Source organism: Clostridioides sp. ZZV15-6598, from assembly GCF_020657705.1.
In the GTDB taxonomy this organism is placed as follows: domain Bacteria; phylum Bacillota; class Clostridia; order Peptostreptococcales; family Peptostreptococcaceae; genus Clostridioides; species Clostridioides difficile_F.
The window spans coordinates 1-57,671 of record NZ_JAGWCS010000009.1 but is presented as its reverse complement, the minus strand read 5'-3'; the positions used below and the strand labels follow the sequence as shown (position 1 = coordinate 57,671).

Annotated in this window: 58 protein-coding genes (1 of these 58 running past the window's edge); 35 read left to right on the top strand and 23 right to left on the bottom strand. The window is 30.0% G+C overall.

Annotated elements, in window-relative coordinates; translation table 11 throughout:
- A protein-coding gene (gene dcm / locus KGF50_RS03230; protein WP_227846800.1) for a DNA (cytosine-5-)-methyltransferase crosses the window boundary here: on the top strand, positions 1-699 show its 3' portion. The gene continues 483 nt to the left of window position 1, outside the view; only the last 699 of its 1,182 coding nucleotides appear in the window; the start codon falls outside the window, past its left edge; it ends in the stop codon at positions 697-699.
- A gap of 475 nt (positions 700-1,174) precedes the next feature.
- Here the strand turns inward: dcm and KGF50_RS03225 are convergent, their stop codons facing one another.
- The 6 genes from KGF50_RS03225 to KGF50_RS03200 all read right to left on the bottom strand — a co-directional run bounded on the left by KGF50_RS03225 (position 1,175) and on the right by KGF50_RS03200 (position 6,191).
- Positions 1,175-2,713 (bottom strand): hypothetical protein, encoded by a 1,539-nt coding sequence (locus KGF50_RS03225; RefSeq protein ID WP_227846799.1) that lies wholly within the window; start codon positions 2,711-2,713, stop codon positions 1,175-1,177.
- A 27-nt stretch (positions 2,714-2,740) separates the two neighbouring features.
- The gene (locus KGF50_RS03220; RefSeq protein WP_227846798.1) at positions 2,741-4,651 is read right to left on the bottom strand and encodes an LlaMI family restriction endonuclease; all 1,911 of its coding nucleotides are present in this window, start codon (positions 4,649-4,651) and stop codon (positions 2,741-2,743) included.
- A 2-nt stretch (positions 4,652-4,653) separates the two neighbouring features.
- The gene (locus tag KGF50_RS03215; RefSeq protein WP_227846797.1) at positions 4,654-5,121 is read right to left on the bottom strand and encodes a hypothetical protein; all 468 of its coding nucleotides are present in this window, start codon (positions 5,119-5,121) and stop codon (positions 4,654-4,656) included.
- Complete coding sequence (locus tag KGF50_RS03210) at positions 5,081-5,272, bottom strand: hypothetical protein (RefSeq protein ID WP_227846796.1); 192 nt, start codon at positions 5,270-5,272, stop codon at positions 5,081-5,083. The genes KGF50_RS03215 and KGF50_RS03210 overlap by 41 nt, the downstream gene beginning before the upstream one ends.
- Before the next feature lie 430 nt (positions 5,273-5,702).
- Positions 5,703-5,921, bottom strand: coding sequence for a hypothetical protein (locus KGF50_RS03205; protein ID WP_227846795.1), 219 nt, complete (start codon positions 5,919-5,921; stop codon positions 5,703-5,705).
- A gap of 27 nt (positions 5,922-5,948) precedes the next feature.
- Positions 5,949-6,191 carry a hypothetical protein gene (locus KGF50_RS03200; RefSeq protein ID WP_227846794.1) on the bottom strand — a complete coding sequence of 81 codons (243 nt, stop codon included), beginning with the start codon at positions 6,189-6,191 and terminating at the stop codon, positions 5,949-5,951.
- 990 nt (positions 6,192-7,181) lie between these two features.
- Between KGF50_RS03200 and KGF50_RS03195 the strand changes: the two genes are divergently transcribed.
- The 6 genes from KGF50_RS03195 (at position 7,182) to KGF50_RS03175 (ending at position 9,867) form a co-directional block, all read left to right on the top strand.
- Complete coding sequence (locus KGF50_RS03195; RefSeq protein WP_227846793.1) at positions 7,182-7,529, top strand: hypothetical protein; 348 nt, start codon at positions 7,182-7,184, stop codon at positions 7,527-7,529.
- 41 nt (positions 7,530-7,570) lie between these two features.
- Positions 7,571-7,711 (top strand): hypothetical protein, encoded by a 141-nt coding sequence (locus tag KGF50_RS03190; protein ID WP_413926781.1) that lies wholly within the window; start codon positions 7,571-7,573, stop codon positions 7,709-7,711.
- A gap of 51 nt (positions 7,712-7,762) precedes the next feature.
- Positions 7,763-7,891 (top strand): hypothetical protein, encoded by a 129-nt coding sequence (locus tag KGF50_RS22285; protein ID WP_255654731.1) that lies wholly within the window; start codon positions 7,763-7,765, stop codon positions 7,889-7,891.
- A gap of 169 nt (positions 7,892-8,060) precedes the next feature.
- The gene (locus KGF50_RS03185; protein WP_413926783.1) at positions 8,061-8,435 is read left to right on the top strand and encodes a DUF2089 domain-containing protein; all 375 of its coding nucleotides are present in this window, start codon (positions 8,061-8,063) and stop codon (positions 8,433-8,435) included.
- 100 nt (positions 8,436-8,535) lie between these two features.
- On the top strand, positions 8,536-8,958 hold the full coding sequence (locus tag KGF50_RS03180) for an SHOCT-like domain-containing protein (RefSeq protein WP_413926780.1): 423 nt from the start codon (positions 8,536-8,538) through the stop codon (positions 8,956-8,958).
- A 444-nt stretch (positions 8,959-9,402) separates the two neighbouring features.
- On the top strand, positions 9,403-9,867 hold the full coding sequence (locus tag KGF50_RS03175; protein ID WP_227846791.1) for a VOC family protein: 465 nt from the start codon (positions 9,403-9,405) through the stop codon (positions 9,865-9,867).
- Positions 9,868-10,282: 415 nt separating this feature from the next.
- On the opposite strand, the gene KGF50_RS03170 is transcribed toward KGF50_RS03175, so the two are convergent.
- Both KGF50_RS03170 and KGF50_RS03165 read right to left on the bottom strand, forming a co-directional pair.
- Complete coding sequence (locus tag KGF50_RS03170; RefSeq protein ID WP_227846790.1) at positions 10,283-10,975, bottom strand: FCD domain-containing protein; 693 nt, start codon at positions 10,973-10,975, stop codon at positions 10,283-10,285.
- Between the two features lie 25 nt (positions 10,976-11,000).
- Positions 11,001-12,188, bottom strand: coding sequence for an MFS transporter (locus KGF50_RS03165; protein ID WP_227846789.1), 1,188 nt, complete (start codon positions 12,186-12,188; stop codon positions 11,001-11,003).
- Between the two features lie 341 nt (positions 12,189-12,529).
- Between KGF50_RS03165 and KGF50_RS03160 the strand changes: the two genes are divergently transcribed.
- From KGF50_RS03160 to KGF50_RS22520, 4 genes are all read left to right on the top strand, one after another.
- Positions 12,530-14,401 (top strand): beta-glucoside-specific PTS transporter subunit IIABC, encoded by a 1,872-nt coding sequence (locus KGF50_RS03160; RefSeq protein ID WP_227846788.1) that lies wholly within the window; start codon positions 12,530-12,532, stop codon positions 14,399-14,401.
- An 84-nt stretch (positions 14,402-14,485) separates the two neighbouring features.
- Complete coding sequence (locus KGF50_RS03155; protein ID WP_227846787.1) at positions 14,486-15,892, top strand: glycoside hydrolase family 1 protein; 1,407 nt, start codon at positions 14,486-14,488, stop codon at positions 15,890-15,892.
- Positions 15,893-15,914: 22 nt separating this feature from the next.
- Positions 15,915-16,763, top strand: coding sequence for a PRD domain-containing protein (locus tag KGF50_RS03150; RefSeq protein ID WP_227846786.1), 849 nt, complete (start codon positions 15,915-15,917; stop codon positions 16,761-16,763).
- Positions 16,764-17,410: 647 nt separating this feature from the next.
- Complete coding sequence (locus KGF50_RS22520; RefSeq protein ID WP_413926779.1) at positions 17,411-17,641, top strand: VOC family protein; 231 nt, start codon at positions 17,411-17,413, stop codon at positions 17,639-17,641.
- Between the two features lie 177 nt (positions 17,642-17,818).
- On the opposite strand, the gene KGF50_RS03140 is transcribed toward KGF50_RS22520, so the two are convergent.
- Positions 17,819-19,150 (bottom strand): MATE family efflux transporter, encoded by a 1,332-nt coding sequence (locus KGF50_RS03140; protein ID WP_227846784.1) that lies wholly within the window; start codon positions 19,148-19,150, stop codon positions 17,819-17,821.
- 102 nt (positions 19,151-19,252) lie between these two features.
- On the opposite strand from KGF50_RS03140, the gene KGF50_RS03135 reads away from it, so the two are divergent.
- The 3 genes from KGF50_RS03135 to KGF50_RS03125 all read left to right on the top strand — a co-directional run bounded on the left by KGF50_RS03135 (position 19,253) and on the right by KGF50_RS03125 (position 23,511).
- Positions 19,253-20,164 (top strand): LysR family transcriptional regulator, encoded by a 912-nt coding sequence (locus KGF50_RS03135; RefSeq protein ID WP_227846783.1) that lies wholly within the window; start codon positions 19,253-19,255, stop codon positions 20,162-20,164.
- A 125-nt stretch (positions 20,165-20,289) separates the two neighbouring features.
- Positions 20,290-21,144 carry a helix-turn-helix domain-containing protein gene (locus KGF50_RS03130; protein ID WP_227846782.1) on the top strand — a complete coding sequence of 285 codons (855 nt, stop codon included), beginning with the start codon at positions 20,290-20,292 and terminating at the stop codon, positions 21,142-21,144.
- 252 nt (positions 21,145-21,396) lie between these two features.
- Complete coding sequence (locus tag KGF50_RS03125) at positions 21,397-23,511, top strand: 3'-5' exonuclease (RefSeq protein WP_227846781.1); 2,115 nt, start codon at positions 21,397-21,399, stop codon at positions 23,509-23,511.
- A 585-nt stretch (positions 23,512-24,096) separates the two neighbouring features.
- On the opposite strand, the gene KGF50_RS22280 is transcribed toward KGF50_RS03125, so the two are convergent.
- The 3 genes from KGF50_RS22280 to KGF50_RS03115 all read right to left on the bottom strand — a co-directional run bounded on the left by KGF50_RS22280 (position 24,097) and on the right by KGF50_RS03115 (position 25,838).
- The gene (locus KGF50_RS22280) at positions 24,097-24,225 is read right to left on the bottom strand and encodes a hypothetical protein (protein ID WP_255654729.1); all 129 of its coding nucleotides are present in this window, start codon (positions 24,223-24,225) and stop codon (positions 24,097-24,099) included.
- 59 nt (positions 24,226-24,284) lie between these two features.
- A complete protein-coding gene (locus KGF50_RS03120) occupies positions 24,285-25,070 on the bottom strand; it encodes a type II CAAX endopeptidase family protein (RefSeq protein WP_227846780.1) in 786 nt (261 codons plus the stop codon).
- An 87-nt stretch (positions 25,071-25,157) separates the two neighbouring features.
- Positions 25,158-25,838 (bottom strand): TetR/AcrR family transcriptional regulator, encoded by a 681-nt coding sequence (locus tag KGF50_RS03115; protein WP_227846779.1) that lies wholly within the window; start codon positions 25,836-25,838, stop codon positions 25,158-25,160.
- 555 nt (positions 25,839-26,393) lie between these two features.
- Between KGF50_RS03115 and KGF50_RS03110 the strand changes: the two genes are divergently transcribed.
- The 7 genes from KGF50_RS03110 to KGF50_RS03080 all read left to right on the top strand — a co-directional run bounded on the left by KGF50_RS03110 (position 26,394) and on the right by KGF50_RS03080 (position 31,810).
- A complete protein-coding gene (locus KGF50_RS03110; protein WP_227846778.1) occupies positions 26,394-26,582 on the top strand; it encodes a helix-turn-helix domain-containing protein in 189 nt (62 codons plus the stop codon).
- Positions 26,583-26,584: 2 nt separating this feature from the next.
- A complete protein-coding gene (locus KGF50_RS03105) occupies positions 26,585-27,208 on the top strand; it encodes a Crp/Fnr family transcriptional regulator (RefSeq protein WP_227846777.1) in 624 nt (207 codons plus the stop codon).
- Between the two features lie 117 nt (positions 27,209-27,325).
- Complete coding sequence (locus KGF50_RS03100) at positions 27,326-28,252, top strand: hypothetical protein (RefSeq protein ID WP_227846776.1); 927 nt, start codon at positions 27,326-27,328, stop codon at positions 28,250-28,252.
- Position 28,253: 1 nt separating this feature from the next.
- Positions 28,254-28,751: a GNAT family N-acetyltransferase gene (locus KGF50_RS03095; protein WP_077745555.1), complete on the top strand. Its 498-nt coding sequence runs from the start codon at positions 28,254-28,256 to the stop codon at positions 28,749-28,751.
- Positions 28,752-29,206: 455 nt separating this feature from the next.
- Entirely contained in the window at positions 29,207-29,629 is a 423-nt protein-coding gene (locus KGF50_RS03090; protein ID WP_227846775.1) for a sigma-70 family RNA polymerase sigma factor, read from the top strand.
- A 553-nt stretch (positions 29,630-30,182) separates the two neighbouring features.
- Positions 30,183-30,413, top strand: a complete 231-nt coding sequence (locus KGF50_RS03085) for a helix-turn-helix domain-containing protein (RefSeq protein ID WP_227846774.1) — start codon at positions 30,183-30,185, stop codon at positions 30,411-30,413.
- 101 nt (positions 30,414-30,514) lie between these two features.
- On the top strand, positions 30,515-31,810 hold the full coding sequence (locus tag KGF50_RS03080; RefSeq protein WP_227846773.1) for a tyrosine-type recombinase/integrase: 1,296 nt from the start codon (positions 30,515-30,517) through the stop codon (positions 31,808-31,810).
- Positions 31,811-32,015: 205 nt separating this feature from the next.
- On the opposite strand, the gene KGF50_RS03075 is transcribed toward KGF50_RS03080, so the two are convergent.
- Positions 32,016-34,265, bottom strand: coding sequence for an excinuclease ABC subunit UvrA (locus KGF50_RS03075; RefSeq protein WP_227846772.1), 2,250 nt, complete (start codon positions 34,263-34,265; stop codon positions 32,016-32,018).
- A gap of 338 nt (positions 34,266-34,603) precedes the next feature.
- Here KGF50_RS03075 and KGF50_RS03070 point away from each other — a divergent pair, with 338 nt between their 5' ends.
- The 4 genes from KGF50_RS03070 (at position 34,604) to KGF50_RS03055 (ending at position 39,804) form a co-directional block, all read left to right on the top strand.
- A complete protein-coding gene (locus KGF50_RS03070; RefSeq protein WP_227846771.1) occupies positions 34,604-35,320 on the top strand; it encodes a hypothetical protein in 717 nt (238 codons plus the stop codon).
- Positions 35,321-35,346: 26 nt separating this feature from the next.
- Entirely contained in the window at positions 35,347-36,282 is a 936-nt protein-coding gene (locus tag KGF50_RS03065) for a penicillin-binding transpeptidase domain-containing protein (protein WP_227846770.1), read from the top strand.
- Between the two features lie 181 nt (positions 36,283-36,463).
- Positions 36,464-37,147 carry an ABC transporter ATP-binding protein gene (locus tag KGF50_RS03060; RefSeq protein ID WP_227846769.1) on the top strand — a complete coding sequence of 228 codons (684 nt, stop codon included), beginning with the start codon at positions 36,464-36,466 and terminating at the stop codon, positions 37,145-37,147.
- The gene (locus KGF50_RS03055) at positions 37,144-39,804 is read left to right on the top strand and encodes an ABC transporter permease (protein WP_227846768.1); all 2,661 of its coding nucleotides are present in this window, start codon (positions 37,144-37,146) and stop codon (positions 39,802-39,804) included. Before KGF50_RS03060 ends, KGF50_RS03055 begins: the two co-directional genes overlap by 4 nt.
- 133 nt (positions 39,805-39,937) lie before the next feature.
- Here the strand turns inward: KGF50_RS03055 and KGF50_RS03050 are convergent, their stop codons facing one another.
- From KGF50_RS03050 to KGF50_RS03035, 4 genes are all read right to left on the bottom strand, one after another.
- The gene (locus KGF50_RS03050; RefSeq protein ID WP_227846767.1) at positions 39,938-41,119 is read right to left on the bottom strand and encodes a sensor histidine kinase; all 1,182 of its coding nucleotides are present in this window, start codon (positions 41,117-41,119) and stop codon (positions 39,938-39,940) included.
- Entirely contained in the window at positions 41,116-41,781 is a 666-nt protein-coding gene (locus KGF50_RS03045; protein ID WP_227846766.1) for a response regulator transcription factor, read from the bottom strand. The genes KGF50_RS03050 and KGF50_RS03045 overlap by 4 nt, the downstream gene beginning before the upstream one ends.
- A gap of 53 nt (positions 41,782-41,834) precedes the next feature.
- Positions 41,835-42,038 (bottom strand): hypothetical protein, encoded by a 204-nt coding sequence (locus KGF50_RS03040; protein ID WP_227846765.1) that lies wholly within the window; start codon positions 42,036-42,038, stop codon positions 41,835-41,837.
- A 160-nt stretch (positions 42,039-42,198) separates the two neighbouring features.
- Positions 42,199-42,837 (bottom strand): TetR/AcrR family transcriptional regulator, encoded by a 639-nt coding sequence (locus tag KGF50_RS03035; RefSeq protein ID WP_227846764.1) that lies wholly within the window; start codon positions 42,835-42,837, stop codon positions 42,199-42,201.
- Positions 42,838-42,996: 159 nt separating this feature from the next.
- On the opposite strand from KGF50_RS03035, the gene KGF50_RS03030 reads away from it, so the two are divergent.
- The 5 genes from KGF50_RS03030 to KGF50_RS03010 all read left to right on the top strand — a co-directional run bounded on the left by KGF50_RS03030 (position 42,997) and on the right by KGF50_RS03010 (position 47,090).
- On the top strand, positions 42,997-43,605 hold the full coding sequence (locus KGF50_RS03030) for an MBL fold metallo-hydrolase (protein WP_227846763.1): 609 nt from the start codon (positions 42,997-42,999) through the stop codon (positions 43,603-43,605).
- Between the two features lie 97 nt (positions 43,606-43,702).
- Positions 43,703-44,434: a PadR family transcriptional regulator gene (locus KGF50_RS03025; RefSeq protein WP_413926782.1), complete on the top strand. Its 732-nt coding sequence runs from the start codon at positions 43,703-43,705 to the stop codon at positions 44,432-44,434.
- 101 nt (positions 44,435-44,535) lie between these two features.
- Entirely contained in the window at positions 44,536-45,294 is a 759-nt protein-coding gene (locus tag KGF50_RS03020) for an ABC transporter ATP-binding protein (RefSeq protein WP_227846762.1), read from the top strand.
- A 3-nt stretch (positions 45,295-45,297) separates the two neighbouring features.
- On the top strand, positions 45,298-46,038 hold the full coding sequence (locus KGF50_RS03015; protein WP_227846761.1) for an ABC transporter permease: 741 nt from the start codon (positions 45,298-45,300) through the stop codon (positions 46,036-46,038).
- The gene (locus tag KGF50_RS03010) at positions 46,038-47,090 is read left to right on the top strand and encodes an ABC transporter permease (RefSeq protein WP_227846760.1); all 1,053 of its coding nucleotides are present in this window, start codon (positions 46,038-46,040) and stop codon (positions 47,088-47,090) included. Before KGF50_RS03015 ends, KGF50_RS03010 begins: the two co-directional genes overlap by 1 nt.
- Positions 47,091-47,236: 146 nt before the next feature.
- On the opposite strand, the gene KGF50_RS03005 is transcribed toward KGF50_RS03010, so the two are convergent.
- Together KGF50_RS03005 and KGF50_RS03000 are read right to left on the bottom strand one after the other, a co-directional pair.
- Positions 47,237-47,896, bottom strand: coding sequence for a CatA-like O-acetyltransferase (locus KGF50_RS03005; RefSeq protein WP_227846759.1), 660 nt, complete (start codon positions 47,894-47,896; stop codon positions 47,237-47,239).
- Complete coding sequence (locus KGF50_RS03000; protein WP_227846758.1) at positions 47,889-48,467, bottom strand: TetR/AcrR family transcriptional regulator; 579 nt, start codon at positions 48,465-48,467, stop codon at positions 47,889-47,891. The genes KGF50_RS03005 and KGF50_RS03000 overlap by 8 nt, the downstream gene beginning before the upstream one ends.
- A 341-nt stretch (positions 48,468-48,808) precedes the next feature.
- On the opposite strand from KGF50_RS03000, the gene KGF50_RS02995 reads away from it, so the two are divergent.
- Positions 48,809-50,887, top strand: coding sequence for a penicillin-binding transpeptidase domain-containing protein (locus KGF50_RS02995; protein ID WP_227846757.1), 2,079 nt, complete (start codon positions 48,809-48,811; stop codon positions 50,885-50,887).
- Positions 50,888-51,190: 303 nt separating this feature from the next.
- Here the strand turns inward: KGF50_RS02995 and KGF50_RS02990 are convergent, their stop codons facing one another.
- Positions 51,191-52,993 carry a BlaR1 family beta-lactam sensor/signal transducer gene (locus KGF50_RS02990; protein WP_227846756.1) on the bottom strand — a complete coding sequence of 601 codons (1,803 nt, stop codon included), beginning with the start codon at positions 52,991-52,993 and terminating at the stop codon, positions 51,191-51,193.
- Between the two features lie 2 nt (positions 52,994-52,995).
- Positions 52,996-53,382 carry a BlaI/MecI/CopY family transcriptional regulator gene (locus KGF50_RS02985; RefSeq protein ID WP_227846755.1) on the bottom strand — a complete coding sequence of 129 codons (387 nt, stop codon included), beginning with the start codon at positions 53,380-53,382 and terminating at the stop codon, positions 52,996-52,998.
- A 263-nt stretch (positions 53,383-53,645) separates the two neighbouring features.
- Here KGF50_RS02985 and KGF50_RS02980 point away from each other — a divergent pair, with 263 nt between their 5' ends.
- From KGF50_RS02980 to KGF50_RS02970, 3 genes are all read left to right on the top strand, one after another.
- The gene (locus tag KGF50_RS02980; protein WP_227846754.1) at positions 53,646-54,323 is read left to right on the top strand and encodes a flavodoxin family protein; all 678 of its coding nucleotides are present in this window, start codon (positions 53,646-53,648) and stop codon (positions 54,321-54,323) included.
- An 11-nt stretch (positions 54,324-54,334) separates the two neighbouring features.
- Positions 54,335-54,760 carry a MarR family transcriptional regulator gene (locus KGF50_RS02975; RefSeq protein WP_227846753.1) on the top strand — a complete coding sequence of 142 codons (426 nt, stop codon included), beginning with the start codon at positions 54,335-54,337 and terminating at the stop codon, positions 54,758-54,760.
- 69 nt (positions 54,761-54,829) lie between these two features.
- Positions 54,830-55,609, top strand: coding sequence for an EFR1 family ferrodoxin (locus KGF50_RS02970; protein WP_227846752.1), 780 nt, complete (start codon positions 54,830-54,832; stop codon positions 55,607-55,609).
- A 155-nt stretch (positions 55,610-55,764) separates the two neighbouring features.
- On the opposite strand, the gene KGF50_RS02965 is transcribed toward KGF50_RS02970, so the two are convergent.
- Entirely contained in the window at positions 55,765-56,388 is a 624-nt protein-coding gene (locus KGF50_RS02965; protein ID WP_227846751.1) for a uracil-DNA glycosylase family protein, read from the bottom strand.
- Positions 56,389-56,512: 124 nt separating this feature from the next.
- Positions 56,513-56,770 (bottom strand): hypothetical protein, encoded by a 258-nt coding sequence (locus KGF50_RS02960; protein WP_227846750.1) that lies wholly within the window; start codon positions 56,768-56,770, stop codon positions 56,513-56,515.
- Between the two features lie 200 nt (positions 56,771-56,970).
- On the opposite strand from KGF50_RS02960, the gene KGF50_RS02955 reads away from it, so the two are divergent.
- Positions 56,971-57,483: a hypothetical protein gene (locus KGF50_RS02955; protein ID WP_227846749.1), complete on the top strand. Its 513-nt coding sequence runs from the start codon at positions 56,971-56,973 to the stop codon at positions 57,481-57,483.
- The last annotated feature ends 188 nt before the right edge of the window (positions 57,484-57,671 follow it).

The following is a 57,671-nucleotide window of genomic DNA, read 5'->3' as shown; positions in this document are numbered from 1 at the left end:
GAAGATGCAAGAGGTACACTTTTTTTTAACATTGCCAATATTTTAAAAGAAAAGCGTCCAAAAGCTTTTATGCTTGAAAATGTAAAGCAATTGAGAGGACATGATAAAGGAAATACTATAAAGGTTATTTTGAATATCCTAGATGAGCTTAATTATTATGTTCCAGAACCAGAAGTATTAAATGCATATCATTTTGGACGACCACAAAATAGAGAGAGAATTATTATTGTTGGATTTAATAAGGATTATTTGCCTATAGATTTTACTCCTTTTGAATATCCAAAAGGACAGATAGATGAAAGCATAAATGTTGGCTCTATCCTCGAACAAAGTGTTTTGGAAAAATATACAATTTCTGATAAACTGTATCAAGGGCATCTTGAAAGAAAGAAAGAGCATGAAAAAAAAGGGAATGGTTTTGGATTCTGCTTATTTAATAATGAGAGTAAATATACAAGTACAATTAGTGCCAGATATTACAAAGATGGTAGCGAGGCATTGATTGATCAGGGAGAGAAAAATCCACGAATGCTTACCCCGCGAGAATGTGCAAGGCTACAAGGGTTTCCAGAAGACTTTATAATACCAGTTTCCAATACACAAGCGTACAAACAGTTTGGAAATTCAGTTTGTATAAATGTAATAGAAGCTGTTGCAAAATCCATGTTAGAATATATGAGCAAATATAATATTTTATAAAAGAAAGAGACTTCGTTATTTTGAAGTCTCTTTATTAACTTGTTAAATTATATTCATCAAAAAAGGAACATTATTTAAACTGGCAGAGTATAAAGAACTGTTAGCATGTTCGTATGAAGTAAATCTATTTATATTCTGTAAAATTGTACTTTTGATTATAGAATTATTAAATTGGTACGATTATAACATTTTAATTTATATCCTGACTAATCAATAATATGTCTCCTATTTGAGGAGAAAAATCACTAATTTGGTTAGTGTAATAAAATCTATATTCTGAACAATTATTATTGGCAAATTCTCTAGTATCATACCAAGTTAATGAAGTAATAAATGATTGTAGATTTTATCCATTAGTAATATAATTTATAGTTCCATTTAAATGCTTTTGCACAATGTAGTTCATGCTGATTACTGCCATAATTATCTATTTCTACACTAGATAAAAATTTAAATGCGACCACATATCATTTTATTATCTATAAATAAAATCAGAAACAGTTATAACTCGATTTTCACTATTTATAGATGAAATTTTATTTTTCTCAGTCATAATGTATCCGCTGAACTCATCAACTAAAACCCAGCCCTTAGACATTTTTTTGTATGTTTTTTTAGGAATATCATCTTCTAATAAGCAAATAAAATCTACTTGAGATTCAATATCATAAGATATATCTACAAATTTTTCAGGAGTTAAAGTATTGGAGATTAACACATTTTTGTTTAGTATTTTCTTTAGTCCTATGCAGGTCGAATTTAGCTTGCAACAGCAACACGCAAGGGGATTAACACCACGTAGCTCAGAATTACCTATAACTCCATATCTTTGACACCATAATATGTCGAAAAAATTTTTCATATTTGTTTTATTAGATTGGCTAGCAAGCCATATTACGCGCTCAATTTTACCTAGTCCGTCAAAATTTTCGTAAAACTCACTTCTAGTTTCTATACCTAATGGAAAATGATAAAATGTTTCTATCCATGTATCTATAGGGATAATTTCTTCCTTGCCAAATCCTTGTTGTAAATAGCAAGCAATAACTTTTTCAGAATAGCCTTTTAATTTAGAGCCGTTTTCGTAAAATGTTTTGAAGAATCCTTTACTCCACATTTTGTAGTCAGTGGTCTCTATATTTAGAAAAGAGCTTATAAAGTAAGCAGCTCTCCAAGCGTGTCGATTAAACGCATCTACCAATTTTTCTGCATAAAATTTATCTTCTGCATCAAATTTTCCTGAAGATAGTAGAGGTGAGCTTACATTTTTGATAAAATCGTCTTTGTTTTGTTTCCATGCTTTTGGCATTACTTTAAATGAGGTGCTTTCAACAGAGTAAGTATTTGTAAATTCAAGTTCATATAATTTTTTTATGCTTTTATATAATTTATAAAATAATGGAAAGTCTGTATAATTAGAATTTTTAACATCATTATAGGTTGGAATAACATAGTATTCTAAATGATTCCATTGGTTGGGGAAAAGCACTTCTTCCCCAAAGGTACTCATAAAATTATAAAGCATTCGCATTTCACTTTGACGTCCTGTTTTTGGCTGCCATGCTGCTACAAATCTAGGTATAGAATAGATTTCTTCATAAAATTTTCCAAAAGGAATACTTGCACCATACGACATTTCAATGTATTTCCATAATTCAGACATAATGCCTTCATAATCTTTATTTCCTTTACAACAATTAATTATTGTTTGAAGAGTTATTTTTTTACTGATTCCTATTCTTTCTTGTATTTCTTGCTGTATAACATTTTCTACCTTGTTAGAGTTGCTTGGGTTTAAGTTACAAAGAACAGTAAAACAAGCATCACAAAACTTATCTTTTATTTCATAACTGACAGATACAGGACAAGCTATAAGACGTTTATCTTCCAATTTTGAATGAATATACATAATAGGAAATTGAGGTAAATCAGGGTAATATATTTCAATCTTTGGTATCCATTGAATTGGTACATTCTCTACCATTATTTTAATTTGATACTGTAAATTAAACATTATGTAACCTCTCCTTTGTACAAATTATTATTGATATCGTTCAACTATAAGACTATCCCAATATGTATTATTAGCGCGCCATTGAGAATATGGTCTTTTGTTACCTTGATACATACCACTATCAAAAAAAACGATTCCTCTTCTTACCAGTTCAATCCAATCATCATAGTTGAATGGATTACCAAAACATATCTCGCAGTATTTTCCATTTACATCAGTTTTGCAAGTAAACCAACCTTTATCATTGAATTTATTTTCTAGTTTTATTTTCAAGCATTTGTCCTTCTGCTTTACGCTTGGAGAAGTTTTTCCAAACCATCTAGCTAGTTCCAAATCTTCTTCTTGGAGTTGGTCTGGTACAATAATATGTTTATCTGGGCGATTGTCTTTACTGTATGAATATCTAGCAGTAATGTCATAATTTGATTCTATGATAAGTATTTGACCATAATCATTGTAGCTTCCGATTTTGGGAACAGGACTACCAGACCAAGAAAAGCGATTGTTTTTTTCAGCGTTAGGTTTGCCGAATATTTCACAAAAAGAATCTTGTTTTTCATAATTGTTCTTTCCTTTGAAAAGCCCCACATAAGAGCCATCCTTAAAGATATAACGGTTAGCTGACCAATCCCCAAATGTTGTTTTACTTGTTGTTTCGTTCTTTAGTTCGTATCCAAAAAAATCGGCATGATTATCTGCATCTGGTGTTTTCCCAAATTGTTCTTCAAGCCAATTGCCTTTGCGGCCATCATGTCGGATATTACGTCCTGATACATCCGGTTGCTTACCTTTTACATTCTCTCTAAATAAATGAATTAAGTTTGCTTTATTAGGTGTCATAAAAATTTCCTCCTCTTGATATGAAATAAAAAGTTCTTTAAAAATTGCTTCTAATACTGGTACAACAATGCTATTGCCAGATTGTTTATATAAACTGGTGTTACTGACTACTTGATTGGCTTTATCAAAATCTGTATCCTTAACCCCCATGAACCGCCAACTCTCACGTGGAGTTAATCTTCTGGCAGGGTATTTCCCATTTTCATTAATAGGACCAGAAACAACTTGTCTACGCTTTTTTTTAATAAAATCTTTTAAAAATGTTCCTTTCCAATAATTAGAATCTAAGCAGTAAATGTATTGCTGTTTTATTGGTGAATCAGTAAACTGATTATTTTTTAAGTAGAAATTATTTGGTACATCTTCTTCTAGTAAATCATTCATATAAAGTGTTAGTGGCTGTGGCTTTGGAAATATAAATTCTTTTTTACAATTTAGGATACTTATACAGAATATTCGTTCTCTATTCTGAGGTATTCCGTAATCTCGTGCATTTAAAATTTTCCAAAAATTTGTATATCCCAATGATTCTAGATATAATAAAAAATTCTCGAAATTTTGTCTATGATTTTTACCAATTAAATTTTTAACATTTTCCATCATTAGGTACTGAGGTCGTTTAATCTCAATAATTTTGCAACATTCCCAAAGTAGAGATGAGCGTGTACCTGAATTTTCATGTAATCCATTTTGATATCCTGCAATGGAAATATCTTGACACGGAAAAGAATATGTAAAAAAATCAAAATCTGGTAACATAGATGGATTTATAAAACGAATGTCTCCGAAGTTTTTACTTAATGTGTTTGCCAAAAACATATCTTTAATTTTATTATTGTTCAACGAATTAACTCTATTTTTGAATGTTTTATAATCTAAAGGAACATTTATACTGATTAGGTATTTACGCATATCTTCGGTAGATATATCTAATGGTTCACTTCTTTTTTTTAAGAAGTCTTCATGTATAGATGCGTATGAAAGAATTACATCTCCTTCAATTTCAGATATCCCCACAACTTTGTGCGGAATGTTACAATTTTTCAAAGCTATTCTTTGACTTCCATAGCCAGCAAAAGCTTCAAATACTTTTATCATTTTTAGTACCTCCTACAAATATGGTCAGGAAAAATATTATTCAGGTTATTGTTTATTCGTTCCCCAATAAAAAAAGTGTTGTTTTTTATATATTCTGATAATTCCACATTGTTTTCTAATAGCAAATATGATTGAGGTGCCACAAAATTATTCACGTTCGTTCTTAGCATATCCAGCGTTATTGGTATTATTAGTTGAATTCCCTCAATTTCCATGCCATATCTGTATTGCTTTGAATAATCATGAATTCTGGATAATATTTCTGGATTGGAAGAATATTCTTCCTTCCAATCAGATAGACTATGTTTATTGCTGAAATAAATAATCCCACATATAGCTTTTACTGGTTTACTTATGTACATATATGCATAGGTACATTTTTTAGGAAAACATCTACGGTATTCAACTAATTTTGTTTGTGAGATGATTTTATAGTAAATATTTGGCCAAAAACTCATAACTGGAATCAAGTCTCATTTCCTCCTTTTTTATTATAGTGATATTTCTATCATCATCTGATAGTGTTGTTCCTGCTCCATAACTACTTGAATATTGGTATTTTTTCGTGCAAAGATCTATCGTAGATACATTATTGGATTTCTTTATCAAATAGAAATTCACGCAGTGAAAATATCGTAATTTATCATAGGATACTTCCTTGTGGAAAAAAGCATTGTGTGTCATTATAGATATCTGCTTGATAAACCATGAGACATCTACATTTGGGGTAGAGCTGTTATTAAAGCATATCGAAATCAGTTCACGAACTATAGAACTCATGATGAAAAGTGAACTGTTGTTCATGGTGGAATCTATGTCTGCTATCTGACCTGAAAGTTTTGTGATTTCTTATTTGAGAACATTTCCATCATCTATAAGTTTTTTCATTGCATCAAGACAGGATGAAATATGTTGCTCATAGTCATCAAGAAGTGCCTACTATAAGGACATTTATCTCTGGCAGTGTGGCTGAATTTTTTATACCCCTGTCTAATTCAGTCGCTTGCGCCAATGGCACAAGTAAAATCTGCGAAAGGAGTATCGGCACTGCTTATGGCTGCTTTTGCAAGTAATCAAATTCAGCCATTCCTTCAATTGCAATAGGTTTTATGGGAGTTAATTTCTGATATATTGCAGTATCTGAGCCGAATGCTGTGGAGTAAAGAGTTTGTAGTTCAGAAATAACACATTCTTTGGGATTTGTTATGGACATAAGTTCATCAACAAATGCTGACTTACTGCCACGCTTGTTTTTCATTGCAAGAAGCATGTTGGTTCGGAAAGTTGTAGTGGTTTTTCAACAGGCATCATCAAGGGTACTGAAAAGGAAAGTAGGACGTTTGGATTTATCATAATGCTTATATTTCTTTTCCATATATTTTGTGCCAAGGTCATTGAGTTGAGTTTCCTTAGCATCACTGTCTTTTTGCTTTTTAATATTACCCTCACTTACACTGAATACACTGAACATTCTGGTATTTTCCTGAATGTTGTGGTTAATAAAAGCTCTGTCATATATAAGAACATCATAATGAGACATAGCAGGAACAACTCCTGAGCTTACCTATAATCTGTTGGGCAATAGTAGATTTACCTAGACCATTCTTACCAAAAAAGAAATTGATGAGTGTAGGTGTTACTGTAATGTTATGATAAGTACAACCATCAAGTGCAATGGACTTGATGGCTGATTGAATTTTATCTTCCATTAGTATCCTTCTTGTTTATTCTGTGATTTTTTCACTCCTAACATAATCGTCTATCTCAGATAATTTGAATTTATACCGTTTTCCCGTCTTATAGAAAGGTATTTTCAAATTGTTGTGTTTCCTTCTTCAATGTTCATCGCTTTAACCTCTCTTTAAATCTAGAATCCTAATTATTGTAGTTCAGCTATCAAATCTATTTTTTTAATACTCAAGTGCATACGATTAAATTTGTTGAATGAGGAACTGCGTCGAATATCTAATTCGAAAAGGGCTTCATTTAATCTTTGATGCGGTAGTAGATATACAATCTATGGATATATCTTTATTCCATACCTCGAATTGGTACAATTATTATACTGGTTGGTATAGATTCTTAGACTTGTACCAAAAAAAATCTGAAAGTTGATATATTAAAATGAGCCTCATGAATATTTCTTGTTCAGAGAGGCTTTCTTTTTGTCCGTTTGTATGCTCTGTGGGAGTTGTTAGTTCTAGTCTTACCATTAATATCTGGGTAAGAAAAGTGTCACCACAAAGATATAGAATTATATCTTTTGCAATAGGTTGCCTCTGCTTTTTAAATATTAACTGAATTAACAATACTCTTTTAATTAGTAAGAGAGATGAGGCTTATCAGTCAGTACAGCCCCTATCAGATCTTACTAAATCATTATATCACTGACATACACACTTTACCAGTAGTAGAGTGTAAATTTTGTTTGAATATACAGAACCAATACATATTTTGTAGGTTGTGGTTAGTGAAGACCACAGTGATATAAACCGTTTCAATGTTCATCCCTCGAACAAGGATGTCCAGAGTGGCTAAACGTACACAAGGAAATATAAGTCAAGCAACTAGGACGGTTGGCCAGTTAAGAAATGTGGGGTTTATTCTTATTGCAATTAGTGTGGTGTCAAGAAAGTTTGCTGATAAATTAGCAATTTTCAGTGAGCAAGAAAAAATATCGAAGGAGGAAATTCTAATGGGAAAAGTCAAAGAATTGTCAGTGTTCGTGGATGATATTCGCAAGTGTGGTGAAACCCCTGTAGGTATTGCAGATAAGTTAGGCACTATGTTTAGTGCTGAAGCAGTTACAAAGCTTGTTGCGAAAGCTAAGTCAAAAAAAGAACTTACTTGTGAAGAAGTAAGAGCAGTGTTAGCTTAATTATTTCAAAATCATATAGAGTAGCAGTATCTAAGATTGAAGTGGCAACTAAGATAGCCTATGACGAGGACGAATCAAAGCTTAAAGGAAATAATAAGAGTGTACCTGCACTCTCTATTTTGAAAACACCTCTTAGAGATGATGGCGAAGAAAGACTAGATTATGAGGCTTATGCTAATTGATATTTCATTAATGCCAATAGTGCAGTAGCTATAGGTATTAATGAAAGCAGTATGGATGTTTCTGTTGATGTGATTTGTGAGCAGATAGAGCGAATGCATCTTGGATTTCAGGTTTACTTCTTTGTGCCAATGAGTATGAATGCAGCTTTTACAAAAAAGATTAAAAATAAGGAGTTTTAAAGAAAAATACAAAAACTAGTGTTTATATTATCAATTTATAAGTATAAATTGATAATATTTTTAGTATTGAATTAATTATTTTAATGTATATATTAATTATTTTAATGTATATATTGACTTTATTAATTTTTTGATTTATATTATAGATATTAGATTGAAAGAAGGTGATATGATGTATCAAGTTATCAGCCGATGTCCAGTATGCGGAAGAAAACTTAAAGTTGTCAAGCTACAATGTGAAAACTGTGATACAGTGATTGAAAATGATTTCTGCCTCAGTGCATTTGACTATCTATCTGCAGATGATTTATTTTTTGCAGAAACGTTTTTAAAATGTCGTGGTAACATAAAAGAAGTGGAAAAAGAACTAAAGATATCTTATCCAACTGTTCGTTCTAGATTAGATGATATTATCCAAAAATTAGATGGGAAACCTAATGTAACATCATCTTCTGATTCACGTAAAAAGGAGATTTTAGATGCACTGGAAAAAGGAGAAATCACTTCAGCAGAAGCATTAGAACAAATGAAAGAAAATAAATGAAGCTCTATCTCCATTCCTAACAATAGTCAGAAATAGTCACCAAAATACGAGGCTATTTCTGCTGAAATGGATGTAGGAGAGCAGAAAAGAGGAAAATAATATGGATGAAAAAATGAGAATTTTAACAATGGTGGAGGAGGGCAAGCTCTCTGCCAAAGAGGCAATTGATTTGATTGATGCATTAGAGAAAACTACACCTGAAGAAGAATTTATGAATTGTTCAGAAGACTTTGATAGTCAAGCTTTTACCAAACAAAGCACTACTTCATACGAAAATAAGATGTTGAAGATTATTGTGGACACTCCAGATGGGGATAAAGTAAATGTGCAACTTCCTGTAAAGATTATACGTCAAGTGTTGAAAATGACGGGTAAGTTGCCAATTAAGAATGAAGATTTGCAAGGTATAGACCTAGATGCTCTTACTACCTCTATTCTTGAATGTCTGGATAATGAAACACTTGGTAATATCGTAGAGGTTGACTCCGCTGATGGCACTACAGTTAAAGTTTTTATAAAATAATACTAGGAGAATAGATTTATGCGCATTATTGTCCGCTCAAAAGAAACAAATTTGTGGCTACCCATACCATTGTTTCTAGCAAATACTGCAGTCCTTTTGTTGCCAGAATCGGTTATTGCAGAGATTAAAAAATCACTCCCAGAGCCATATCAGGAAGTCATTACCAAAAGGTTTCTACAGGGACTCGTTCGGGAGTGTCAGTCTGTTCTTAAACAGTACAAGGGACTTGAGATTGTTCATGTGGAAACTCAGGATGGTACCTTTGTATCCATTCGCTTATAAAGTAGTGTTTATTTTGTATATTGCTATTGCTTAGAGAACTCACATTTACTTAGAACACTTATATTTATTGACTTAAAAATTACAAAAGCATGTCCGTTTTTTACAATATTTTTTTCTGGTACAATGTTATAATTTATGTATTAATTTTAATGGAGGTAACTTATGAAATATGCAGGTTGTTTATTTGCAGTAAAAGATATTCAAATTGCTCGTAAATTCTATGAAGAATTATTTGATTTAAAAGTTATTGTTGACTATGGAAAAAACATTGTATTTGAGGGTGGATTGTCATTGCAACAAGATTTTGATTGGTTGACAGGAATCTCGAAAGAAGACATGAAAGACAAAGAGAATAATTGTGAAATATTCTTTGAAGCAGAGTCTTTTGAAGAGTTTATATCAAAATTAAATGAAAGAAATGATGTTACTTTACTTCGTGATGTGGAAGAAGCACCATGGGGGCAAAAGGTAGTTCGAATTTATGACTTGGATAATCATTTAATTGAAATAGGTGAGTCTATGAAATCAGTAGTTAATAGATTCCAAGCACAAGGTATGAATCTTACAGAAGTGGCGACGAGAATGGATGTAACTATTGATGATGTCAATCAAATTTTGCAAGGCTAAATTATGGCTGATTAAGTAAATCTGAATATAAAATTAAGTAAGTCTGAATATCAAAATATAAAACAGTAAATTCTCATGATTTGCTGTTTTTTATATGCATAATTAAAGAAATGATATGATAATCATTAAAAATACACTAAACTAGGAAAAAAGAAATCTACCAAATAATGTTTTATAATTGTTTATATTACAGGCAATTTTATTTTTAAGTAACGATTATATAATCTAATATTAATTATGATACTCAATAAAATAATTTGTGAATAGGAAAACAGAGCTTATTTGTACACTATGTCTAGTAGTATATTAAAACAAGCTCTTTGTAGTACATATTATAAATATTTAGTTCTCATAAGTATGAACTATAAGACATATAATTCTCACGCGTTTAACTATAAGACCTATAAATAGAAGTTTAATCACGCTGAAATAACTGAATAACTCCCTCTAAATGGTTATACATTGATGTATAACCCAAATTAGCATCTTTCCTATCAAAAGCCATCATTATTTCATGATGATGACTAATCATATCCTGCAGTGAGTTTCTATATTTAAAACCAAAGTATTGGTTAGAAGACACAGTTTTAGGGATTAGTTCATAATATTTTATAAAAATTGGATTATGAGAAGCTAAAATTATTTCTTTGTGAAACTGCAGGTCAGCATCATAACATTCTTCTATTAAGCCTTGAGAAACTTTGTCTAGTTCTTCTACAGATTTCAAGTAAGCATATCTTATGCTTTGAAGTTCTTCAGAAGTAGCATTCAAAATTGCTAATTTAGTAGCTTCACTTTCTATAAGTTGTCTTGCTCTTAAAGATTCGACATAAAATTCTTGTATATTATGATTTTTATAAACTTCATTATCAGAAAAAAGGTCAACTTTTTTAAATCCTTCAACTATGGGGCTTGAATAGGGAATAGACCTAAGTATTCCTTCTTTACAAAGTTTGTCTATAGCATTCCTTACAGGAATTCTACTTATATTAAATAGTTCAGCAATCCTTCTCTCACTCGGCAATTTACTATTAATTTCAAAATTTCCATTTAGAATATTTACTTTAATATAATCAATAATTTGTTCAGTGGCACTTAAATTTGTCATAAAAACTCCTAAACATGTGACTTTTTTATGAATGTATTATATCACAGTTAAGAGCTAAATTTAATTTTTTATAGTATGTATAAGACAACATGGAAGCAATTATAGCAATAAAAGCTAAGGTAAAATAACCATATTGTATTGAAATATAATCTGATATTTTACCTACTAGCATTGGAAATATAGACATTCCTATAGCATAAACTGCTTGAAAAAATCCCATTGCAGTAGATTTTTGATACTTTGGTACATTTTTCATAGACTCGCTAGTAAGGTAAGAAAGAAGTATGCCTGTAGATATTCCTGGTAACGATTGTAGCATGAATATTATATTAATACTTTTTACTGTTGGAACTAGAAAGCAATAAACTGAAATCAAAAAAAACACAGAGGGAATCCAAAATTTTGGTCCGTGTTTGGTACAAAATTTAGTAGAAGCAAATCCAGAAGATACAACAGCGCATACCATGTAAAATATAGAAGATAAGCCTATAATGGTAGAGCTAGAGCCTAGTTCTTTAAGAATTTGAGTAGTAAATGACATTGTCGTAGACATTTGAATGCCTTGTTGAATCAATGCCATAAAAGAAAAAAATATAAGTCTTTTATCTTTGCATATAGATAAATAATTTTTAAATGGTATTTTTTCGGTTATTTTTCTTGAGTGATGATTTTTTACATTTAAGGCTAGAAGTGTACCAATGATTGAAGATATTACACTCATAATACATAAGTTTACCATTCCGAATCTTTCATAAAATAAGGTACTCATGACAAATCCAATTAACATTCCTAGATTATTTACCAATATTATCGTACTTGTAGCTTTTTGTTGATGTTCTATGGAAAAAAAATCAGTGTAGTGAACCATGTAAGAAATCCAAGCTGATGATGCTATTCCAGATAAGATATTAGCTATAAGAAATCCTTCTCCTCTAGGAGAAATAACTCTTATAAGAGATGCTAAACCAGCAAATAAAATTCCAGATAGTATAAATATTTTATGTTTGTTTATAGAATCTGCAAAAACTCCAACAGGAAGTCTTAGTAAGCATTGTGAGATTCCATATGAGCCTATTATTATACCAATCATGTTTGTAGATACGTTACATATACTTAAATATGGATTTTGAAAAGGTATGTATACATATTGTGAAAACCAGAAAAATACAACAATAGAAAGTAACAGCAGTTTTTGATTAAATATTTTTTTCATATAATCCTCCAAATGGTATATTTATAATGGAAATAATATACCATTTTGCTTATTAAATCAAGTATTTTAAAATTTAAAATATAAATTTCGATATAACAATAAGAATTATTTGTTGAAAAATTATATTTTATAGTTGAATTAAGAAAACGCTTATGTTACTATAAAGTTAACAAATTTGAATATTACAGTAGACGTGTTACTGGTGATGCAGGCAAGATCGAATCAATTTTTATAGGTTACCTATATAGTACTATGGGTATAATCTATTTATTTGGTTCGATTTTTTTGTTTAATTGGCCATAAAAACAAAAAGCCTATAATTGAAGATGGAGGATTTATATATGGATTATAAAAATGTAGCTCAAGAAATCCTACAAAATGTAGGTGGAAAAGAGAATATAAATGAAGTTACTCATTGTATGACAAGACTTAGATTCAAAGTAAAAAGTACTTCTAAGGTCAATAAGGATAAGTTATCTAAAACTGAGGGAGTAATAACTGTTGTAGAGAGTATGGGTCAGATACAAGTTGTAATTGGTAATAAAGTAAAAAAAGTGTATGATGAGGTTGTAAAAATGATACCTCAATCAAGTGAAATAGACAAGAAAAATGGAAATGAAGAAAAACAAGGTATAATGAACTCTATATTGTCTGCTGTAGCTGGAATATTTACACCTACAATACCTGCTATAGCAGGAGTTGGTATGATTAAAGGTATTTTGTCAGTTCTTGCTATGTACTATATGAACAAAAATGGCGTGGATATAAAAGAGACCCAAAGTTATATTATTCTAAATGCTATGGCTGATTCTATATTCTATTTTATGCCTATTATACTAGGATATACTGCTGCTAAAGTATTTAATGCAAATAAAATAATATCTATGGTATTAGGGGCGACACTTTGCTATCCAACTTTTACAGCTTTGATGGCAGGAGAAGAAACAGTTAGATTTTTAGGACTAGCAGTAACAAAAGCCACATATACATCATCTGTTATTCCGATAATTATTGCTATATGGGCTCTTTCATATGTTGAAAAAATACTAGAAAAGTATATACCTGAAGTAATTAAAATAATAATGGTTCCAACCTTATCATTAGTTATAATGTTACCTGCAACATTATTTTTATTTGGACCAATTGGGATATATGTAGGAAATGTTATAAATTTTGTTTACAAGTATATTTATGAACTAAGCCCTGCATTGTGTGGAGCATTCATAGGTGGATTATGGTGTGTATTAGTTATATTTGGTGCACATAGAGCACTACTACCAATAGGTATAAGTGATGTTGCTCAAACAGGAAGACAAAATTTATTGGCTTTTGCAGGAGCTGCAAACTTCTCACAAGCAGGAGCTGCTCTAGGTGTATTCTTTAAAACGAAAAATCAAGGGTTAAAGACAATTTCCATGTCTGCAACTATAACTGCACTATTTGGTATAACTGAGCCAGCAATATATGGTGCAAATCTTAGGTTAAAAAAACCAATGGTGTGTGCCGTAATATGTGGTGCAATCGGAGGAGGCATAATGGGAATGGGTGGTTCTTATGGTAACGCATTTGCAAACCAAGGTATTTTAACTATACCTGTATATGCTGAAGCAGGAGCATTAGGTTTTTTAAGTTACTTAGGGGGTTGTGCTATAGCATTTTTTGGTTCAGCTATTTTAACTTATATAGTTGGGTTTGAAGACTTAGAAGAATCTTCTAAAGGAAATAGTTCTAATATAAAAGTAGAAACAAGAGAAGGTGTCATTGATATAACTTCACCTGTAGAAGGGGATAGCATAGAATTATCAGAAGTAAAAGATGATGTATTTGCATCAAAAGCTATGGGAGAAGGGATAGCTGTATTACCTACAAAAGGAGTAATAATAGCTCCTACTGATTGTGAAGTAGCTTCTCTATTTCCAACACTACATGCAATAGGATTAAAGCTAGACAATGGAGCAGAAATGTTAATACATGTTGGAATTAATACAGTAGAGTTAAATGGCAAACACTTCATAAAACATGTCAATCAAGGAGATTTAGTAAAGAAAGGTGATAAACTGATAACCTTTGATATAGATGAAATAAAAAAAGCTGGATATGATGTAACTACACCAGTTATAGTAAATAATACATTTGATTTTGTACAAGTAGTTTCTTGTAAACCTAGTCACGTATCGACAGATGATAAAATAATTTCATTAGTTAATAATTAAATTGACTAGAACTATAAAATTAAGCTATTGTAATAAATCAACAAATAAAATGATTAAAACATTAATATAAAAGGAGTGACATTTATGAATACAGGATTTCCAAAAAATTTTTTATGGGGAGCATCATCTTCAGCATTTCAAGTGGAGGGAGCTTGGGATAAAGACAATAAAGGCAAAACAGTGGCTGATTACAATTCCTTTAAAAAATCTCACTTACAAGCAGACACTAAAGTAGCATCAGATTTTTATCATAATTATAAAGAAGATATTGAATTGATGAAAGAATTAGGAATGAAAACATATCGTTTCTCACTTTCATGGGCAAGGTTAATTCCAGATGGTGAAGGAGAAATAAATCAAAAAGGAATAGATTTTTACAATAAAATAATAGATAAATTAATAGAGTGCGATATTGAGCCATTCGTAACTTTATATCACTTTGACCTACCTTTTACATTAGTGGAGAAGTATAATGGTTGGGAAGGTAGAGAGACTGTTTATGCTTTTGAAAGATATGCAAAAATATGCTTTGAGCATTTTGGAGATAGAGTGAAGTATTGGCAACCTCATAATGAACAGAATCTAATTGTTAGAGTAGAAGAGAGAATTAATATATATAATGAAACAAACCCATGGAAGATAGATAGAATGCGTGCCCAAATGGACTATAATCTTTGCTTAGCTCATGCATTAGCTGTTAATGCATGCCATGAAATGATAGAAGGAAGTAAGATTGGAGCAGCAGTATCATCATCTGTAACATATCCTCTTACATCTAAACCAGAAGATGTATATGCAGCAAGGATGAATGATAATTTTAAAGTGTACTACATGCTTGATATGCATTATTATGGAGAATATCCAGGATATTATATGAATTATCTTGAGAAAAGAAATATAGTTCCTCATATGGAAAATGAAGATAAAGAAGTACTTAAAAAAGCCAAAATGGATTTTATAGCTGTAAATTACTATAGAACAAACTGTGCAGAGGCTTTACCTGAGGATTCACAACATCTATTTGGATTAAGAGAAGGAACTGTTGACTTTAGCATGTATGGATTATTTAAGATGTCAATGAATCCTAACCTAAAGGCTTCAGAGTATGGGGCATCAATAGATCCATCAGGTCTTAGAGTTGCACTTAATGAATATTGGCAAAGATATCATTTACCTGTTATAATAACTGAGAATGGGCTTGGAGCTAAAGATGTATTAGAAGATGGTAAAATTCATGATGACTATCGTATAGATTATTTAAGAAGCCATATAAATGCATGTAAACTGGCTATTGAAGATGGTGTAGAGATGATTGGATATTGTCCATGGTCATTTACAGATCTTTTAAGTTCCTCACAAGGTTTTAATAAACGTTATGGATTTGTTTACATAAACAGAACAGACCATGAAACTTTAGATTTAAAAAGAATAAAGAAAGATAGCTTTTATTGGTACAAAGAAGTCATAGAGAGTAATGGAATAACAAAATAAATAATATATTGAGGTTTTTAGTATGTACATTACAAAGGTATTAAATAATTCGTTGCTACTTGCAAAGGATGATAATGACGAAGAAATAATATTGATGGGTAAAGGAATTGGTCATAATTATAAGATTGGGTCTGAGTTAAATAAAGAAGATATAGAAAAAACTTTCGTCCTTCATGATGAAAATATAAAAAAGAGCATTATACAACTTGCATCAGAAATAGATGCAGAATACTTTGGGATAGCTCAAATGATAATCTCATATGGAATAGAAAAATATAATTTAAAACTTATGAACCATATATACTTGGCTTTAACTGACCACATCGCCTTTGCAGTGAGACGCTTTAAAGAAGGTATAATGATTGAGAATCACTATTTGTTTGAAATTAAAGAATTTAATCCAAAAGAATATGATATAGGAAAATATGCGATTACTGTTTTTAAGGAGGTTCTTGGTTTAGACCTACCAGAAGAGGAAATTGGTAATATAGCAGGCCATTTTATAAATGCACAACAAGACAATCCTTATAGTGATAGAAACAAGAGAAGTGCTAAAATTGTAAATGCCATTTTACAAATAGTTCATTATCACTTTTCTATTGTATATAATAAAGAATCATTTTATTATATGAGATTTGTAATGCATCTAAAGGCCTTTTCTCAAAGATTTCTGGCTAATGAACCATCAAAAGAAAAGATAGATTTTATATATAATCAAGTGCGCAAAAATTGTAAAGAAGAATATGAATGTGTAAAGAAAATAGGAGCTTATATATACAAGGAATACTCTAGAGAATTGCCTAGGCAGGAGGAATTATATTTAATGATTCATATTCATAAGATTCTAGGCGAGTTAGATGAAAGCTGTTAAAATGTTTTAGTATATTAGTAACTTGATAATAAAAATAAGAATTAACTAAATTTAAATAATGGAATTATTTTAAGAGATAGCTATCAAACTATCTCTTAATTTTATGCAAAAAATGACCCTAAAAGTAGTAGTCTAGAAAATATATTTAATCTTAATGTCACTTATATGGATTGTTTATGATAGGAAGAGATAATTTATCTGAATTATCTGCTCCTGAAGTTGCAAATGACTCAGGTAGTATATCAAATGAATTATTGAGCAGAGTGGGAAGAAGACTAAATGTTATAAAGAAATAACTTAATTAAATAAACATATTTGTTGTATTACGCAATTTATTTTACTCTGGCTAGATATTTTTAGTAATGTTATGTCTTAAATATATATTTATTAATTTGCATGACAATTTAGAAAATGTATAACATATGATGTTGTTGGGGTGTAATGATTGATATATTGTCATAATATTTGCAAAATGATATAATCGAGAAGAAACAAGATAGATAAATAAAGGAGTAAATACTATGAAGATATATGATGCATTAACACGCTTTTATATTAAGGATATAGAAAATGCCATTCCTTTTTATGAAAATCTTTTAAAAGAGAAATGTTCTTTACGTTTTTCTTATAAAGAAGTGGGGTTAGAGTTGGCTCAGGTAGGAAATGTTTTGCTGTTATCTGGTTCTGACACTGCTCTTAAACCATTTATAGAAACGAAAGCTACTTTTATGGTCGATTCTGTGGATGAATGGAGAAGTTATCTGCTACAAAGTGGAGCCGTAGTGATAAGAGACAAGAAAAAAGTTCCTACAGGATATAATATGACAGTAAAACATCCAGATGGAACAATTGTAGAGTATGTTCAGCATACAAAATAATATTAACTAAAACACAGGGTTAACTTGAAATAGAGTTACTAATAAATAGTTTATGGTAATATATTATATACTCGAAAGTTTAATTTATTAATCTTAACTCTGATATATTATAAATTAGATTAATATGTGTCAAAATAAAAAAAGTTATTTACATAAAAGGTGAACTTTGGATAAAGTTCACCTTTCTATTTTTTTTGACTTACAAAAAATAATATACTGAAATGTCACAACAGAAACCCATCCTATGCCAGTAGCAAATGCAATCGTCTTTAAACCAAATTGTTGAATAAACAAATAAGAAATAATAACGCGAATTGATATATGTAAGATGGTTCCAATCACAGGGATATTTACTTTTCCACTTCCTCTATACCATCCAACAAATGCACTCCCTATAAAACATAAGACATAGAAAATAGCGATAGTTTTCATGTACTCTATGCCGTTTATCATAATTCTACTATTGGAATTAGTAGTCATAAATTCAATAGTAGTCTTTGCAAAGAAATACATTATCAAAGATAATCCAATTCCTAGACACACTAGTATAATCAATCCCTTATAAAATCCTTGCTTTGCCCTTTTTTTATTTTCATTTCCAGTATTTTGTGCGACAAATATAGAGATAGCCTCAGCGCCACTATCACCAAAAGAATTAGCAAAGCCTTCAATTCTTGTTGTAGCAGTGTATGCCGTAATCATGTCTGTTCCCATTAGATTTACAGCTCCCTGTACTAGCAATTTTCCAATATATAAACTGGATTGATGAAAAGCTGAAATTAGACTATAGGATAGAGTTAATCTTAGTAATTTCCATTCAAACTTCATATCTTCCTTTCTAAACAAAAGAAATGAAATGTTTTTTCTTATATAAATAAAACAAAGAATTGATGCAAGAGTCTGTGAAAGTACAGTTGCAAAAGCTGCTCCTTGGATTCCAAAATCATATACTGCAACAAAAATTATATCCAAAACAGTATTTATTATCATTGAAAGCATTAAGATAATTAGGGCAGCTTTAGTATTCCCAACAGCTCTCAAGGCTGCTGATAATAAATTATAAAAATATGTTGCGATAAGACCACAAAAAATAATATTTAGGTATGGTATTGCAATACTTGAAACTTCTTGTGGCGTATGAATTAGATTTAATAATGGAGAAAGTATAAATATTGCACATATACTTAATCCTAAAGTTAATATAATGCCAAAAACAGTTGCTAGAAAAGATTCTTTTCTAAATGAAGATAAATCATCAGCCCCATAAAAATGTGCAAATATAATTGATATACCTGTACAACTTCCACTTAGTACAAATATAAAAAGGTTCATAATAGTTCCTGCTACACCTACAGCAGCAAAAGCAGTTTGACTTACAAACCTACCAACTATAATAGCATCAATAGTATTATAAAGCTGTTGAAGTATATTTCCTAAGAGTAATGGGAACATGAGTATAAGCAATTCATTCCTTATGTTTCCCTCTGTTAAGTTAGTTGTATATTTCATAATGACACCTCGTTAAATTTTAAGATACAATTAGTTTACAGTCATATTAAATAATTGTAAAATGCTGTTTTTATCCATATAATATAAATAAATATTTATATTATGAATTGGGGTAAGATTATGACAGAACTTGAGATACAAGCTTTTTTGACTATTATAAAGCTAGGAAGCATTTCTGCTGCTGCTGAAAGTTTATATGTTACTCAGCCAGCTTTAAGTAGACGCATACATGCATTAGAAGCTGAATTGGGATATAAATTAATTAATCGAAAAAAAGGAGTACGAATATCAGAGTTGACAGAAGAAGGGAAGGCATTTGTTCCAATTGCAGAAAAATATAAAACTCTCTTACAAGAAGCTAAGTATATAACTAAGATTGATAGAAGTAAAATTCTAAATATATCCTCTATAGGAAGTGTTAGTTCATACATCCTTCCAGATGTATTTTTCTGTTTTATGAATACATATCCAGAGTATAATGTAAACTTTTACAACTATCATTCTTATGAAGCATATGATTATGTTTCCAAGGGGGAAGTTGATATAGCTCTTATTTCAGATGATATGTTTTTTAATAACATAGAAACCATACCAATATTTAAAGAAACCATGTTACTTGTAACAAGTTGTGGCTCAAAATATAATGGAGAATTGCACCCATCTGTTTTAGATGTTGCTGATGAAATAAGACTTCCATGGAATCCTGAATATGATTTGTGGCATAATTTTTGGTTTCGTTCAACTCTTCAACCTAAAGTGTTTTTGGACCAAATGTCCCTTTTGGAGTATTTTATGAGGCAAGAAAATGTATGGGCTATTGTGCCAGTATCAGTAGCATATCATCTTAAAGAAATATCTAATATTGAAATACATTATATAAAGGATGCACCACCAGATAGGTTTATTTATTATTTAGTTAAAGAATCTAGCAAACAAGAAACAATAGACAAATTTTTAGATTTATTAAACGAAAAACTATTACAAATTAAAGGATTGGAGTCTTTAATTAAATGATAGAAGAGAAGATAATAAACTCTAAAGTTGAAATTTTGTTACATTATAAAAAAGAGCAAGATTTATTAAATATGACTAAGAAGTAATTGATATAATGTCTCATGGATAAAAGGAGGAGAGCTGCAATGTTTTATAAAGTAAATAATGTTATAACTGCTATTGATTACATAGAGGAGCATTTATCAGAAAAGCTAGATTTAGATATAGTTGCTAATGCTGTTCATTATTCAAAATATCATCTACATAGAACTTTCACAACTTCTGTCGGTTTGACAATGCATGATTATATAAAACGAAGAAAACTCACGGAGGCAGCAAAACTATTGGTATTTTCTAAAAAAACGATTATTGAAATTGCATTGATAGCTGGCTATGAGAGTCAACAAGCATTTACTTCCGTATTTAAAGATATGTATAAAAAATCTCCAAATAAATATCGAAAAGAACAAGAATTTTATCCTTTGCAGCTAAGATTTGTTTTGAAAAAAGATAATTTATTTTCAAAAAATATATCGGAATTAGAAAAAGATATTATACTTGCTAAAATATCTGATATACCATCATGGATGAATTTAGTTAGGTTGGTTATAGATGGCTTTCCAAATTTACAGGAGGAAGAGTATATCTCTCAATTAGAACAATATATTTTGGAAGAAAGAGCTTTGATATTAAAATTCAATAACATTGCTATTGCAAATATGGTATTTAATAAAGAAACTGGAAGCATTGACTTTTTTGGAATACATCCTCAATATCGTAATTCAGAGATTGCACAGGTATTTTTAAAAAAGGCTATTGAAAATTTTTTGATGGATACATCCATCTCAATCACAACTTTTAGAGAAGGAGATAAAGCTGATACAGGGCATAGGAATATGATAAAGAAGTTAGGCTTTGCAGAAGCTGAACTGCTGACTGAATTTGGGTATCCTACTCAAAAATTTGTTCTGTCTTCTGAAAATGAAAAAGAGAATAAATAGTACTAATAATCTATTGTATTAAAAAAGAATTTTACATTTTTTAGGTGTATTTATTTTTTTTGTCCATGTTTCTCATAACTTTGATTATAACTATAAGAAAATGTATTTTTTATTTAGAAAAAATATAAATTTTGAGGCTGAAATTTAAAACAAAAACTAAATTTGAACCAAATAGCAAGAATGATTAAAAAATATAAAGTTCAATTAAGTATAATGATTTAAGATAATACTCAGTTGACAAGGAGGGTTCAAATGTCTAAAAATCAGCAATTAGAAAGTTGTAATTCTATCACATCTAATTCTAAAAATAATATGTCTGAACAAGAGATAGAGTTAAAAGCATCTTTTCCAGATGAGATTTCATATCTTATAGATATAAATAACAAATTGGATAATGCTTTGGAGAAAGCGGAAAATTCAGTTGATAAACTTGATAAAGATTACATGGATGCTAAATTATATATGGTAAAAAATCGTGGAGAGATAGACCCACATGAAATGTTCCAGAATGAGTTGGCGCTAAAGCAAATAGATAGTTATGGAGCTTTTATGGTAAAAGTTCGAGACAAGGTTGCTAAAATGAAAGATTCGCCATATTTTGCTAGGATAGATTTTAAATTAAAAGATGAAGATGACGATTCAAAGTATTATATTGGCCGATTTGCATTCGATTATGAAAACGAGCTTCTAATACTAGATTGGCGTTCTCCAATGGCCAGCATGTTTTATGACTGTGAGATAGGACCAGCAGGATATAATGCACCATTAGGATGGATAGATGGAGAAATAACACGTAAACGACAGTTTAAAATTAAAAATGGAAAACTGGAATATGTACTTGAAAGTTCTATGAATATACAAGATGATATTCTTCAACAGGAACTTAGCAATACTTCTGATGAAAAGATGAAATCTATTATTTCAACAATACAAAAAGAGCAAAATCAAATTATTAGAAATGACAAGGCTGACACTCTTATTATTCAAGGAGTAGCTGGTTCTGGAAAAACATCTATAGCATTACATAGAATTGCTTTTCTTCTTTATAGATTTAAAGATAAGATATCAGCAAATAATGTAATTATTCTATCACCTAATAAAGTCTTTGGTGACTATATTTCTAATGTCCTTCCTGAGCTAGGAGAAGAACCACTGTGTGAATTAAGTTTTGAAGATATAGCCGAAGTTCAATTAGAGCGGATTATTGATTTTGAAGGAGAAAAAGATTCTCTGGAAATAAATGATGTACAATGGGCTGAAAGAGTACGTTTCAAATCTACACTTGATTTTTTAAAGCTTATGGACAAATACATAAAACAAATGCCAAATGTTGTTTTTATTCCTAAAGATTACACTTTTGGAAGTTTTATAGCTGAAAGCGATTGGATACGAATAAGATTTGATGCATATAATAAATATCCAGTTAAGCGAAGATTGGAGATGGTAGCAGAAGATATTCATTATAGATTTGAATCGGATAATATTATGGAAGATGACTTACCAAAAGTAAAAAATATACTTAAAAGTCTAAATGGAATGTTAACAATAAAAAATACTTTGGCACTTTATAAGGACTTCTTCAGACAGATGAATATTCAAGATATGTTTGTAATGCCATCAAAGAAGACTCTTGAGTGGGCAGATGTGTATCCTTTTATATATCTTCATGCTGCTTATGAAGGATTGCAAGAAGACAAAGTGATAAGACACATTGTTATTGATGAAATGCAGGATTATACTCCTATTCAATATGCTGTAATAAACTTGCTTTTCAAATGTAAAAAGACTATTCTTGGAGATTTTGGACAACTAATCAATCCTAATCATTTACATACATTAGATGATATGGTACAGATTTATGATGCTGGAGAACTTGTAATGTTAAATAAGAGTTATCGTTCTACTCTTGAGATTATTAATTTTGCTAAGAAAATTCAAAATATAACTTCACTGGAGGCTATTGAAAGACATGGTGAAGAGCCAGTTTTAATTAAATGCAGTAATGAACAGGATGAGATAGATAAGATAAAAATTGAGATTGAGCAGTTTGAGGAAAGCACCAATGCTACCCTTGGTATTATACTAAAAACCAACAGCGAGGCTAAAGCAATATATGATGTTATTAAGCAAGAATATGATGTTAATTTAATATGTCCTGAAAGTTCTAGTTTTGTAAAAGGCGTATCGATTACTTCTATTAAAATGTCAAAAGGTTTGGAATTTGATGAAGTTGTTATTCCTTCAGTAAATAATAAAACATATTACAATGATTACGACCGTAGTTTATTATATATTGCTTGTACACGAGCTATGCATAGACTTAAGCTTACATACACTGGAAATTTAACTCAATTGATTAAAAAATAGCTATGCACACTCGTAACTTTAGTCGTGAGTTAGTAGATAACGTAGTCAGCATATAGGGAAACTTATATGTAGAGATAGGATAGAACCTATTTAATTTTCCTAACCTGTTATGAGGTATCATACATTGCCATTCAATTCATTGAAAATCTTGATCTCATGCGTTTTTCCGCTTGTATTCTTAGTGTGTGAGCGTATTTACCTCATTGGCAAATACGAAAAATTTGACACCATGACAGCAACTATGTTTAATGAGTTTATTGAAAAAAATTTTGTGTAGGAGTACACAAAGGCATTCTACCAACCCTTGCCACCACTATTTGAAAGAAACTGGGGTAGCATTTACGTTTACCCAGTTTCAGCAATTTCTTTTATCGTGCCAATAAGTTCTTTTGTTTATACTATCTCTGTTTAAATAATTTGTGCATTGTGCTTGATGTTGCAAATAATCTATGTAGACAAGTTTTGGAATTTCAAAATATCTATTTGCTTTGCAATATCTATATTTCTTTTTTTAAGATATTCTAATCGTTTTGTAAGAATATCAACTGCTTCTTTTTTATATAAGAATTTAATAAAAAATAGCAGTTATAAAAGGAACAAGGTTATAATTAAAGTTTTGAATAATGATACAAGTGCATCTTTAAACTCAATATAACCTTTCTCAGAAAGCGAATAAACTATTTTACTAGGCATATTTTTATTTTCTTTATCCATATGAACTCCTTATAGTTCAGTAAACTTATGTTTTAATATTAAGCGTTGTATTTTCTGGGTTACTTCCAAGACAAATTCATCTTACTATAAGTAATCATAGCTAAAATAACTTGGAGACCTAGTAGCACAATTGATTTCGATTGTATTGGCTGGATAAAAAGATCCATTGTGAATAAACCTCCAATCGCATTGAACCACGCATGAAAACATACACAGACAATGATACTACCTGTCAGCCTGTATAGAATTGCTAACACAAAAGATACCGTGATACACCAACACAAAAACGAGAAAAAGTTCATGGAGGATTGATTTGAGTTCTGTAGCAACCAGAGCGGAAGATGCCAAATGGACCATATCATGCCTGTGAGAAGACTTGCGGCAAAAAAAGGTAGTTTTTGCTCTAATGCTGGCTGCAAAAAACCACGCCAACCAAGCTCCTCCAATCCACCACCTATAATCATGAATGGAAACATAAGGAGTATCATATACCAAGGTTTTCCAAGGTATCGATTGCAAAAGATATTGATTACAATCTGGCTGGCAAAGAAAATAGCAATAATCAGCACGTGAGAGCTAGATATATGATTGGTTTTGACGATGTAGCCCCAAAGTTCTTTAATTCCACGAATCTTACCACTTTTTTTAAGAAGGATTATAACAGCATAAGCCGGAGCAAACCCAATTGAGAAACCAACCAGTAAGTAGTATATGACAGTTCCAATTGGTCCTACAAACCATTCAAGTCGTTCGCCTATTATGACGATTGTTGTAGCACTCCATGCAATCAAAAAAACAAGCAATAAGTATTGTAGTATTAGCTTTTTATTATAGTGATTCCACATAAGTATAACCTCCTCATAAATAATCTATAGATTCATTTCCCACCAGAAAATAGAGTACGCTCCATTTGAAATCGCTGTAATCGCTGTTTATTTGTTATCCTTATTTTCAGATTGGTTGCTACTTCCAAGCATGAAAAGAACAGATGTACATAGGCTAGACAGTAATCCATCCATATCTAGCTGAATATCTTGCATGGCAGGGTAGCACCTTGTTAGAATTAGGTCTCTTTCGATTCCGCTGAGACATACCATAATGAAAGAGTATATTTCATCTAATGTCTGTTTTGGAGAGAAATAGCCTTTTTGTATTTGCTCTTCGATATATCGATATGCTTGCGTTTGTAAATAATCGCTGCTGGATGCAACCTTCACATTTGCCCGAAACCTCTGGTAATATTGCTGGTCGCTGGCAAGCATAGCAAGCATTTCATTGAAAATCTTACCATACCCAGTGATGCCAATCATAATAGCATCAAAATATAGCGAAAACAGTTGCTTTACAATATCTTCGGGAGAATGTCCAGAGTGCAGTATTTCATCAACTTTAGCAGACACGTCAATAATCGATGAGTCTCTGTTAATAAGGGCAAATAGGATATCCTCTAAATTAGTAAAATATCGATATACAAGCCCATGACTAAAGCCTGTTTCCTTAATAATATCTTTCATTTTAACTGCATATACCGGCTTGGACATGCAGACATCAAACGCAGCATCCAGTATCTGATCTCGTTTTTCCTCAAAATACTGTTCATTTACTTTTGGCATTACCTCAACTCCTTTAAAATGACTTTATAGTCATTATTATATGATATATTATAGTCTCTTTTATATATACTGTCAATATTAAAATGACTAATATGTCATTTTAATGTTATGACTGTGAACAAGTTAAGCGCAGGCAACCTAGTTGTTAATAAAATTGTGGTCAATCCAAGGTAGAACAAAGTAGCAATAGGGTTCGAAAACGAAGTGAAGACAGATGATTGCGTGATAAATCAAATCAGAACGCTAAGCTTAGTGTTAATTAAAACAGTGTATCTGCTACCATATCAAGCGGTAGGTACTTTTTACACTACATAAGTACCAAATAAAACGATTTTTCATTTGTTGATTTATGATAAGGGAAATATCGAGGTAAACAGACAGTGAAATACATGAAAAACCCCTTGAAAACATATTGTTTAAAAGGGGTATGAAAAAAGGTTAGGATTATTTATATTAGGTAGTGTATAATTTCATATTTGTGAAAAACAAATTTGCTATTATTCGTCAATCCGTATATAATCATTATATACTCTTTTGCGAAAGGAAGTTGATATTATGGATTACATTTCTGTGAAAGCCGCTTCTGAAAAATGGGGCATATCAGAAAGACGGATACAAAAATTATGTGAAGAAAATCGCATTAACGGTACTGAGAAATTTGGTCGAGCGTGGATGATACCAAAAGATGCCCCAAAGCCAATTGATGGTAGATATAAATCAACAATGAAGGTAGGTGAGATTTAAAAATGAATTTTTTTGATATAATGCCCAAAGAAGTAAAAGATAAACTGCAAGAAAAAAGCTATGCTGCTGGAAATACTATATTATATGCTGAAGAAGAAAACAATTTCGTTTATTTTTTATTGTCTGGTGTTGCTGAAGCTTACATTCAAAGTTCCAATGGAAATTTCGCAACACTTTACTTATATAAATCGGGAAGTTTTTTTGGAGAAATAGAACAATTTTACGATGGAAAAAAACCTGTAGAAATTACAGCACTTGCAGATTGTATTGTGAAACGACTTTACCGAGCTGATTTTTTGGAATGGATTAAAAATGATTTTAATGCAACAAAATTCTTAATACAAGGATTAGCAGAAAAACTAATTATTAATGCCCAATTGGTAGAAAACATTTTGGAGCTCACAGTAAAAGAACGCTTGCTTCGGAGTATATCATTGCATTATCATCGAAATACGCTTGATTCACTTAATAAATCTCGGCTTGCTAAAGAAGTGAATTCACCTATTAGGAGCGTTAATCGGGCAATAGACGAATGTAAAAAACAAGAATTACTCGATTTTTCAGATAACAAGTTTATTATTATAAATCCTAAGGAACTTCTAAAATATCTTCCATATATAGAATGATAAGAACAGACATCTTCATTTTCAAGATGTCTGTTCTTTTTTGTGGTCAATTGACCTTTATTATTAAGCTGTCTAAATGTAATATACTTATAAGCATAAATTCTTAGGAGGTATATCATGAATGTTGCTATAAGCAGAATTTTAAACATCTTAGGTGATGTAAAAATAATAGATAAGATAGTAAATCTAAATAACTCGGATATAAACTCTTTTCTATTAAGCGTCTTTCAGTCAGCTGTAATAAAAAAGACACCTCAAAACATATTAGCTGCGTTTTCTACCAATCGTTTCACTAGTCCAAGCCATTTTGACCCAATTGCCTTTCATAATTTAGAGGTGAAGTTGTTATCCCTTTCAGAAAAGCTAGGAATTAAAAATCTGCTGCTTTCTCCCTCCGCTCCGCTTGGTAGTTGTAGTGTTTTTGGATGTGTAAATCAAAACAATGTAATTAGTGCATTACGGGGAACCGAAACTTTATCGGACCCTTCTAATATGATAGCAATTATTATTGCTGACGGTTTAAAAAAGAAAATATTACGTAACGAAGATGCTATCCATTATGCTACGACTACAAGAGTAGTACGTGCTCAAACCTTTGAAGGTAAAGGGTTTTATGCCCACTTTGGAATATTTTGCATAGTTTCCTCTGGAAAAGATAAGGGTTCATATTTATGTGAATCTGAATTGCTAATAAAGCATCTAAACTATTACAAAGACCTCTTTACAAATATTGAAAACTCAAAAATAAGTATTTGCTTACGAAAACGTGGAGGTTATCCCGACCGAGATGGATTCTTTGAAAAAATGACTGCTATAGTAAAGTCTTCTTTACCAGAGATTCAAATTACTATTGATTTGAATAGTGAAGATAATGCTTACTACAAAGGAATAAATTTTAAGATTTATCTACATTGCAATGATAATGTAATTGAAATTGCTGATGGCGGTTTTGTAAACTGGATTAGTGAAATGACAGGAAATAAGAAAAATCGTTGTCTGATAAGTGGGATAGGTATTGATAGATTATTGACTTTGGAGGAATAAAATGAAATTAGAAAATTGGTCAACTGAATATATAAATGACTTAGTAAAAAATGCTAACAATAGGAATGTATCAAAAAATTTGAGAAATATTTTTCCATATCCATATTCCGTTGTGGATGCTGAGAAATTTATCACACACTGCCAAAGATGTGATAATAAACATATAAATCTTGCAATCATTGAAGATGACAAAGCGATTGGAAGTGTAGGTGTTTCTATTGGTGAAGATATTTATGAAAAAAGCGCCGAAATTGGTTACTGGATAGGTGAATCATATTGGGGGCAAGGAATTATGACACATGCTATAAAAGAAATGATAGAACTATGCTTTTCTCAATATGATATTGTTAGGCTTTATGCTGTTGTTTTTTCACACAATAAAGCTTCTTGCAAAGTGCTTGAAAAATGTGGCTTTGTATTTGAAGGAACACTTAAAAATTCTATTTACAAAGACGGCAATATTTATGACAGCCGAATATATGCTTTGGTTAAAAAATAATAATTTTAACATCTAAATGTACCGTCCCAACGGAAATAAAAAAAACCGTTGTTGTGGCGGCAGGTATTCATGTGCCAAAACAAAATATAAGTAGCAAAGCGGCGGTTTTGAATAACAATCAAAGCCGCCATTTTTCTTTTTCAAAAAGCAAACAAGGTAGGTGTATTAAAGTTACCCTTCTTTAAGGATACGGCGGTATCTAAGGAGGTATCGCCGTGTTTTCTTTTTCCCAATTGCTTGGTAACTTATCAAAAAAAGTCATACCACATTGTGGGGCGACTATGGTCTACAATCCGAAATTATAAACTACATAGCACGAAATAAGTACGCCCGTGCCCGATTGAGATTTGATGAATTTCAGTCGGGCATTTTTGCGTTTATAAGCCCTCGCTGCCGTTCTCCACCACTGTCCTTTCGATTTCAGCTAACCCCAAATCGAAAGGATGGTACAAACCATGAAAAAAGTAAACTTTAAAAAATACTATGACCACATTACAACAGACACATACCACGATGTTCCCGATGAGGTGTTTGACATCTTGGAGGAATACCGTAAGGCAGAGCAAGCCTACCACAGCAAGATAAATTACCACAAAGCCTACTACTCGCTTGACCGTGATGACGGCATTGAACACAGTGCCTTGTTTGTTTCCCTCTCACCCGATGAGATTTACGAGCGTAAGCTCACGAGAGAGCAGCTCCATGCCGCTATTGCATCTTTGCCGGACAAGCAGGCAAAACGCATTTACGCTCATTACTTCTTGGGAATGAGTAAAACAGCCATTGCCAAAGCTGAGAGAGTGACCGAAAAGGCAATTAGAAAATCCATTGAGCGTGGGTTAATTTATATGGAACAGTATTTAAAAAATAATTTGTAATCCGAGTCCGAATATCCCTCTTTTTTCTAAAGGTATATGAGAGGAAGTTTTTCTCTCGCATACCAAACAGCGTAATTGTACCTTGACAATTTCATATACGATATTTTGAGTACATTACTTATGTGAGCCGAAAGGCAAAGCGACTTAACAGGCATCGCTAAGATGAGGGTATGGGGAGGTGAATAAAATACCTTTGGAGCGACAAATGGACTGTTAGAGCCGAGTAACTCAGCTTTACAAGTTGAGTAGGCAACTCGTCCGCAATGACCCACATAAGTGACAATGATACTTTGTGCCGTTCCGCCTCCAAAACGATAGAAACAGGGGGAGTTCCTGCGGTATGCGTGGCTTTTGGACAAGCCACGGTACTGTGGGGCTATGATAGCTGTGCCAACAGCAACTCAAAATATTCCCTTTGTCGGGGGTGCGTGGCAAATACGGCAAATCTTATGACAAAGACAAAATAGACCGCAACACTCTATTTCTGTTCCAAAAAAAAGGTGTTGCGGTCTTTCTATTTTATATAAATGCAATCATGAAAAGGAGGTCAAAAATGAACGCTAATGCAATACGCACAGGAAATAAATTTGGTTTAACCGTTGATGAAGCTGCCGCTTATACAGGCATCGGCAGAAATACATTGAGAATGTTAATTAAGCACGGAAAATTGCCAGCACTATTTATTGGAAGAAAAAATGTTATTCGTACAGATGTGTTGGAGCAGTTTTTGGCTGCTAACCAAGGGATAAACCTCTTGGATATGGAACAGGTGAAAAATATATGACAACGAAAAAATGGCAAAGTTGTGCAATCAGTGTTTTGCCTTTATAATAATGGTATCACATTGCAACAGTAACCTTTGCCGTGATGAAAGGAGAATTTATTATGGCAAAAGGGTCTGTTAGAAAAAAGGGAAAGAAGTGGTACTATCGGTTTTATGTAGAGGATGCAAGCGACAACCGCATACAAAAAGAAATGCCCGGCACTGAGAGCAAAAGCGAAACTGAAGCTCTGCTCCGAAAAGTTATGGACGAATATGAAAATCAAGCATTTGTTGCAAAGGCTTCTAATATCACATTAAACGATATGTTGGATATGTGGATTGAGGAAGAACTTGCCCCAAGCAAACGCAGTAACGGAACTGAACGGTCATATTTGAATACAGCAAATCGGGTTAAGCAACATTCCATTGGGAAACGGAAATTGAAAACAATCACAGCAGAACATTTGCAAAAGTTTTTCGACTCACTTTCCTCTGCCCAACCATTATCAAATGGAAAAAAATCAAAACCACTGTCAGCAGGAAGTCTTAATGTTTATGCAGCAGTCATGCGTGGAGCGTTCCGTTTTGCAGTATTCCCGAAACAACTGATTACCTTTAATCCTATGCAATATGTGGTGCTTAGAGGAAATCAAGATGATTTTGAGATGTTCAGCAGTGATGCAGATGGAGAAACGGACAAATCCCCTGTTGTTACAGATGAGCAGTTTAGGCAGATGTCAGAGTATTTGCAGAGAACAAATAACCCTGCATTGCTCCCCATACAAATTGCTTACTACACAGGATTAAGGCTCGGAGAGGTTTGTGGCTTGACTTGGCAGGACATTGACTTAGAGGGAAAATACTTAACAGTTAGGCGTAGCATATGCTATAATAATACCCGAAAGGCTATGACAATCGGGCCGACAAAACGAAAAAAGATACGCACCGTAGATTTTGGGGATACATTGACCAACATACTTGTGCAGGCAAAGAAAGAGCAGCAGAAAAACAGAAAGCAGTGTGGCGAATTGTACCACCATAACTACTACACCATAGAGAAAGTGAAAAACCGCACTTACTACTATCTGCACTCTCAGCCCGTAACAGCCAATGTGTCAGAAGCGTACACCAATATATCTCTCGTTTGCCTGCGTCCAGATGGTACTCTTGTAGCACCGAGTGCAATTATAGGAATGTGTAGCTCTCTGAGAAAAAGAGTTGACGGCTTGGATGATTTCCACTTTCATCAACTCAGACACACATACACCAGTAAGCTCCTTGCCAATGGAGCTGCACCAAATGATGTACAGGAGCTGTTAGGTCATTCCGATATTAACACCACCATGAACATCTATGCCCATGCTACAAGAGAATCAAAGCGGAACTCTGTGATGCTTCTCGAAGTGGCTACGGCTTGACTTGAAAACACATTTTCCCTTGTAGATTTCTGATAAGGGAAAAAACAAGGGAAATAAGGGATAAAAACCCCAAGAAAAACTCGATAAACGCAGTGTTTTCAAGGGGTAATGCAAACGGGGTAAAGATTATTTATATAATCTTACCTAAGAGTACTTTATAAATTAGCCAATTATACAACTTTAAAGTTTGTGTATATACCTGTATTTATTGAAATTTTTTTATTGATTTTCTAAGGAAGTCTGATGTTATAGTATTACCTTTTTTAAACATTTCTGATGGAGTACCTTCAAACACAACCTCTCCACCATTTTTACCACCATCAGGTCCAATATCAATCACCCAATCTGCTTGCTTTAAAACATCTAAATTATGTTCAATGATAATAACTGTATTACCTCTATCTACTATTCTTTCAAAAATCAACATAAGCTTGTCAATGTCAGACATATGAAGACCAGTAGTTGGTTCATCCAGAATGTATATAGTCCCTTTTTTATTAAGATTTTTTGCTAGTTTAATTCTTTGACATTCTCCACCAGATAGTGTACTAAGTGGTTGACCTAAAGTCATATAAGATAATCCCACATCTTTCATAGTTTGTAGTATTTTACAAAGCTTCTTTTCTGTAAAGAATTCCAGAGATTCATCTACTGTCATAGAAAGAACTTCGACTATATTTTTACCATTGTACAATTTTGACAGTACTTCTTCATTATATCGAGTACCTTTACAAGACTCACATGTATTAACAACAGGGTCCATAAACACTAGCTCTGTAACAAGTACTCCTTTTCCGTTACAAATAGGACAAGCTCCTTTAGAATTAAAGCTGAATAAACTTTCTCCAACATTATTTTCCTTAGCAAAAAGTTTTCTTATCTCATCAAAAAAGCCAAGAAATGTAGCTGGCATAGAACGATTTGTAGCTGTAATAGGATTTTGGTCAATTTTAATAACATCTTTTTCATATTTCTGTGCAAAGACCTGAGAAATCAAAGTACTTTTACCAGAACCAGCAACTCCAGTAACAACTGTCATGATTCCAACTGGTATATCTATCTCAATATTTTTTAGATTATGCAAACAAGCTCCTCTAATTGGAAGAAAGTTTTTTGGTTTACGAGTATTAGATTTTATAGATAGTGATAAATTCATAGCTTTTGAAGTAAGTGTATTTGCTAGAAGTAATTCACTATAGGTGCCTTGAAATACAATATTTCCACCTTGTTTACCAGCATTTGGACCAATATCTATAATCTCATCTGCTATAGATATGACATCTTTATCATGCTCAACGACAAGAACTGTATTTCCCCTGTCTCTAAGTTTTTTCAATAATTGGTTCATACGATGTACATCTCTTGGGTGCATACCAGTGCTGGGTTCATCAAAAATATAAGTTAGACCTGTGAGGCTACTTCCCATATAGCGTACAAGTTTTAATCTCTGAGCTTCTCCTCCAGATAGAGATGTCGACTCCCTATTTAGATGTAAATAAGGAAGTCCAATATCAATCATTCTTTTTAAGCCATCAGTAAGAGCATCTACAACAGTTTCAACTCTCTTATCATTTATTTGAGAGAGTAAATTATAAAGTTCAGTAAATTCCATATTACTCATATCTGCTATAGAATACCCTAAAATAGTGCAGTTAAGTGCATCTTTATTTAATCTTTTTTCATGACATTCAGGACACTCCTCATCAGTTATAAGTTTTTCTGACTTTTCTTTGGTATGTTTACTCATATTACTAATATCTCGATTTAGATATGTTTGATTGTATTTATTAAAAATTCCTTCAATTTTTGAATTTTCAGGTTTGCTTTTTCCATCTCTTGAGCCATATAGCAATAAATTATATTCCTCCATAGAATAATCCTTTAGAGGTTTATCTAAGTCAAATAGTCCAGACTCAGCATATTGTTTCCAATACCATGAATTAGGTTTAAATAGAGAGTCATTTACACAACCTGTATTCCATGAATCTTCAGGACTTAGAATAGATTCAATATTAATTACTTTGACTCTACCAATTCCAGAACAGTTTTTACACATACCATTTGGGTCATTAAATGAAAAGTATGATGCTGTCCCTACATATGGTTTTCCAATTCTAGAAAATAATAATCTTAGTGAAGAATACAAATTACTTATAGTTCCTACTGTGGAACGTGCATTACCACCAAGAGGAGACTGGTCTACGATTACAGAAGCAGTTAAATTATCAATCAGTTCTACATGAGGTTTTTTGTATTTTGGAAGTCGACCTCTAATAAATGCTGAATATGTTTCATTCATTTGTCTTTGTGATTCTGCTGCAATTGTATCAAAGACAATACTTGATTTTCCAGAGCCAGAAACTCCAGTAAAGACAATGATTTTGTTTTTGGGAAGTTTAAGTGATACGTTTTTTAAATTATTATGTGTAAGTCCCTTTATTATGATATCTGACATAAATACTAAGTCCTTTCTTTATATATTTGAGTGGCGTAATTATATTATGTAGTTATATTATAATAAGATTAAAACTTACTTTCATGATATATTCTGCTATATTGCAGATATTATTTTTAAATTTGCTTACATTGTAAACAGTATTAATTAATAATGTTACATATAAAAAAACAAAAATTCTATCATAGAACTTATTTAGAACTTAGTAAAAATGAGCGAGTATAAAAGATTTAAATAACTTGACTTTTAAAACTTACTATTGTAATATTTAAAATATTACAATAGTAAGTTTTGGGTGTATACTCAGACATAATTTTACTGCTTGAAAGGAGAAAATAATGTTACTGATAGTTATAATAGCTGTTTTCATAATAGCTTTAATCAAGATAATTATATTAGGTAAAGAAAATATAAAAGGAATACTTATTCCTGTAGTTTTATTTCTTGTAAGTGACTTCTTATTTCTTTGTGGAAATATTATATTGAGAGGAGGAGTGATTTTACTATTCATAGGATTATTTGCAATACCATTAATGTTGATTGCTTTTATATGGATTTGTGTACATATTATTAAGCTATTTCTTAAAAAAGATTTAAATAAAAGAAAAGTAATTGGAAGTATAGTTTGTACTTTTATAAGTATAGGTACTATATTTCTTCCTGGACCAAGTGAAAGTTTTAGATTCCAACTTTACAAAAAGGATTATATAGAGGTTGCACAAGCGGTTTTAAAAGCATGCGATGAAGAAAAGTTAAATTCTGAATATAATCTAAATATTAAACTTGGTAAAAAGGAGTTAGAAAATATATTTTCTGAAGCAGTAGTAAATAAAATAAATAAGCTAAATAGAAATGTAGATGTAACTAAGATAGTTGGTAATAAAAAATCAGTTTATTTTTTCTTTGGAGCTGAATTACAATCTGTTGATGGGATTGTATTCTTTAAGGATTTAAAAGAAAATAAGTCAGAGCTAGACTTTGTCAATAAACACATTCAAGCTCCTCGTTTAGAGTATATGACAGATGATATCTATTATTTTAAAGGAGGATTATAAATATACATGTTAGGAAGGAGTAAGGTATGAAGAGAAAAACAAGTTTTATTTTAATAATTATTCTATTAATCATTGCGTTTATAGCAAAATATTCAATAGAAAGTAATCAAAAGAATAAAGAACAAAACATTAAGAGTAACAATACAAATTTTAAATCAAATGAATTGGAGACTAAAGATAGTACACAGCAGAAAAAAGATAAAGTTAATGTAGTTGATTATAGTGACTGTTTTAAAGATATTAGTGGAGGAGCTATTTTTTATAGTAGTAAAAATAAAGAATATAATATATATAACAAAGAGTTAATTGAAACAAGGGCTTCACCTTGTTCTACTTTTAAAATAATTTCAACATTAATTGGTTTAGAAAAAGGAATAGTAGATTCAAAAGAATCAGTTATGGGGTATAATGGCACAATTTATGAGATTGAAGATTGGAATAGAAATCTTAATCTAGAGGAAGCATTTAAAGTATCTTGTGTTTGGTATCATAGAAAACTGATGAATCAAGTTGATGCTAAATTTGTTCAAAATACACTAGATAATCTAAAATATGGAAATTGTGACATTAGTGAGTGGGAAGGAAATTTAAAAAATGGAAGTAAAGATTTAAATGGGTTCTGGTTAGAATCTTCATTAAAAATATCTCCCAAAGAGCAAAAGCAAGTATTAGCTAAAATTTTTGAGGGTGATACAAGCTTTAAAAAAGAGAATATTAATCTCTTAAAGGACATTATGAAAATAGATATAAATGATAAGAAAATAAATGTATATGGTAAAACTGGAACAGGATTTGATGAAAAGAAGCAATGTGTTGATGCATGGTTTGTTGGTATGGTAGAGAATGAAGATGATACATATTACTTCGCTATTAAGTCAGATGATTCTAATAAAGAAATAGGAGGACCAAAAGTAAAAGAGATTGCGATTGATATAATTAAGAAATATTACAGTAATATATAATAGATATAATTTTAAATTAAAATATAAGTAGATTTAAGAAACTATGCAATGAATTGATAAATATATTGCATAGTTTTTATTTTATTTATATTATCTTAAGTAGACATAAAAGGATATTTGGTGTGTCACTATAATGTCATTTTGGATTGATAAACTTTAACTATAAAGGAGATGATTGTATATGGAAATATTAAAATGTGAAAATTTAACAAAGACATATGGCTCAAATCAAACTATGGTGACAGCTCTTAATAATTTGAATTTATCAGTTCAAAAAGGTGATTTTGTAGCTATAGTAGGAGCCTCTGGTTCTGGAAAATCTACATTACTTCATATGCTTGGAGGGGTAGATAGACCTACATCTGGAAAAATTTATATTGAAGATACTGAAATAGCAAGCTTAAAAGAGGAAGCATTGGCAATTTTTCGACGTAGAAAAGTAGGGCTTATATATCAATTTTATAATCTTATACCTACTCTTGATGTTAGAAAAAATATATTATTACCAATGTTACTTGATAAAAGGAAAGTGGATGAAGATAGGTTTTCGGAAATTGTATCTACACTTGGATTAACTGATAGGCTTAAACATCTTCCAGGTCAACTTTCAGGTGGGCAACAGCAAAGAGTAGCCATAGCTAGAAGTTTAATATATAGACCAGCTATTTTATTAGCAGATGAACCAACAGGTAATCTTGATAGAAAAAATTCTGAAGAAATTGTAGATTTACTAAACTTATCAAATAAACGATTTAATCAAACAATACTTCTTATTACTCACGATGAAAAAATAGCATTAGAAGCAAATCGTATTATAACTATGGAAGATGGTATGATAGTTTCTGAAAAGGTGGTGAAGAAATGAATATTCTTCAAGAATACACCTTAGATTTTGTACGTCGTAATAAGCGTAGTAGTATGGCTATAATGTTAGCTATATTACTTACTACAACTATGATGTCTTCTTTATGTGGACTGTTATATACAATGTGGAGTGATTTTATAAGGCTTTCAGTTGAGAAAGAAGGTAATTGGCATGGAGAGTTATTTGATGAAACTTATGGAAGTGACTTATCATTAATTGAAAATTTCTCTTCAGTTGATGATGTAATGATTAAAGGTCAGTGGTATGTAGGTAAAATTGATGATGATAAAAGGGATTATATAATTTATAGAAATGCTACATCAGAATATTGGAATTATATGCCAGAAAAGGACACTATACTAGAGGGCCGTCGACCAAATAATGCTAATGAAATTGCACTATCAAAACAATATTTTGAGAGTAATCCAAATGTAAAAATTGGTGATAAAATTACTATCCCAATAGGAGATAGAATACTAAATGGAAACTCTCTTGAACCCGTAGCTCCAAAATCGAAAGGTGAAAGTTTTAAAAAGGTCTCAGAGACTACGTTGACAATAGTAGGAAAAATAGATGTTACTACTTCATCAGTTGTACCTGCATATACAGCTCTTGGTTATCTTGATAGAGCAAGTATAAAGCCTAGTGATAATATTACTGTGTATTTACGATTTAAAAATATTAGAGATACATATAAAGAACTTCCAAAGCTTGCTAAATCATTAGGGTGGAAAATGAATGAATATGGAAAATATAATCTTAAGTATAATAGTAATTATCTTTTAAAGATGTTAGTCTTTTCTCCAGAACAGAAAGCATCTATGAACAGTATAGAAAAATTTTCAACACCTCTTATGTATTTAACAATAGCAATCTTTACAGTAGCTGTATTTGTAATGGTGATTTATAATGCTTTTGCATTATCAGCAAATGCTAGACTTACTCAATTGGGTATACTGGCTAGTATTGGAGCATCACCAAAGCAGATTAAAAAGTCTGTGGTTTTTGAAGGTTTTTTATTGACAATTATTCCTTTGCCCATAGGCTTATTTTTAGGATGGGCATTGTGTAATGGTCTTGTAAGTTATATTAATTCAGTAAATACTACTATTGATAATCAACAGGTAATCTTTACTTATGGTATTCCTGCTTTCTTACCAGCTGTTTTACTTACAATAATAACAGTATGGATTTCTGCACTTATCCCAGCACGTAGAGTATCAAAAATAGCACCTATAGAAGCAATAAGGCAAGGTGATAGTGTTAGAATTAAAAGTTCGAATAAATACTCATTAACAAGGTTATTTGGTATAGAAGGAGAACTTGCAGTAAATGCGCTTCGTGCCCGTAAAAAATCTTATCGTACTGCAACAATATCTTTAACACTTTCTTTTTTACTATTGACAAGCTTTTTAAATATAATTGCATGTCAAAAAGGTGCAGAGAGTGTTTATGGTAGTGATATTTATGCTAGTCAAAGGGATATATCACTGTATCTAGAAAATAGTGAACCTACAGAAAAACAGTTTTTAGAACAATTAAACAATACAAAAGGTGTAGAGAGTTCATTATATTATCTAAAAATGTCTGCAGTAACTTGGTTAACTGAAAAAGATGCTTCAAAAGAGCTTGCAAAGAGTGGAGGATTTAAAAATATAGTCTCAGCTAAAAAATATTATCCTATAGAACGTGATGGTAAGTTTCGTATCACTTCAACTATGATTGGACTTGATGATGAGAGTTTTGCAAAATATTGCAAACAACTTTCTATAGATCCAAAACCATATTATGATACAAAAAATCCAATTTCAATTGTATATAATCGTGAGGAAGATATTAATCGCAGTACACGTAGAGATAAAGTATATATAGATTATCTAAATCTTTCTGTAGGAGATAACATTACATTAAATGAAAAGGTCTATGATGAAGATGAGGGAAACTATACTTTTAATATGAAAGTAGGAACTATTACAGATACACTTCCCCAAATAGCAGAAAGTCTTGGTAGATACACATTAATTCAAGTAGTGCCAATGTCTACAGTACAAGAGTTGTCTAAAAACTATCATGAAAATCGTAGATTAAAATCAAATAGGATAACAGGACTATTTAAAATAGATAATCATGATAATATTTCTAAGGTAAGAAAAGAGTTTGAATCTATTTGCAACAAATATTATGGGTCAGGTGATTATAGCATTAATGATGTTGTAGAAAATGAAGAATTAAGTGATAGTGGACAAATAACTATGAATTTGATAGTAGGATTTATTACAGCATTATTAGCTGCAATTGGTTTATCAAATGTGTGGGCGACTGTTTCAGGAAATCTTAGAAGTAGACGACAAGAGTTTGCTATGTTACGTTCTTCAGGATTGTCTCCAAAGGGTATGAAAAAGATGCTCATCCTAGAAGGATTATTTTTTGGTCTTACACCATTATTACTCAGTATTCCTGCGCAAATAGCTATATTGTATGCTTTCATCCATATAAATGAAATAAGTTTTATGGAGTACTTATTATTTGCTCCAATATCTATAGTTACAAGCTTTACTATATTGATACTTATTGTAGTAATAGCGTCATATACTATGGGATGTAAACAATTAAAGAGTGAAAACATAGTAGAATCTATAAAAAATGAGACAATGTAGACAAGATTTATTTGAATATTTTTTAAAAGCAATTTTAAAGAATATTGTGTGTAAGTAATAGATAATGTGTAAATGATAGACAAATAGGATATAATGTAACTGGATTATAGGTGTTTTCCTATAATCCAATTTTTTATGTATAAAACTTAATTATGAATCTTGCACCACCATGATGACAATTTTCTGCATGTATAGTACCATTTTGACCTTCTATAATAGACTTTGATAGAGCAAGACCTATACCAATATTGTCTTTACTAGCATTTTTACCATGATAAAACCGATTAAAAATATATGGCAGGTCTTCTTGAGCAAAACCCTTACCATTATCTTCTATAATAATTTCAATGTATAGAGGGTTTTTACTATAATAAGCAATAATTTGCCCACCATCTTCTACATGTTCACTACAGTTTTTAAGAATATTTAAAAGAGCTTCCAAAGTCCAGTTTATATCAATTTCAAATTCTACTAAAGAAGAGCCTTCAATAAAAAATGTCTGATTTTTTTCTTTTAAAATTCCTTCTATAGGTTCAACTGCATAAGAGAGAAGAGAATGGACATCTATAAGTTTACTTTCAAATATTAAAGTACTTGCATCTAATTTTGACAAAGTAAGTAAAGAGGAAACTAATCTTTCTAATCTTAATATTTGATTTGTAAGTCTATTAAGGTAATCTATTTCTTCCTCTGGACAAGTTTCTGCAAGTAATTGCGCCATGAGCGACATAGAAGTAATTGGAGTTTTAAGTTGATGTGCAATATCTGCAAGATTATCTGAAAGAGTTTGTCTTTCTTTTAAAGCAAATTCTTTTGAGGAACGAAGTTCTCCCACAGTTTTATATATCTCGTCTTCAAGATGTGAAAACTCATCTTCACATCGTAAAAGTACAGATTCTTTCCCTAAATTAACTTCTTCCAAATAGTGAGTAAGCGTATTGATTCTACTATTGTTATATCTTTTTTTGCTATACTGAATTATAAACATAACTATAGCCATTATTGACACTATAATAAAGGACACTATCATGAAATAAAAAAAGTTTTTATACCAAAATGTATTTTTAGTATAACCATGTTTTAATAAAATCTCATTTCCTACATTAAAGTCATAAGAATTTGAATTTTTTAATGATTTTAAAATGTTTTCTGTAGATTTAGGGTTAAGTTGATAGGATGTACCAATGGTTTTAGCCATCATATTATATTCTTCAGAAGAAGTTACAGTTGTTAGAATTATACTTAACAAAATAGCAACAACTAAGGAGAATACTATAAAAACAACAGTATTATTGATATTTTTTTTTATTTTCACTCGCTATCCTCCATTCTGTATCCTATACCTCTCAAGGTTTTTATACAGGATGGATTTTTTAGTTTTTCTCTAAGTCGCTTTATTGTAACAGTAAGAGTATTATCGTTTACAAAGTTTCCATCTATATCCCAGAGCATTTCTAATAGTTTTGCACGAGTAAGTGCTTTATTTTTATTTTCCATTAGACTTAGGAGTAGTTTGTATTCTCCTGCTGTCAAAGAGATTTCAATATTGTCCAAATATACTTTGACTTCATCTTTATTCAATCTTATATTTTCACATGTAAGAGTGCTAGTAGTGCTAGAATGAGTACGTCTAAGTACAGCATTAATTCTAGATTGAAGTACTGAAAGCAAGAATGGCTTAACTACATAATCGTCTGCACCCATATCCAAACCGTGTACAATATCTTTTTCATCATCACGCACTGTCAAAAATATCACTGGAGTATCTCTTATATTTTTAATATATTTACAAAATTCATATCCAGTTCCATCAGGTAAATTTAAATCAAGTAAAATTAAATCGATGTCTTTGTCAAATTTTTTCTTAGCCTCAGTAATTGTGCTATAACAGCAAACCACATGATTTTTCTTTTCTAGAGAAGTTTTTACTCCAAATGCAATTGTATCATCATCTTCTAAAAGAAGTATTTTTGCCATTTATTTTCAGTCCTTTCAGTATTGAATATGCAGTTATCAAACTAGAATTTGTTTTAATCTTTATCTTGACTATTGTTCTTTTCTATAATAGTCTCAATACCAGCTCCTGATGCCATTCCAATTACTAATCCATAACACATTGGTATTCCAATCTTTCCTTGAAAGATACCAATCGCAAAACCGATAGCAATACCAATTCCTGCACCTATAAACATATATAAAGTAGCATAACTATTTCTGTTATCTTTTTCGTCCATACACAGCCCTCCAACGTAAATTCCTATTTATAGAGATATTATACAGGTACACAAAATCATACACAATGGAAATTTGTGCTCCACAACAAATTTCCCCTTTTATCTTTTAGATTACCTTGCACAGAAAGTAAAATCACTGTCAAAAACTTATAAATTCAAATTAAGATTTAAGTGAATCTATCAAAAGGTTAAGTGTTGTTTCGATAAATTTGTTCTCTTCTATATTAAAATTGTTGAGATACGACTTTCCTGTTACAGATAATAAATTAAAAAATCCTGTAAGTGTAAATATTGATGAATACATAAGAGTAGGTATTTCAATATCTGACCTAATACTTCCATCAATTTTTCCCATTTCAAATAGTTCTTGGATTTCTTCAAACATAAACTTATTAAAAGAAAAAAACTTTTCTTTAAAAGGTATCTCTGAGTCTGAGTTTTTAGATTGTACAAGTCCAATCATTCCCATTAAAGCAAGTAAAGAAGGCTCTTTACGATAAAATTTATGAAATGCAGAATATGAAAATTTTAATTTTTCAAATCCAGTTTTCCCTTTTGTATTTTCTATTTTAACACTGTCCCAAAGTCTTTTATATCCTCTTAGTACAACCGCAAAAAATAAATCTTCTTTGCATGAGAAATACTTATATATAGTACGTTTTGTATATTCTGATTCTTTTGCTAGTTCATTCATAGAAGTGTTATCAAATCCATTGAGACAAAATAATTTTTCTGCTTTATCGATAATTTCATTTTCTCTTTGTATTTTTTCTTTATCTCTTCTTGATAATTCTGCCATATAAAATACTCCTTTCTATTGATAAAAAAATATACCGATGGTATACTTGTATAACGATAGTGTACTTTTTAAAAATAAAGTTAATGTAAAACACTATAATTTATTATAACTTTACTAATTAATTATATAGGTAAAATATAAAATAAGGGGGATTTATTTATGAAAATAAAAGAAAATGTACTGATGTTAGATAGTACTCGTGGTGCAAATTGTTTTATTGTGTTTGATGAAGAGATTACTCTGATAGATACAGGATTTCCCTTTATGGGGAAAGGTATAATTAAAGAACTAAAAACACTTGGGATTAAACTAACTGATATTAAGCATATTTTACTAACTCATCATGATGTTGACCATATATCTAATATTAAGTTATTAAAAGAACACACAGGAGCAAAAGTGTGGGCTCATATAGAAGATATGCCTTTTATTATAGGAGAGAAGGACAGACCTGGATTCAAAAAATTTATTGGAAAAACAATTTCAAAAAGAATTCTTAAAGATGTAGAAGCTTATGGAAATAATATGCAAGTTGGGAATATAAAAATTATTCATACTCCTGGACATACACCAGGACATGTGTGCATGCTTTTTGAAGATGTCTTGTTTGCAGGAGATTTAGTTAAGAACAAGAATGGAAATATAATTCCATATCCTAACCTGTGGAATTGGAATTCTGAAAAAATGATGAAATCTGTAAGTGAGTTAGAAAATTTAAAATACAACTGGATATGTATGTCTCATGGAAGCCCTTGTACTAAAGAATAAAAATAATAAGTCATGATATATTTATTTAAATAAGAACTATTGACTATATACAACGTTGGTGATAATATAATATCCAAGATAGAGTATAAGGTGGTGAATTTCTCTGATACGTACTTTAATTTTATATTATTTAAATATTAAGCCAACACATGGATATGAAATTCAAAAATTTTTACAAGTTTCTGGAGCAGATAGATGGACTAAAATACAATCAGGTTCAATCTACTATGCATTGGCAAAGCTAGAAAAAGATGGAGCAGTCAGAGTTTTGAGAGAAGAAAAAACTGGTGCTAGAATTCGTAAGATTTATGAGATTACACAAAGTGGTAAAGTGGAGTTAAAAGAAGAACTACAAAAAGAACTACAGATGCCTATAGTTCCAGTAGGTTCAAATAAATTCCTGCTGTATAATATTTTAGATGTATTACCAAGAGATACTATACAGACAAATCTTGAAAAACATATAAAGCATCTGACAGAGCAGAAAAAGTATTGGGAAAGCTGGAAAGAGATTAAAAAAATTGATAAAAAAAGTCTTCCAACAGAAAGAATTGCTTTTGATATGACAATAGATAATTTGAATTATCAAATACTATGGCATGAGGAAATACTCAATAATATTGATAAGTACATATCTGTTGGTTATGAAACACAAAACATAATTAAATCTATAGATTTTTCAAATATAGAAGACGATTTTTTATTTGCAACTGAGGAAACAAGTGAACTATTAGAGGTTCAAAAACTCAGAGATGAAATAATTAATAATCCAGATAAAGCTATAGAAAATATAGATAAAATAATACTAAAATTACAAAATAAAAAATAAGTTTATTTATAATAACACGGGTCAAAGACTCGTGTTTTAAAAAAATAATATGTACAACATTGGATATATAATATTGGTTAAAATATTAGGAGGTTTTATAAATGGAAAATGTACTATTAGAGATTGAAAAGTTATCTAAAAGATATAACAATAAGGAAGTTGTATCAGGAGAGAGTTTTAAAATACTAGAAGGGGATATTTTAGGTTTTATTGGACCAAATGGAGCAGGAAAAAGTACATCTATTAATATGTTTACTACAATTGTATCTCCAGATAGTGGAGATATATATTATAAAGGTAAAAGTATTAAAAATCAGCAAAATGATTTTAAAAGTGCTCTTGGTGTAGTGCCACAAGAGCTGGCAATATATGAAGACTTAAGTGCATATGATAATGTTAAATTCTTTTGTTCATTGTATGGTTTTAGAAGAAACGAACTTAAATCCCGAACTAAAGAGGCCTTAGAGTTTGTTGGACTTTGGGGTAGACATAAAGAACTTCCATCAAAATTTTCTGGAGGAATGAAACGTAGATTGAATATAGCTTGTGCAATCGCACATAGCCCCAAACTTCTCATTATGGATGAGCCAACAGTTGGAATTGACCCTCAATCAAGAAATAAAATTATGGAAGCAATCAAAACGATTAATAAGAATGGTACAACAGTTATTTATACTAGTCACTATATGGAGGAAATAGAAGCTTTATGTAATAGGATTGTTTTAATTGATAAAGGTGTAATTTTAGAAGACTTGGATAAGAATTTATATAAAGATAAATATTTAAAACTTGGTTATAAGACACTGGAGGATATTTTTTTATATCTTACAGGCACAAGTTTGAGAGATTTGGAGGAATAATATATGAGATATTTTTTGCCATTGTTTAGATTGGGAATCAAGCGAAGAAGTAAAGATTTTTTTATTTTATTTTATAATATTGTTTTTCCATTAATAATCATAATGTTATTAGGGTATTTAACATCAAAGTCTTATGGAATAGAATTTACATCATATAACTATTATACTATTGTCACAATACCATTTTGTGTTCTTATGGGAATTATTAGTGTTTCATATGCAGCACAAGATGAGAAAATTTCTAGTACATCATATCGTTATATGATTTCTCCTATTTCCATAACAGCACTAGTACTTTCAAAACTTTTTTCTTGTACAATTATACTTTCAATGTGTAATGTAATAACTTTAATGATAATAAAAGGCGTTTTTCAGATAAGTTTTGGTGGAAATTTTTTAGCTATTACTTTTCTTTTAATGTGTGAATCCACTGTAGTATCAGCTATAGGTTTGTTTTTAGGTCTTGCATGCAAAAACTTAGATATACTACGTAATATCATTAATATACCAATAGTGATTTTTGGTTTCTTAGGAGGCGTATTTTTTCCAGTTAGCTCATTAAACCCAGTTGTTTCATTAGCAATTAATATATCACCATTAACTTGGGTTAATAGGAGTGTAGTTACTTGTATTTATGATGATAATTTACAACCCCTTTTTAATATATCATCTATATTTGTAATTATAAGTATTTTAATGACAGTACTTACAGTTAAATTCTTTAAAAGGGAGGCATTTATATAGTGAACTTAATAGGTATTTTTAATAATAATTTTAAAAGAAATATAAATAAAAAGTTGGGTTTTTTAGTTATACTCTTATTTCCTATAATTATAGTAATACTTGGAGTAGTTGCAAATTACATAAGTAAACCATCTTTTAATATTGGTATTTTGAGTGAGTATAAAAATGAAAAAGTTTTAAATGAATCTGAAAAAAAGATTTATACAGATATGGTTAAGACATTAAAAAGTACTCAAGGAATTGATGTTGAAATTGCAGACCTTAAAACAGTTAAAACTGATATTATAACTGGAAAGTATTCTGCTGTTATATATTTTAATAAGGGTAATTTCGAACTTTATTCTATAAAAGATAAAAATACAAATAATATGTTAGAGGCTTTAATAGAATCATATAAAGAAGATTCAACACCTACAAATATAAATAAACTACAAGACAACACCTTAGGAGTTTTGCAAAGGATAATTGCTTTTATTGTATTATTTTTAATGATAACATCTACTGTTACAGCATCAATGATTATTAAAGATAAAAACTCAGGTACATTTACAAGAATATTATATTCACCACAAAATATAAGAGGATATGTGTTAGGGAATATACTATATAACTTTACAATTACATACTTTCAATATCTAGTTTCAATAACTATTATTAAATTGTTTAATATTGATATTAGTATCAGTTATATAAATTTACTTTTAATGGGTGTATGGATATCTGCCTTGGCAACTTCTTTTGGAACATTTATATCTTCCTTGTTTAATAAAGAAATGTATGCAAACTTATTTGCTACTGGTATATCTCTTATATTATCACTTATTGGTGGTTCATTTATTCCAATTGATAAAATGCCTACTATGTTGCAAAATATTAGTATCATAAGTCCAATACGATGGTTTATAAGTATTTCTACTTACATGGAAGAAGGTAAAGGATGGTTTTCTAATATGAACCATATTTATATTTTAACATCAATAATACTGTTTTTGGCTTTGTTAGCTGTGGGATGTACTAAAAGAGTAAAGTGTTCAAATAAAATTAAGAGCTGAAGAAAAGTGAAGAAAAGATAAATGGTTATAATTAAAATAAGTAAAACATGAGTGTAAGTAAACAATCACATTGTCTTATTTGTGTAATGTGATTGTTTATTTTAGATTATAAATATTGCAATACAGGATTATAATACATACATTGTTTAGAGTAGCCATGTATCAGTATTAAAGCACATTTTTTGTATATCATCAATAAAACAACTTACATGGTATCCATCAGTAGCTGCATGATGTACTGTTATGGAAAGAGGGAGAAGTATTTTTTCATCTTTTTGATAATATTTGCCTGATTCAACTGTAGGGAAAAAATAATTTTCAAGACCATGATTATGTACAGTAAAGCTTTTAAAACTAATCCATGGAAGACATGAAACAGTGTAACAATTTTCTGGAGGATTAGGTTTTGCTAAAAAACCATAATTTTTTCCATACTGTTCAATATCATTTAAGTAACTCTCATAGAATATTGAAAAATCTTTATTATATTCTGTCCATATTGATGAAAAAGTTTTATTATCATCATGAAAAATTGCATAGAATGGAGTCAAAGTATCCCAATATCCAAGTTCATTTTCATTATATGCAATCTTTAGTTCTTTATATTGATTTAAACAAGTTGTTACTATATATAGATATGCTGGATAAAATTTGATATTTCTTTTTTTCGTTTCATCAAGTAAACGAGTAATATCTATTTCTATAGTTAAATCAAATCCTACATTTGTCATCTTTGAAAAATAATAAAAGTGTGTATATCGCGCCCAGTTTTGTAAGTCAATTTTATGGAATTGTTGTTTATTCATATAAAATAACCATATCCTTTATAAGATTTATTTGATTATCAATATCGTCATCTGTAAGTACTAAAATAGGTGCTGATGTTTTCATACTATCAAACAAGAACATTATGTGTATTGCAAGTATCTTAGAATTACATTTTTTGAATTCCCCTCTAGATTTTCCATAGTCTATTAACTTTGAAAGCATTGTAATGGCTGAGTTATATCTCTTATTCATATAATCACGTTGGTCTTTTTCCACAAAAGCAAATTCATGAATTGCAAAATCTAATCCAGAGTACTCGCTTTGTATTTCTGACTTTTGTTGATTAAGAAAAAACTCTAACATTTGCCTAGCTGATATATTTTCCTTTATGCTTTTATCTAATAAATTTTGAGAATTATCTTTATGGGAATTTAGCATATCAATAAAAATTTCTTTTGTTGAATTAAAATGTCTATATAGACCACCACGACTTAAATTACATACTTCACAAATATCTTTCATAGTTACATTACTATATCCTTTTTCAGAAAATAATTTTATCGAAGTATCAATAATAAATTGTTTAGTTTGCATTCCTTTTGTTGCCATAAATTTTCCTCCTTTGCGACATACGTGTCGTTTTTAATTATAAGACACTTGTGTCGCTTTGTCAATTTAAATTTATATAGTAAAAAACAGTTAGGGAGAGATAACTTAATTTATCTTAAATTAAGAAAAAATTTATTAAAACAGTAATAATAATGTTGACTTTTAAAACTTACATATGTAATATATAAATTACTATCAATTATATTATTTAAGATACATATTTTTCATGAGGCTATTTAAAAACAATAAACCAATAAAAAAGTATATAATTGATGCATTTATGGGCTTATTTTAACTTTAAAGCTTACGTATGTAATATATTGAAGGATAAGGGGGTTTGTATGAAAAAAAAGATAAAAACAAAAAAATTACTAATCCTTGGCGCTTTAATCTGTTTAGTTATGATTATTATTGGTTTTACAATTAATTTTGCATTAAATGGATTTAATAAAATCAAGCCAGATGAAGTATTAAAACAGTATATGTCTCTCGCAAATGAAAGGCAATATGAAAAAATGTACAACCTATTAGACGAAAAAAGTAAACTAGAAAACAAAAAAGAAGATTTCATTTCTAGAAATAAAAAAATATATGAAGGAATTGGTGCACACAATATAAGTATTGATATTAAAGATATTAAAAAAGATGAAAAGGAAGGTACAAAACTAAATTATGATTCTAAAATAGATACTTTAGCAGGAGAAATCTCATTTTCAAATGAAGTATTATTGACTAAAGACAAACAAAAAAACTATAAAATAAGATGGCAGTCAAACGTTATATTTCCAGAACTTGAAAATGATAATAAGGTGCTAGTATCAACACTTAAAGCTAAAAGAGGAAATATTTTAGATAGAAATGGTGAAGTACTTGCTGGTAAAGGTCTTGCATCTGTTATAGGGTTAGTGCCTGGAAAAATGAGTAATAATGTAGAAGACCTAAAAAAACTGTCTGATTTACTAGATATACCAGTTGAGCAAATCCAAAAAAAATTAGATGCATCTTGGGTAAAAGAAAACTCAATGGTACCTATAAAAACTATTGAAAAAATAGAAGAAAATCCAGATGGCTCTGTACAAGAAAAAGATAAATCATTACAAGAATCATTACTTAGCATTTCAGGCGTTAAAATATCTAATACAGAGGTAAGAGCATATCCACTAGGTGAAAAAGCTGGGCATTTAACTGGATATGTTCAAAATGTGAGTGCAGAAATATTAAAAGAAAAAAAGGGAAAGAACTACAATGCCAATAGTATAATAGGTAAAATTGGTCTAGAAAATTTATTGGAAGACAGAATACGTGGTATTGATGGGTGTGAAATTATCATAGCTGATAGATATGGAGATAAAAAAGAAACTTTAGCAATTGTTCCAAAGCGAGATGGGGAAGATGTTAAACTGACTATTGATTCAAAGCTACAGAGTAAATTATATGACCAGTTGAAAAATGATAAAGGTTGTGCAGTGGTTATGAATCCTAAAACAGGAGAGATTTTATCTCTTGTAAGTAGCCCATCATACAATCCAAATGAATTTATACTAGGTATGTCAGGGGATAGATGGAAGGAACTCAATGAAAATGAAAATAAACCAATGTATAATAGATTTAAAGCCAGACTATGCCCAGGGTCTTCTTTTAAACCAGTTACTGCTGGTATTGGTATAACAACAGGAAAGATTAATCCTAATGAAAGTTTTGGGCATAGTGGTCTTAGTTGGCAAAAAGATTCTAGTTGGGGAAGCTATAAGGTAACTACATTAAAGGATTATGGAAACACTGTAAATATGAAAAATGCATTGATTTATTCTGATAATATTTATTTTACTAAAGCAGCATTAAAAATAGGTGAAGATGTTTTATCAAAAGAGCTGTTAAAATTAGGATTTGAAGAAAGTATACCATTTGAATTTGGATTAGCTTCCTCAAAATTTGGTACTGACAATAAATTTGATACAGAAATACAATTAGCCGATAGTGGGTATGGTCAAGGGAAAGTACTTGTAAATCCAGTACATATGGCATCAATATATTCAGCTTTTGTCAATGATGGAAGTATGATAAAGCCTTATCTTGAATTTAAAGAAAAGCCTCAGGTTGAATTCTGGAAGGAAAAAGTATTTTCTAAAGAGTCTGTGAAAATTATCCGTGATGACTTAATTCAAGTTATTGAAAATCCTAATGGAACAGGTCATAGTGCTAAGACTGAAGGAATTACTATTGCTGGAAAAACTGGTACAGCAGAAATTAAAGCATCAAAAGATGATACTACTGGAACAGAGCTTGGATGGTTTAATGCATTTACAGTTGATGAAAATAGTGACAAACAGTATTTAGCATTAGCTATGGTTGAAGATGTGAAGCATCGTGGAGGAAGCCATTATGTTATACCTATTATAAAATCAGTATTTGAAAACTAATATAATGTATTTGAGATTTATATTTTCGACATCTTATTTTTAGATAAAAGTAAAATTAATAAAAGACTTCTCTATATGATGAAGTCTTTTATTAATTCAAAAAATAAAATAGTGGCAACAATTGAGGATGTGAGGGAGAGTTGCCACTATTTTTATAGGGTATTATATTATGTTTTTAAGCTAGTTTTACTATCTTCTATGTTTATATAATAACTCTTGTATATGAATTTTATAGAGAATTAATTTGAATATTGTGTGAAGTTTTTAAATCTTAAAGAAGATATGTTAAAAAGTATATTTGCATTAATTTGTCTTATATATTTTTTTATCATTTAAGATAGATAATGTTATTTTGGAGGCTGTGCTACCATTAGAATAATCTTTACTTTGAATGTTTGTTGCAAATAAATAAGTATTTCCATCTTTTTCTACATAACCTATAAACCAACCATTTACATCTTTTCCATTTATATTAGCAGTACCAGTTTTACCATAAAGTGATACTCCAGCTTCTTTATATATCAATAATGAATCTTTTACAGTTTTTATATTATCATCTCTAAATTCAAATTTATTTGTATAAAAATCTCTAAGTAAATTTACTTGTTCAATAGGTGAGATTTTTAAAGAAGATTCTAACCAATAGTTTGATATCCCAGATGAAACATCACAATTTCCATAGTTAATTTTTTTAAGATAGGTTTGTATGCTTTTTATACCACTTTTTTTGTCTAAATCTTGAAAATACCAGTTAACAGAGTTTTCCATAGCAGAAAACAAGTCATGGTCTTTATTCCAAGAGTCATTAGAGGAATACTTTCCATTCCAATGAATGTATGAATTATCTCTTGTTATCACACCATTTTCTAATCCAAACAAAGCACTATAAATTTTATAAGTGGAGTCTGGTGAAATTCTCGTTTTACTTTTTTCTTCATTGTAAATATGATACTGATTAGACTTTAAATCATACATTACAAAACTTCCATCAAAACCTTTAAAATACTGACTTAAATCTTCATATAAAGTTTGATTACTTGTAAGATTATATTTTTCATTGACATCTGCCATAATGGATAGTGTAGGGCTATTTCCAAATACAATTAAAGCTATTATTGTAAAAATTAAAATACTTTTAAGTTTTAAAGTTTTTGACTCAATTTGGAAATCTGTTATCTTTAATATACGTCTTTTTATTTGCTTTTTTGAACCACCAATATCTGAAGTAAGTGTAAGATTAGATGGTTTCGAGATATTATCTATAAAATTTATTATGGTATGTCCATATTCTATGTAGCTATTTTCATCAAGCCTTTTCAAAACTGAAATATCACATGCAATCTCACGGTCTATTCTCATTTCTTTAAGTGCATACCATACAAGAGGATTAAACCAATATAATATTTGGAAAAAACACATTATATAATTTACTAAAATATCTTTGTTTTTAGAGTGTTGTAATTCATGAAGTAAAATATATCTTATGTCTTTTAAAGATAATTTAGATATAGATTCACTCGGGAATATAATATGTGGTCTAAAGTATCCAAATGTAATAGGTGTATTTATAATAGAAGATTTACATAGTATAAAATCCTTATCTAAACCTATACTTTCTTTGCAGTGCTTAAAAAGTGAAAGTATTTCTTTATCTTCTAAAATCTGCACTGATTTTTTTATATTTCTTATTTTAAAATTACAATGAACAGTAATAATTATCATGATTGTAATTCCAATTATCCATAATATTAGCAATAAAATATTTAAATTATCAAAATTAGATTGATTCAAAGATACTGAAAAATCTTTTAAAGCATTTGAATTATTAATTATACTGTCTGAAGAATTTTTTACAATAGAAGTATTTGCCACATTATTTTCAATCTGAGTAAAACTAGATATATAGCTAAACATATTTAAATGATTAATGTATTTAAGCGGAATAAATGGGATTATTAACATTATAAGTAGTATAAGCCCAATATTATATTGATACATTGCAGAAATATGTTTTCTAAATATTCTTTTAGCAAGTAGGATTATAATAATTAAAAGAGATAAGGTTAGTGTGCTAAGTAAAAATCGGATAAAAAATGGAGTGTACATATTTACTTATCCTCCTTAGTTTTCCTTTTATCTAAAATATTTCTTAATTCATCTATATCATCTTCTGATAATTTATCATTCTCTAAAAAATTTAGTACCATAGAGTTAAGAGTGCCATTATAAAAACGATTTAAAAAAGAACTACTTTCTGTGGATACATACTCTTCTTCTTTAACAATTGGAGTATAAACAAAGACTCTGCTACTTTTTTCATATGTCAAAGCTCCCTTTTTAACCAAACGCAATAACATTGTCTGAATAGTCTTAGGACTCCACTTACTTGTTTCTACTAGCTTTTCAATCACTTCATTTGTGCTAATAGGAGCATATTTCCAAACAATTTTCATTACTTGGTATTCTGCTTCTGAAATCTGTGGTAGTTTTTTCATAAGATACCTCCTTATACTTACATTTGTAATACATAAAGTATATTATCATTAGTTTGGTTTGTCAATTTTTTTAAATAGTCCATTTACAGCCATCTAGAAAGTATATGTATTTAAATATAAATAGTATTAATTAAGCTGTATAGCTATGATTAATTAATCTGTATATGTATGGTAAAAAATTAAAAATAAGGATTATATTGACATATGAAAAATTGGTTGATATACTTATTGTTGATATAACAACTAAAATGGAGGTATAAATTATGATAATTACAGTTATAAATGGAAGTCCTAGAAAAAATGGGGCAACATCAAAGGTTTTGACTCAGTTATGCAAAGATATAAAAAAAATTAAACCAAATGTTAAAATCAATTTTTTTAATCTAAGTGAAGTTAATCCATCATATTGCATTGGTTGTTTAAATTGTTATAAAATAGGTAAGTGTATTAATCAAAATGATAAAGTAGAGTACATTCATGATATAATTACTAAGAGTGATGGCGTTATATTTGGTAGCCCAACTTATGGAAGTAGTGTAACTGGTCTTTTTAAGGTGTTTACAGATAGAGCTCATATGATGTTAGAGCGATTACTGTATCATAAACCATGTATAGCAGTTACAACATATGAAAATGCTCGTGGTTCAAAAGCTATTTCTTTTATGAAGTCAATGGTTTTGGATTCAGGAGGTTATGTTTGCGGTCATTTATCTGTAAAGACTGGATTTAATCAAAATCCTATAGTTGAAAGAGTAGAGTCAAAGATACAAAAGGTATCTAAAAAATTTGTTTATTGTATAGAGGAAAAGAAAAATCCACCTGTGTTTTCTCAAATCTACGACTTTATTGCTATGAATATTATTTTAAAGCCAATGGCATTTAAAAATATTGAGCAATATAAAGGAATAATTGATAGATGGGAGGCGCAAGGTATTATTTAGATGGAGGTAATATGAGAGATTTTGAGAAATTATATGAAGTCACAAGTAAATTAATAAGTACTTCATTGAAAGTAAAAGAAGATTTAAAAAAGATGTTTAAGCAAAATGGATATGATATAACAACTGATCATTATGCTTTATTAAGATTTCTATGGGAACAAGATGGGATTTCTCAGATAGATTTGTGTGAAAAATCATGTAAGGATAAATCTAATACAACAAGAATTTTAGATGTAATGAAAAATAAAGGCTTGATTGTTCGTAAAGTAGATGTTAAAGATAGACGAAAGTTTCAAATATTTTTAACAGATTTAGGAAGGGAATTAGAAGAGCCATTAAATAAAATTGCAGATATATATGCAACAGAGACATTTAAATCTATTTCAGATGAGGAACTGTCTTTATTTACTGAAGCTTTAGATAAACTCAGTAAATAAGTATAAATTATGTTTTAGGAAGTCTTTTTAACTCATTGATGATACAAAACAATAGAAAGAGGGATAGGGATGAGTTCTAAGATTTATTATTTTTCTGGAACGGGAAACTCTTTAGTGGTTTCAAAGACTTTAAAAGAAATGTTAGATGAAAATGGAGAAGTAATACCTTTAGCTATACATAGAAAAGAAAGAAATATAGACGTAAATGAAGACATATTGATAATTGTTTTTCCAGTTTATTTCGCTGATGTTCCTGATATAGTAAAATCTTTTATAGATAAATTAAATTTTAATAGTAATCCAAATATATATGCTATTGCTACATGTAATGGAGTGGCTGGACATAGTTTGTTTACTATAAATAAATTATTTAAGAAAAAAGGAAAAGAACTTTCTGCTGGTTTTGTAATTGATATGCCTGGAAATGCTTTGATAACACCTCTAGATGTCGAAGAAGAGAGATTAAGGAATTTTACTAATAGGGTGTCAGAAATAACAAAGTGTATCAACAACTTAGAGCGTGGAAAAATAGAAGGAAAAAACAATTTAAAGTCATATATAGATAGTTTTACACTTCGTCTAGTAGGTAAAAACATGCAGATTGCCACTACTAAATTTTTTGCAGAAGATAATTGCAATGGGTGTGGCACATGCAAAAGAGTTTGTCCATTAGAAAACATAAGTATAGTTGACAGAAAGCCAAAGTGGGGTAATGAGTGTGAAAGATGTTTAGCCTGTTTTCATTGGTGTCCAAAAGAGGCTATTAATATAAAAAAATCTTTTTTGACAGATAGAAAGAAATATCACCATCCAGATGTTACAGTAAAGGATATATTTTTAGAAAAATAGATAAGTTTGATTTGTTCAATGATGGACAATATTAAAGGTTAGTAATAAATAATATTAAATAAAAATTTAAGTTTACTATAAAAAAAGTACTATAATTATAACTTATGATTTGAAAAGTAGAGTGCCTCAAAGAGTTTTCATGAGGCACTTTTCTATTATTTTATAAGTTCTATCATTTTTTGAATATCTTCTGATGCCATTTCGAATTTTGATTTTTCAATCAATAAGTTTCCACCAGTCATAATATATGATGGAAATATTCGTAAATTGTCATAATAAAGTTCGCTATTACGAAGTTTATATGTTGAAATAGAAGGGACTGCATTCTTTTTAGTATGTTTTTTAGTAATCATATTAAAAGATTTTTTTGCTACATCTCCCATTAACATTATTACCTTTAGATTACTGAATAATTTAATTTCTTCTTCTAAAATAGGCATGTGCGATTGAATAGTGTCACGAGTTATTGTATATTCTGATTTAGGTAATTTTACTGCATTGGTTATATATATGCCTAGATTTAAGATATCATTTATGCTAGATACTTTTGTACCTGCATTTTGGAACAAAGGGATTGTAGTTTTTAAGTAGTCAGCATGCTCATCTAAACTATAAAAATCATCATTAGGATTACTTGGTACAACTTCGTTAATCATTATAGTTTTTATAGAGTCTGTGTCTATTGTTATATTGGGAAGATATGATAAGACCTCATTATCCTCAAAAAGATTATTATTTTTAATAAATTCATTTAAAGTTGATTTTATATTTATCTTCATATGTTTAATCTCCTTAATTTTAAGCCTTAAATACTATAAAAAGTAATTGTAAAGCAAAAGAATTTTAAAAATATAATAGCACAATAAACATGACAACAGAATGTCATGTTTATTAATTAATAACTTATCTAAATTTAGAATTTATTAAAGCACATGCTTGTTCATAATCATCTTTATGTACATAAATTGAGTATTCATAGGAAAAGTCTTCTTTTTGACCCAAATTTCCAAGAATCATTTTGTTACTAAAAAGTCCTTTAGAATAAACATTATTGCGTACTTTATATTTATATTCAATTTTATTTACTGATAATATACCACATATTTCGTTAAATTTATCTAAGGAATAGCCTTTGAAAAGTTCAATTCTATTTAAAAACATAAATATACCCTCCATAAATAATATTAATCTATTACCATTATAAAAGAAATTAATTCTAAATCGTTATAAACCAAAGATAGCAAAATTACATTGACTTGTAAAGTTTTTAGAAGTACGATGTAAACATTAAAACTAATAAATTAAGGTTTTTAAATGAAATGTATCAATAAAATTACATAAAGATTGGATGGAGATTTCATATGAAAAAAGCGCCAGAAGAAAAAATAAATATAGATACACAAGAAGTATCACAACAAAAAGTTAGAGAATGGAAGGCTGTATATGAAAAATATAGAAATAATTTAAATGTAAATGCTAAGTCTATCTTAGAATTAATAGAATATTTAAAGCAAAAGTATACACTAAAAGAAGAAGCTTCGGAAGAATTTAAAAATGTAGTTATCAATAATATTAAGCTAAATGAACCTTTTTCAAAAAAGATACCTAGTAATAAAGAATTAAAACCTATTGTATTTACAATTCAAAATGAAGCAAACGCAAAAACATTATATGAAAACCAAGAAGAAATTTATAGAGGCGGTTCTATTATTGTGGGTATGGAATTTGAAACAGGTTGTGTTTTTGTGGAAGGTAGTAGTGAACTTGCTGATGAAATAACTGCATTTAAAGGATTAGATGAAGATGATATAAATAATTACTATGTGGTAGCAAATTATGTTAGATGTCTAAAGAAATATAATCTTATAGATTAATAAATATTTTAAATTAAGTAGAGTAAATTTAGTATAGTTAATTTACATACAGTAAAGCTTATAAATATAAAATTAGATAGAGTTGCCAAAGTAAAATTGGTAGCTCTATCTAATTTTATTTTGGCAACTTTATTTTTTGTAAATATTTTTACTTACAGTATAAAAGAAATGACTTAATAATACTATAT

Bases quoted from the DNA above. Each gene is read 5' to 3' on its own strand.
- KGF50_RS02965 (WP_227846751.1), bottom strand. From the start codon at position 56,388: ATGAAGATAAATATAAAATCAACTTTAAATGAATTTATTAAAAATAAT.
- KGF50_RS03110 (WP_227846778.1), top strand. From the start codon at position 26,394: ATGGATTACATTTCTGTGAAAGCCGCTTCTGAAAAATGGGGCATATCA.
- KGF50_RS22280 (WP_255654729.1), bottom strand. From the start codon at position 24,225: ATGGATAAAGAAAATAAAAATATGCCTAGTAAAATAGTTTATTCGCTT.
- KGF50_RS03100 (WP_227846776.1), top strand. From the start codon at position 27,326: ATGAATGTTGCTATAAGCAGAATTTTAAACATCTTAGGTGATGTAAAA.
- KGF50_RS02995 (WP_227846757.1), top strand. From the start codon at position 48,809: ATGAAAAAAAAGATAAAAACAAAAAAATTACTAATCCTTGGCGCTTTA.
- KGF50_RS02990 (WP_227846756.1), bottom strand. From the start codon at position 52,993: ATGTACACTCCATTTTTTATCCGATTTTTACTTAGCACACTAACCTTA.
- KGF50_RS03180 (WP_413926780.1), top strand. From the start codon at position 8,536: ATGGATGAAAAAATGAGAATTTTAACAATGGTGGAGGAGGGCAAGCTC.
- KGF50_RS03060 (WP_227846769.1), top strand. From the start codon at position 36,464: ATGGAAATATTAAAATGTGAAAATTTAACAAAGACATATGGCTCAAAT.
- KGF50_RS03150 (WP_227846786.1), top strand. From the start codon at position 15,915: ATGTACATTACAAAGGTATTAAATAATTCGTTGCTACTTGCAAAGGAT.
- KGF50_RS03020 (WP_227846762.1), top strand. From the start codon at position 44,536: ATGGAAAATGTACTATTAGAGATTGAAAAGTTATCTAAAAGATATAAC.
- KGF50_RS03130 (WP_227846782.1), top strand. From the start codon at position 20,290: ATGTTTTATAAAGTAAATAATGTTATAACTGCTATTGATTACATAGAG.
- KGF50_RS03200 (WP_227846794.1), bottom strand. From the start codon at position 6,191: ATGTCTCATTATGATGTTCTTATATATGACAGAGCTTTTATTAACCAC.
- KGF50_RS03160 (WP_227846788.1), top strand. From the start codon at position 12,530: ATGGATTATAAAAATGTAGCTCAAGAAATCCTACAAAATGTAGGTGGA.
- KGF50_RS03090 (WP_227846775.1), top strand. From the start codon at position 29,207: ATGAAAAAAGTAAACTTTAAAAAATACTATGACCACATTACAACAGAC.
- KGF50_RS03015 (WP_227846761.1), top strand. From the start codon at position 45,298: ATGAGATATTTTTTGCCATTGTTTAGATTGGGAATCAAGCGAAGAAGT.
- KGF50_RS02960 (WP_227846750.1), bottom strand. From the start codon at position 56,770: ATGTTTTTAAATAGAATTGAACTTTTCAAAGGCTATTCCTTAGATAAA.
- KGF50_RS03125 (WP_227846781.1), top strand. From the start codon at position 21,397: ATGTCTAAAAATCAGCAATTAGAAAGTTGTAATTCTATCACATCTAAT.
- KGF50_RS03080 (WP_227846773.1), top strand. From the start codon at position 30,515: ATGGCAAAAGGGTCTGTTAGAAAAAAGGGAAAGAAGTGGTACTATCGG.
- KGF50_RS03065 (WP_227846770.1), top strand. From the start codon at position 35,347: ATGAAGAGAAAAACAAGTTTTATTTTAATAATTATTCTATTAATCATT.
- KGF50_RS03140 (WP_227846784.1), bottom strand. From the start codon at position 19,150: ATGAAATATACAACTAACTTAACAGAGGGAAACATAAGGAATGAATTG.
- KGF50_RS03040 (WP_227846765.1), bottom strand. From the start codon at position 42,038: ATGGACGAAAAAGATAACAGAAATAGTTATGCTACTTTATATATGTTT.
- KGF50_RS03075 (WP_227846772.1), bottom strand. From the start codon at position 34,265: ATGTCAGATATCATAATAAAGGGACTTACACATAATAATTTAAAAAAC.
- KGF50_RS03045 (WP_227846766.1), bottom strand. From the start codon at position 41,781: ATGGCAAAAATACTTCTTTTAGAAGATGATGATACAATTGCATTTGGA.
- KGF50_RS03005 (WP_227846759.1), bottom strand. From the start codon at position 47,896: ATGAATAAACAACAATTCCATAAAATTGACTTACAAAACTGGGCGCGA.
- KGF50_RS03095 (WP_077745555.1), top strand. From the start codon at position 28,254: ATGAAATTAGAAAATTGGTCAACTGAATATATAAATGACTTAGTAAAA.
- KGF50_RS03070 (WP_227846771.1), top strand. From the start codon at position 34,604: ATGTTACTGATAGTTATAATAGCTGTTTTCATAATAGCTTTAATCAAG.
- KGF50_RS03105 (WP_227846777.1), top strand. From the start codon at position 26,585: ATGAATTTTTTTGATATAATGCCCAAAGAAGTAAAAGATAAACTGCAA.
- KGF50_RS03170 (WP_227846790.1), bottom strand. From the start codon at position 10,975: ATGACAAATTTAAGTGCCACTGAACAAATTATTGATTATATTAAAGTA.
- KGF50_RS02985 (WP_227846755.1), bottom strand. From the start codon at position 53,382: ATGAAAAAACTACCACAGATTTCAGAAGCAGAATACCAAGTAATGAAA.
- KGF50_RS03205 (WP_227846795.1), bottom strand. From the start codon at position 5,921: ATGCTTCTTGCAATGAAAAACAAGCGTGGCAGTAAGTCAGCATTTGTT.
- KGF50_RS03175 (WP_227846791.1), top strand. From the start codon at position 9,403: ATGAAATATGCAGGTTGTTTATTTGCAGTAAAAGATATTCAAATTGCT.
- KGF50_RS03220 (WP_227846798.1), bottom strand. From the start codon at position 4,651: ATGATAAAAGTATTTGAAGCTTTTGCTGGCTATGGAAGTCAAAGAATA.
- KGF50_RS03035 (WP_227846764.1), bottom strand. From the start codon at position 42,837: ATGGCAGAATTATCAAGAAGAGATAAAGAAAAAATACAAAGAGAAAAT.
- KGF50_RS03165 (WP_227846789.1), bottom strand. From the start codon at position 12,188: ATGAAAAAAATATTTAATCAAAAACTGCTGTTACTTTCTATTGTTGTA.
- KGF50_RS22285 (WP_255654731.1), top strand. From the start codon at position 7,763: ATGGATGTTTCTGTTGATGTGATTTGTGAGCAGATAGAGCGAATGCAT.
- KGF50_RS02970 (WP_227846752.1), top strand. From the start codon at position 54,830: ATGAGTTCTAAGATTTATTATTTTTCTGGAACGGGAAACTCTTTAGTG.
- KGF50_RS03055 (WP_227846768.1), top strand. From the start codon at position 37,144: ATGAATATTCTTCAAGAATACACCTTAGATTTTGTACGTCGTAATAAG.
- KGF50_RS03225 (WP_227846799.1), bottom strand. From the start codon at position 2,713: ATGTTTAATTTACAGTATCAAATTAAAATAATGGTAGAGAATGTACCA.
- KGF50_RS03155 (WP_227846787.1), top strand. From the start codon at position 14,486: ATGAATACAGGATTTCCAAAAAATTTTTTATGGGGAGCATCATCTTCA.
- KGF50_RS03000 (WP_227846758.1), bottom strand. From the start codon at position 48,467: ATGGCAACAAAAGGAATGCAAACTAAACAATTTATTATTGATACTTCG.
- KGF50_RS03115 (WP_227846779.1), bottom strand. From the start codon at position 25,838: ATGCCAAAAGTAAATGAACAGTATTTTGAGGAAAAACGAGATCAGATA.
- KGF50_RS03120 (WP_227846780.1), bottom strand. From the start codon at position 25,070: ATGTGGAATCACTATAATAAAAAGCTAATACTACAATACTTATTGCTT.
- KGF50_RS02955 (WP_227846749.1), top strand. From the start codon at position 56,971: ATGAAAAAAGCGCCAGAAGAAAAAATAAATATAGATACACAAGAAGTA.
- KGF50_RS02975 (WP_227846753.1), top strand. From the start codon at position 54,335: ATGAGAGATTTTGAGAAATTATATGAAGTCACAAGTAAATTAATAAGT.
- KGF50_RS03135 (WP_227846783.1), top strand. From the start codon at position 19,253: ATGAATTGGGGTAAGATTATGACAGAACTTGAGATACAAGCTTTTTTG.
- KGF50_RS02980 (WP_227846754.1), top strand. From the start codon at position 53,646: ATGATAATTACAGTTATAAATGGAAGTCCTAGAAAAAATGGGGCAACA.
- KGF50_RS03185 (WP_413926783.1), top strand. From the start codon at position 8,061: ATGATGTATCAAGTTATCAGCCGATGTCCAGTATGCGGAAGAAAACTT.
- KGF50_RS03030 (WP_227846763.1), top strand. From the start codon at position 42,997: ATGAAAATAAAAGAAAATGTACTGATGTTAGATAGTACTCGTGGTGCA.
- KGF50_RS03085 (WP_227846774.1), top strand. From the start codon at position 30,183: ATGAACGCTAATGCAATACGCACAGGAAATAAATTTGGTTTAACCGTT.